At 31.8% G+C, this 43,644-nt stretch carries 43 protein-coding genes; 10 read left to right on the plus strand and 33 right to left on the minus strand.

Translation table 11 applies throughout. The features are described 5' to 3' along the window. From CHB81_RS24840 to CHB81_RS24860, 5 genes are all read right to left on the minus strand, one after another. A partial coding sequence (locus tag CHB81_RS24840; RefSeq protein WP_141130457.1) for a transposase occupies positions 1–280 on the minus strand: 280 nt, incomplete at its 3' end. Positions 281–583: 303 nt separating this feature from the next. Next, positions 584–1,111 (minus strand): biopolymer transporter ExbD, encoded by a 528-nt coding sequence (locus CHB81_RS24845; RefSeq protein ID WP_089354511.1) that lies wholly within the window; start codon positions 1,109–1,111, stop codon positions 584–586. Between the two features lie 11 nt (positions 1,112–1,122). Continuing rightward, the gene (locus tag CHB81_RS24850; RefSeq protein ID WP_089354512.1) at positions 1,123–1,662 is read right to left on the minus strand and encodes a biopolymer transporter ExbD; all 540 of its coding nucleotides are present in this window, start codon (positions 1,660–1,662) and stop codon (positions 1,123–1,125) included. Between the two features lie 12 nt (positions 1,663–1,674). After that, positions 1,675–2,199: a biopolymer transporter ExbD gene (locus CHB81_RS24855; protein ID WP_089354513.1), complete on the minus strand. Its 525-nt coding sequence runs from the start codon at positions 2,197–2,199 to the stop codon at positions 1,675–1,677. Between the two features lie 13 nt (positions 2,200–2,212). Further along, positions 2,213–2,737 carry a biopolymer transporter ExbD gene (locus tag CHB81_RS24860; RefSeq protein WP_089354514.1) on the minus strand — a complete coding sequence of 175 codons (525 nt, stop codon included), beginning with the start codon at positions 2,735–2,737 and terminating at the stop codon, positions 2,213–2,215. Between the two features lie 212 nt (positions 2,738–2,949). On the opposite strand from CHB81_RS24860, the gene CHB81_RS24865 reads away from it, so the two are divergent. After that, on the plus strand, positions 2,950–3,504 hold the full coding sequence (locus CHB81_RS24865) for a fasciclin domain-containing protein (RefSeq protein WP_089354515.1): 555 nt from the start codon (positions 2,950–2,952) through the stop codon (positions 3,502–3,504). A gap of 368 nt (positions 3,505–3,872) precedes the next feature. Here CHB81_RS24865 and CHB81_RS24870 read toward each other — a convergent pair whose 3' ends face one another. From CHB81_RS24870 to CHB81_RS24905, 8 genes are all read right to left on the minus strand, one after another. Then, positions 3,873–4,718, minus strand: coding sequence for a DMT family transporter (locus tag CHB81_RS24870; RefSeq protein ID WP_089354516.1), 846 nt, complete (start codon positions 4,716–4,718; stop codon positions 3,873–3,875). A 108-nt stretch (positions 4,719–4,826) separates the two neighbouring features. Continuing rightward, positions 4,827–4,967 (minus strand): SsrA-binding protein, encoded by a 141-nt coding sequence (locus CHB81_RS24875; protein ID WP_089354517.1) that lies wholly within the window; start codon positions 4,965–4,967, stop codon positions 4,827–4,829. Positions 4,968–5,055: 88 nt separating this feature from the next. After that, positions 5,056–6,495, minus strand: a complete 1,440-nt coding sequence (locus CHB81_RS24880) for a serine hydrolase (protein ID WP_089354518.1) — start codon at positions 6,493–6,495, stop codon at positions 5,056–5,058. A gap of 112 nt (positions 6,496–6,607) precedes the next feature. Continuing rightward, on the minus strand, positions 6,608–8,365 hold the full coding sequence (locus CHB81_RS24885; RefSeq protein ID WP_089354519.1) for a M56 family metallopeptidase: 1,758 nt from the start codon (positions 8,363–8,365) through the stop codon (positions 6,608–6,610). 5 nt (positions 8,366–8,370) lie between these two features. Beyond that, complete coding sequence (locus tag CHB81_RS24890; RefSeq protein ID WP_089354520.1) at positions 8,371–8,739, minus strand: BlaI/MecI/CopY family transcriptional regulator; 369 nt, start codon at positions 8,737–8,739, stop codon at positions 8,371–8,373. A 27-nt stretch (positions 8,740–8,766) separates the two neighbouring features. Continuing rightward, entirely contained in the window at positions 8,767–10,350 is a 1,584-nt protein-coding gene (locus CHB81_RS24895) for a M56 family metallopeptidase (RefSeq protein WP_089354521.1), read from the minus strand. Between the two features lie 6 nt (positions 10,351–10,356). Further along, positions 10,357–10,725, minus strand: a complete 369-nt coding sequence (locus tag CHB81_RS24900) for a BlaI/MecI/CopY family transcriptional regulator (protein WP_089354522.1) — start codon at positions 10,723–10,725, stop codon at positions 10,357–10,359. A 298-nt stretch (positions 10,726–11,023) separates the two neighbouring features. Then, the gene (locus CHB81_RS24905) at positions 11,024–12,241 is read right to left on the minus strand and encodes an MFS transporter (RefSeq protein ID WP_089354523.1); all 1,218 of its coding nucleotides are present in this window, start codon (positions 12,239–12,241) and stop codon (positions 11,024–11,026) included. A gap of 98 nt (positions 12,242–12,339) precedes the next feature. On the opposite strand from CHB81_RS24905, the gene CHB81_RS24910 reads away from it, so the two are divergent. From CHB81_RS24910 to CHB81_RS24940, 7 genes are all read left to right on the plus strand, one after another. Next, positions 12,340–12,939 (plus strand): DUF1684 domain-containing protein, encoded by a 600-nt coding sequence (locus CHB81_RS24910; RefSeq protein WP_089354524.1) that lies wholly within the window; start codon positions 12,340–12,342, stop codon positions 12,937–12,939. After that, positions 12,939–13,610, plus strand: a complete 672-nt coding sequence (locus tag CHB81_RS24915) for a TatD family hydrolase (protein ID WP_089354525.1) — start codon at positions 12,939–12,941, stop codon at positions 13,608–13,610. The genes CHB81_RS24910 and CHB81_RS24915 overlap by 1 nt, the downstream gene beginning before the upstream one ends. 23 nt (positions 13,611–13,633) lie before the next feature. After that, positions 13,634–14,353 (plus strand): ThiF family adenylyltransferase, encoded by a 720-nt coding sequence (locus CHB81_RS24920; RefSeq protein WP_089354526.1) that lies wholly within the window; start codon positions 13,634–13,636, stop codon positions 14,351–14,353. A gap of 187 nt (positions 14,354–14,540) precedes the next feature. Beyond that, positions 14,541–15,203, plus strand: a complete 663-nt coding sequence (locus CHB81_RS24925; RefSeq protein WP_089354550.1) for an HAD family phosphatase — start codon at positions 14,541–14,543, stop codon at positions 15,201–15,203. A gap of 69 nt (positions 15,204–15,272) precedes the next feature. Beyond that, on the plus strand, positions 15,273–16,115 hold the full coding sequence (locus CHB81_RS24930) for a DUF2911 domain-containing protein (RefSeq protein ID WP_089354527.1): 843 nt from the start codon (positions 15,273–15,275) through the stop codon (positions 16,113–16,115). 297 nt (positions 16,116–16,412) lie between these two features. Continuing rightward, a complete protein-coding gene (locus CHB81_RS24935) occupies positions 16,413–16,937 on the plus strand; it encodes a TetR/AcrR family transcriptional regulator (RefSeq protein WP_089354528.1) in 525 nt (174 codons plus the stop codon). Between the two features lie 2 nt (positions 16,938–16,939). After that, positions 16,940–17,353: a nuclear transport factor 2 family protein gene (locus CHB81_RS24940; RefSeq protein WP_089354529.1), complete on the plus strand. Its 414-nt coding sequence runs from the start codon at positions 16,940–16,942 to the stop codon at positions 17,351–17,353. Here CHB81_RS24940 and CHB81_RS24945 read toward each other — a convergent pair whose 3' ends face one another. From CHB81_RS24945 to CHB81_RS25020, 16 genes are all read right to left on the minus strand, one after another. Next, positions 17,354–17,983: an MCP four helix bundle domain-containing protein gene (locus tag CHB81_RS24945; RefSeq protein ID WP_089354530.1), complete on the minus strand. Its 630-nt coding sequence runs from the start codon at positions 17,981–17,983 to the stop codon at positions 17,354–17,356. A 71-nt stretch (positions 17,984–18,054) separates the two neighbouring features. Next, positions 18,055–18,663, minus strand: coding sequence for a hypothetical protein (locus CHB81_RS24950; RefSeq protein ID WP_089354531.1), 609 nt, complete (start codon positions 18,661–18,663; stop codon positions 18,055–18,057). 80 nt (positions 18,664–18,743) lie between these two features. After that, positions 18,744–19,247: a hypothetical protein gene (locus CHB81_RS24955; RefSeq protein ID WP_089354532.1), complete on the minus strand. Its 504-nt coding sequence runs from the start codon at positions 19,245–19,247 to the stop codon at positions 18,744–18,746. A gap of 241 nt (positions 19,248–19,488) precedes the next feature. Continuing rightward, positions 19,489–20,175, minus strand: a complete 687-nt coding sequence (locus CHB81_RS24960; protein ID WP_089354533.1) for a hypothetical protein — start codon at positions 20,173–20,175, stop codon at positions 19,489–19,491. A gap of 113 nt (positions 20,176–20,288) precedes the next feature. Next, on the minus strand, positions 20,289–21,506 hold the full coding sequence (locus CHB81_RS24965) for an immunity 26/phosphotriesterase HocA family protein (protein ID WP_089354534.1): 1,218 nt from the start codon (positions 21,504–21,506) through the stop codon (positions 20,289–20,291). A gap of 55 nt (positions 21,507–21,561) precedes the next feature. Next, positions 21,562–23,286 (minus strand): sodium:solute symporter, encoded by a 1,725-nt coding sequence (locus tag CHB81_RS24970; protein WP_089354535.1) that lies wholly within the window; start codon positions 23,284–23,286, stop codon positions 21,562–21,564. A 123-nt stretch (positions 23,287–23,409) separates the two neighbouring features. Further along, positions 23,410–25,941 (minus strand): PIG-L family deacetylase, encoded by a 2,532-nt coding sequence (locus tag CHB81_RS24975; RefSeq protein ID WP_089354536.1) that lies wholly within the window; start codon positions 25,939–25,941, stop codon positions 23,410–23,412. 206 nt (positions 25,942–26,147) lie between these two features. Beyond that, the gene (locus tag CHB81_RS24980) at positions 26,148–27,782 is read right to left on the minus strand and encodes a hypothetical protein (protein WP_089354537.1); all 1,635 of its coding nucleotides are present in this window, start codon (positions 27,780–27,782) and stop codon (positions 26,148–26,150) included. 222 nt (positions 27,783–28,004) lie between these two features. Further along, positions 28,005–28,532 carry a hypothetical protein gene (locus tag CHB81_RS24985; RefSeq protein ID WP_089354551.1) on the minus strand — a complete coding sequence of 176 codons (528 nt, stop codon included), beginning with the start codon at positions 28,530–28,532 and terminating at the stop codon, positions 28,005–28,007. Between the two features lie 190 nt (positions 28,533–28,722). Then, positions 28,723–30,534 carry a hypothetical protein gene (locus CHB81_RS24990; protein WP_089354538.1) on the minus strand — a complete coding sequence of 604 codons (1,812 nt, stop codon included), beginning with the start codon at positions 30,532–30,534 and terminating at the stop codon, positions 28,723–28,725. An 84-nt stretch (positions 30,535–30,618) separates the two neighbouring features. After that, positions 30,619–31,719 carry an AI-2E family transporter gene (locus CHB81_RS24995; RefSeq protein ID WP_089354539.1) on the minus strand — a complete coding sequence of 367 codons (1,101 nt, stop codon included), beginning with the start codon at positions 31,717–31,719 and terminating at the stop codon, positions 30,619–30,621. A gap of 111 nt (positions 31,720–31,830) precedes the next feature. Beyond that, positions 31,831–32,361 carry a mechanosensitive ion channel domain-containing protein gene (locus CHB81_RS25000; protein WP_089354540.1) on the minus strand — a complete coding sequence of 177 codons (531 nt, stop codon included), beginning with the start codon at positions 32,359–32,361 and terminating at the stop codon, positions 31,831–31,833. Positions 32,362–32,371: 10 nt separating this feature from the next. Continuing rightward, on the minus strand, positions 32,372–32,956 hold the full coding sequence (locus tag CHB81_RS25005) for a Maf-like protein (protein ID WP_089354541.1): 585 nt from the start codon (positions 32,954–32,956) through the stop codon (positions 32,372–32,374). After that, positions 32,949–33,875 carry a geranylgeranylglycerol-phosphate geranylgeranyltransferase gene (locus tag CHB81_RS25010; protein WP_089354542.1) on the minus strand — a complete coding sequence of 309 codons (927 nt, stop codon included), beginning with the start codon at positions 33,873–33,875 and terminating at the stop codon, positions 32,949–32,951. Before CHB81_RS25010 ends, CHB81_RS25005 begins: the two co-directional genes overlap by 8 nt. 188 nt (positions 33,876–34,063) lie before the next feature. After that, complete coding sequence (locus tag CHB81_RS25015; RefSeq protein WP_089354543.1) at positions 34,064–34,591, minus strand: HAD family hydrolase; 528 nt, start codon at positions 34,589–34,591, stop codon at positions 34,064–34,066. Then, a complete protein-coding gene (locus CHB81_RS25020) occupies positions 34,575–35,336 on the minus strand; it encodes a Rossmann-like and DUF2520 domain-containing protein (RefSeq protein ID WP_089354544.1) in 762 nt (253 codons plus the stop codon). Before CHB81_RS25020 ends, CHB81_RS25015 begins: the two co-directional genes overlap by 17 nt. Positions 35,337–35,516: 180 nt before the next feature. Between CHB81_RS25020 and CHB81_RS26995 the strand changes: the two genes are divergently transcribed. After that, the gene (locus CHB81_RS26995) at positions 35,517–36,491 is read left to right on the plus strand and encodes a hypothetical protein (RefSeq protein WP_176427580.1); all 975 of its coding nucleotides are present in this window, start codon (positions 35,517–35,519) and stop codon (positions 36,489–36,491) included. Positions 36,492–36,543: 52 nt separating this feature from the next. On the opposite strand, the gene CHB81_RS25030 is transcribed toward CHB81_RS26995, so the two are convergent. Continuing rightward, the gene (locus CHB81_RS25030) at positions 36,544–38,232 is read right to left on the minus strand and encodes a glycoside hydrolase family 28 protein (RefSeq protein ID WP_089354545.1); all 1,689 of its coding nucleotides are present in this window, start codon (positions 38,230–38,232) and stop codon (positions 36,544–36,546) included. Positions 38,233–38,544: 312 nt separating this feature from the next. Here CHB81_RS25030 and ccsA point away from each other — a divergent pair, with 312 nt between their 5' ends. After that, positions 38,545–41,763: a cytochrome c biogenesis protein CcsA gene (gene ccsA, locus CHB81_RS25035; protein WP_089354546.1), complete on the plus strand. Its 3,219-nt coding sequence runs from the start codon at positions 38,545–38,547 to the stop codon at positions 41,761–41,763. A gap of 303 nt (positions 41,764–42,066) precedes the next feature. Here ccsA and CHB81_RS25040 read toward each other — a convergent pair whose 3' ends face one another. The 3 genes from CHB81_RS25040 to CHB81_RS25050 all read right to left on the minus strand — a co-directional run. Next, entirely contained in the window at positions 42,067–42,795 is a 729-nt protein-coding gene (locus tag CHB81_RS25040) for a DUF3667 domain-containing protein (RefSeq protein ID WP_089354547.1), read from the minus strand. An 88-nt stretch (positions 42,796–42,883) separates the two neighbouring features. Continuing rightward, positions 42,884–43,273 carry a DoxX family protein gene (locus tag CHB81_RS25045; RefSeq protein ID WP_089354548.1) on the minus strand — a complete coding sequence of 130 codons (390 nt, stop codon included), beginning with the start codon at positions 43,271–43,273 and terminating at the stop codon, positions 42,884–42,886. A gap of 89 nt (positions 43,274–43,362) precedes the next feature. Beyond that, positions 43,363–43,644 (minus strand): IS3 family transposase (locus CHB81_RS25050; RefSeq protein WP_141130458.1); only part of this gene is annotated, 282 nt, incomplete at its 5' end.

The following is a 43,644-nucleotide window of genomic DNA, read 5'->3' on the forward strand; positions in this document are numbered from 1 at the left end:
CACTTGGTATATTAAAAACAAAACAGGCTTCAATCAAAGATAAAGACTTCTTCTGAATTTTTTTTAATACTTTAAGTTTAAAATCAATGCTGTAATATTGATTCATTTTAGGCAAAAGACCTTCGTTACCATAATGCTTATAAAGGTTAATCCACTTTCTGAGATTACTCTCAGTAAAATTATTCTCTTTTGCAACTGAGCGAATTGAATAATTATTTTTTAGAACTTCCTGAACACAACGAAGTTTAAACTCATAATTATATTTTACTTTTCTTTCCATAAAAATGCCCCCAAATAGTGTCTAACTTTTTGGGGGCAGTTCATGCGGGACTTTTTTTTATTTTAGTTTTTTGTTTGTCAGGTTTCATTTTGCCGTTGCGATCTTGTTATTTCAGATCGAAGGGAGACCTGCACGATAGCAAACAGACGAAGTAAACCACATATTTTGTTCTTTCGGCACTTCTCAAAAAATTCCGAAGAAATGATTTAATTTATATTGTAACAACGTTCCGAGGCTTCGGGATTAATCCATTGAAACGAATAGAAATTAGCTTTTATCTAGAAATCGGAATGCCAAGATTGGTCATTTTATAGCCAATAACTTTTCTTCTTCAGGAGTATAATAATCAACAATTGCGTAAGATTTTATTCCGGTTATTTTCATTTCGTCAAGAATCTCAACCAAGTTACTATAATTAGATTTTTTACTTGGTTTAATAATTACGGTTATGCCTCTTTCATTTTTTATACCATGCTTTTTAGAATAATCTAAAACAGCATTGTTATATTTTAATAACTCTTTATGTATTCCTTCCTTGCCATATGCAATTTTTTCAGGCTTCTTTACAGGGTTTTCTAAAAGACCAATAAAGTAGGTTATTTTATCATTTTTATCCAGTAAAATTGTAACCGATCTATTTTCCTCAGCATAACGGGGTATACAGTCACAACATCCATGATCCGGGAAATCTAACTCCATTGCTTTTGGCTTCGCTAACTCAATTGTCACCATAAAAAATATAATCAACAAGAATGAAACGCTAACCATTGCGGTCAAATCAACTCTTGTACTGAGCTTTTTACTTCTAACTTTTTTTGGTAAATTTTCCATGTTTGAAAGGCTTAATTAGAGGCTAATAATTTTGTTTCTTCTGAAGTGAATTCATTTACAATAACATAAGTATCAATTTTTGCAATTGCCATTTCGTCAAGAATATCAACTAAATTTTTATAGTTACATTTTTTACTTGGCTTGATAATTACAATAACGCCACTTTTAGGTTTTCCTATAGCTGTCATGTATTCTTGTATTTGTTTCTTTTTAAGAAATACTTCTTTGCGAATACCGTTTTCGTCAAAATTAATTTCTTTTGGGCCGTCCAATGGGGAAGACAGCAAACCTGAATAGGTAATTATTTTATTGTTGTCGTCTAGTAAGAGCGTTACGATGCGATTACTCATGCCAACACCGCAAGTGATAACACCATTCCAGTCCTCATCGCAATATCTTTGAGGCAAATTTAAGTCAACAATTTTAGGCTTCGCCAATTCAATCGTAACCATAAAAAATATAATCAACAAAAAAGAAACGCTAACCATTGCAGTCAAATCGACTTTTGTACTTAATTTTTTACTTCTTACTTTTTTAGGTAGATTTTCCATGTTTGAAATGTTTTAATTAGAAGCTAATAATTTTGTCTCTTCAGGACTAAAGTCGTTTACAACGGCGTAAGTTCCAATATTCGCAATAGTCATTTCATCTAAAATGTCAATTAAATTTTTAAAATTAGACTTTTTAGTAGGCTTTATAATTATAACTATACTTTCAGGTTTCAGACCTTTTGAAGCGTATTTAAGTAAACTATTTTTTCTTTTCAATAATTCTTTTCGGATTCCCTCTCTGCCATATTTAATTTCTTTTGGAGCAATCATTGGAGATTCTAAAAGCCCCATATAATATATCAATTTATTGTTTTCACCTAAAATTATAGTTATTGATCTGTTTTCACCTTCATGTGTTCCGCAAATGATGGTTCCTTCACCATTGTCCGGTAAACTTAAGCTTACAGCTTTTGGTTTCGCCAACTCAATCGTAACCATAAAAAATATAATCAACAAGAAAGAAACACTAACCATTGCAGTCAAATCAACTCTTGTACTTAGCTTTTTACTTCTTACTTTTTTAGGCAGGTTTTCCATGTTTCAAATGTTTTTATTTAGAAGCTAATAATTTTTCCTCTTCTGGTGTAAAATCTTTTACGATGGCATAATTATGAGTATTGGTAATTATCATTTCATCTAAAATGTCAATTAAATTTTTATTAGTTGATTTTGTACCAGGTTTGATAATTACAAATAGTTTTTTAGGCTCGGTAAGTTTAGATGAATTTTTAAGTAAGTTTTTATTTTGCAGGGTTAATTCTCTATGGATTCCGTTTTTCCCATACTTTGTTTCTTTTGGGGAAATCACAGGAGACCCTAATGCTCCCATATAATAAATTATTCTATTGTTTTCACCCAATAAGATCGTAATTAATTCAGTATTGCTTTTATCAAATTTCGTTTGGTTTAGTTGCTCATTAGTTTCAGTCAAACTTATAGTCATAGCTTTTGGTTCAGTCAATTTTGATAGAGCTATAAAAAAAACTATAAACAAAAGAGAAATAGTTGCAATCGCAATTCCGATAATCTTTAGAGATTTATTTTTATTCTTTTCTTTCTCTTGTAAACTTTTCATATAATTAATCCATTTTTCAATAAAGTTAACAATAAAATTAACAAAATAATATACTGGATTTTAAAAATAATTAAAAATAAATTTCAGTATTAAAGCCTTGTTTCACAATGTGTTTTTAAGGATATTCAATAAAAAATCCTCTTTTTATTTTTTTTGCTAAAACCAAAACGATTGTTATGGCGTAAATGAGCTTATAACTTAAAACATTTATTATGAAAACTAGAAAATTTTTAGCCGCAGCAATTTTAGCACTTGGATTTGGTTTTACATCATTCGCACAAAAAACTGTAATGGTTGGTGGAGCCGCAATGTATCCAAACAAAAATATTATTGAAAATGCCGTAAACTCAAAAGATCATACAACATTGGTTGCTGCTGTAAAAGCTGCAGGTTTAGTAGAGACATTGCAAGGCAAAGGTCCTTTTACTGTTTTTGCTCCAACAAACGAAGCTTTTGCAAAATTACCTGCAGGAACTGTCGATACATTATTAAAACCTGAAAACATTAAAACATTGCAAACGATCTTAACCTATCATGTTGTAGCAGGAAAATGGAATGCATCTGATATTGCCAAAGCAATTAAAGCAGGTAAAGGTAAAGCAAGTATTAAAACGGTGAGTGGTGGTACGATAACAGCGTGGATGCAAGGAAAAGATCTTTACATTAGCGACGAAAGCGGAAACAAAGCTAAAGTTACAATTGCTGACGTAAACCAATCGAATGGTGTAATTCATGTAGTTGATACTGTATTGTTGCCAAAAATGTAATACTGTTTGGAAAATTCCAAAAAAAAATAAAATTCCAAATCCTCATTTTTATAGATTGGAATTTTATTAGAGTTTCAAAAAAATAAAAGTTGAAACTTGGTCCCGAGGCTTTCAGTAATGTTATTAAGTTAAGGAGGAATCTATAAAATGACTTAACAGTTTAATCAAGATAATAATTAGAAAAATCCGTTTTTATCAGCGTTTTCGCTTTAGCAAATCAGTAAAATCAGCGTCTAATTTTGACGCGGATAAAACAGATTTACTTCGTAAAAACACGGATAAAAACGGATTTTATTCTCTAAAAGCTTAACTTAATGACATTACCTGAGGCTTCAGGATTAATAATTAGAATTTCTAAAAAAAAAAACTTATCTTTTGGCAGTCAAAGTTGATCCTGCAGAAGCAACAACAACACAAGCCACAGCCAAAATTTCATAAAAACTTAAATTTTCCTGCAAGAATATAAAAGCGCAAATTGCTGCAGCTGCAGGTTCTAAGCTCATTAAAATACTGAAAGTACGGGGAGGAAGCTGACCTAGAGCTTTCATCTCTAGTGTAAACGGAATCGCACTTGATAAAAGCGCTAAAGCAACACCCATTCCAAGAAGTTTTGGAGTGAGATTTGACAATCCGTTTTCGTAAAAACCAAACGGAAGAATAAGAATCGCTCCAAACAACATTCCGGTTGCAACTGCCTGACCGCCATGCATTATTTTAGAAACTTTTCCGCCCAGAACGATATACGTTGCCCAAAGCGCACCTGCTAAAAGTGCATATAAAACCCCTAATGAATCGATATTATTACTTGACCAAGGCGCTATAAGTACAATTCCAACTGCTGCAAGGAGAACCCAACAATAATCGATTAAACGTTTTGAACCAATTATAGCTACCAATAACGGACCTATAAATTCTAAAGTTACTGCGAGTCCAATTGGGATTCTTTCGATCGCCATATAAAAAATCAAATTCATTGCTCCTAAAGTTAAACCGTATGGAACAACAATTTTCCATTGGTCAGGAGTAATTTCCCTTAAATTTGGTCTGTAGGCAAGGAGTAAAATTATAGCCGAAACTCCAATTCGGATCGATGCTGTTCCTGCGGCTCCAATTGCAGGAAATAAGGTTTTTGCAATTGCGGCACCACATTGTACACTAATAATTGCTAAAAGTACTGCGTAAATAGGAGGTATATTGAATTCTTTATTTTTCATGAGAACTGTAAAATGAGATAATAAAATGCATCGGGAATGAAACATCTTTTATCTCTTAAGAAGAAAGTGTGCTGAAACTAAGTTCAACTACTAAAAAGATATTTTATATTATTGTAAAGCCCGTTTTGTAACAAAAGCCCGGTAACCTATAATTGCCATTTGCCATTTTTTTGCTTTCGAAATATCCAAACCTTGTTTGGTAAAACTCGGTAAAAGAATTTTATTGATTTTAGCTAAAATTTTGTACATCGCAGGTTAATTTTTGGCAAAGATATGAAAAAAGACCTTGCGGTTGTGCAAAGTCTTTTTGGGTGGTTTACTATTGAATATTAAATGTTTATTCCGTTTTTAGAATCAAATTCTTGTCAGGTCCATTCTCTACGTTTGAGGCATTTTTTGGAGCCTGAATCCAACCAGTTTCATTAATTACAAATTTGAAGATATTGATCTTATCTTTTTCAAATTGACTTTTAGGAACCGATAGCTCAAATGTGTTTTTGTTTCTTCGAATCATTTTATAGTTTTTATCCTTTGGATTCCAATTGTCAAAAGAACCAGCGATTGAAACACTTTTTACCAAATTTGCATCAAGTGATTTATCATGAACATATCTAAATACTATAGCGTCAGAAGTAGCTGAATAGCCGTAAGTTTCGTTTTTGTCATCGGCTTTAGCCAGTAATTCATTAGACAAATTTACTATGGCATTTCCCAATGCATTTGAAGTCTTTTCATTACTGATATTTACGATTATTGAAATTCCTAAATTTCGCTCCGGATAAACCAAAAACATGTTTTGTGTCCCAAAAGCGCCGCCATGTTTCCAGCAGTTTCGGCCATTATTATCCACTTGAATCCCATCCCAGAAATAACCGTTCCAATCACTATCAGAATCCAGAAGATTCCTTTGAGATTCCAAAACTATTTTATTTTGGGTATTTAATTCAAAAGCAATGAATTTAGTCAGATCATCTAAAGTAGATTTTAAATATCCGGCTGCTCCCCAGAGATTGTCTGAGATATTTGGCATTAATTTTTTGCCATTATAACCGTTGGCAATAACTGTATTTTTATCAGGATTTAAAACTGTTGATGTCATATTTAATTTAGACAGGATATTTTCTTTTAATAATGTCTCATAATTCTTATGATAAATATTTTCGAGTATATGCGCTGCCAATTGAACACTTCCGTTGCTATATTTAAATTTCGTTCCCGGTAAAGTATCTAATTTTATTGTTTTTAGATCCTGAAAGAATTTTTCTCGTGAATAAGAATCATCTAGTTTTTTAAAGCCAATATAACTACTGTCGTTCGGATTTTTTCTTAATTCTGAGGTATCGGGTAAATCTTTGTTGAAGCCGGTTCTAAATGAAACCAAATCTTTAATTCTGATAGGTTTTCCCTCATATTCTAAATTAGGATAAGAACCTGTTATGTATTTTCTAATGTCATCATTAAGATTTATTTTATGTTCAAAAACTGCTTGTGCCATCAATAATCCGGTAAACAATTTAGTGATCGAAGCGACTTCAAAAACCGTATTATTGTTTGCCTGATTGTTTTTGTCTTTGTCAATTTCTCCATAATGCTTCGTATAGGTTTTACCGTCTTTTACAATGCCAATTGAGACAGAATTTGCCTTTGAGTTTTCCATTAAAACTCCGGCACTTTTATCCATTAGTAGCAGTATTTGCTTTTCAGAAAAAGAAGTAGTTTGTTGCGCTGCGCAAGAAAAGGTAATTCCAATTAAAAATAGTAAGATTGATTTTTTCATTTTGGCAGGGTATTAATGTTAATGCTTTTCGTTTTATAATAAATTAAAAAACCAGTGTTATATACACTGGTTTTATCTCTAAATGAAGTTTCTAAATATGATTTATTGGGATTTAAGATTTTTTAATGTCTCTCTCCACTTTTCTCATATTTTTTTCATGAGCTTTCATATTTTGCTCATAAACCTTCATATCTTTTTCAAATTGCTCCATTTTCTTTTCGAAATCTCCTCCAAGTTGCTGCTCAATATATGCACCATATTTATCCATTTCTGCACCAAATTTCTCCATAGCAATTTCATACTTTTTCATTTCTTTATCATAAACAGGTTCACGTTTTGACATAATGTCTTCTACCTGATCTTGATAAGCATCCAATTTTGGTTGAAATGCGTCCATTTTTTTCTGAAATTCTGCCATCTTTTTGTCGAAATCTTTCATAGCCACTTTGTCCTTAATGTTTTTTGGCAGAACAGGAGGTTTTGGCATATTTGACATATTTGGCGGAGCCGGAAGCTCTAAGTCCTGTGGCAATACTGGCATTACCGGAGCAACTGGTGCCGGCTGTAATTCTGGTGTTGCTGGAGGCGTAGGAGGAACCGGAGGGGTCAATCTATCCGAGTCGTTGTAGCTTTCGATTTCCGCTACACGATCTTCATAATTAGTTGACTTATTATTCTCTGTATCTGTAACAACACCAATTTTTTTAATGCCATTCTTCTCAGTTGAAACAGAGATTCCAAAGCTTTCTATAGCTTCGTCACCATCAATTTCAATGGTTTGAACTTCTTTTGTTCCTTGCTTAATGTTGACTTTAATTCGGATTAATTCGTTTTTAGAGTTTCTCTTTATATTAGAAACAGCAACATCTGCACCATGATTCTTTTTTAGCTTCTCGGCCATTACTTTTAATTCCTGATCAGTTGTATTTTTGGTAATGTTATAAATATCATCTGAGTCATTAGTTTTAGAAATTTCCTTAGGCTGATTTTTCTCTTGTGCGATAGTTTTAATTTGAAACAACAGTACAAAGGCAACAAGTGCCGGAAGTATAGCGTAGTACTTCCAATAATTCCTTTTTTTTGATTGATTTTTGTTTAACATGACAATTCGTTTTTTGATTAATGATTGATAAAAATGATTGGTAATTGCAACACATGATTCGTGTGTTGTGATTTTTAAAAGCGTGTATTGATACGCTTTTTTGTCTGATATTTTTTTGGCAGCTTCACTGTCTGCAATGAATTCAAGATTTTGAAGTATCGCCTTTTTGTACAACCAGATAATTGGATTGAACCAAAAAAGGACGCAAAAAACTCTTGAAATCAAAACATCTATAGTATGATTTTGATCGCTATGCACTTTTTCATGCTCAATAATATTTTCTAATTCTGAGGCTGTATACATTGATGAGTTGTATACGATATAATCAAAATAAGAAAAAGGAGCAATGTTCTCATGAATATCTATAAACTTGAAATCAGCTTGTTGGTGTATTTTTTTACCTTTTAAAACGGAATTTAAACTATAAAAATCAAGTGCAAACTTTATAATTAAAGCAAGAAAACCGATGCAATAAATAGCAAGAAAAACATAATTCCAGTTAATCTCAAAAGATTCCTGTATGATTGCATGCTGCGGAATATAAGCTCGAGAATAATTCATATCAGAAACAGGCATTGTAACCGGGTCAATCCAAACTACTTTAGTATAAACCAAAAAAGGCAATACAATAGAGGTTATTAATCCGGCCAACAAGAACCATCTGCTGCTGTTAAAAAAAGTTTCTTTGCGCAGTAAAAAATAATAAGCACAGTAAAACAATAATAGTAACCCACTTGATTTTGCGATAAAAATAAAAAGTGCTTCCATAACGATTATTTTACTTCTTGAGGAATTTCAATCATTGCCAGTATTTCGCGTAATTCTGCTGCCGAAATTTTTTCTTCTTTGGCAAAAAATGAAACCATACTTTTATAAGAACTATTGAAGTAATTATCAATTGCCGTACTCATAAAACCTTTACTGTATTCTTCAATACTTACAACTGGATGATATTGATGTGTATTTCCAAAAGCCTGATGTCCTACATAACCTTTTTCTTCAAGATTACGAACAATAGTCGAAAGGGTATTGTAATGCGGTTGATCTTCGGTAATTTCTGTTTGAATCTCTTTTACAAAAGCTTTTTTAAGCTTCCATAAAATATGCATGATTTCTTCTTCTTTGTTGGTTAGCTTTTGCATAATTTTAGTTTTTAAATGCAATTCAAATTAATTTTTCATTTCGATAATAACGGCTCCATTTGAACCTTCATCGCCATATTTAGCAATAGCTTCAGGACTTTTTAAAACATTTATTGCTTTGATACTGCCAGGGTTTATAGAATTTGATTCTTCAGCACTTATATGACCAATTACAACTCCGTCGATAATATATAATGGATCAGAGTTAATTTTAATAGTTTGCTGTCCGTTTTTATTAGTTACAGTAACATTTGTATTTACGTTTCCATTAGTACTTACAACAGTAGAAGTAGTGGTACTAACATTGCAATCAGTTTTTGTGCTAGTATTAGAATTAGTGTCAACATTAGTGTTAGTTTTAGAGTTTTGAACTTTTACTATTTCAATTTTTTTTGTTTTATCATTGGCTCTAGAATCACCAATTTGGTTATTTGCAACTAAGCTGATTTTTTTAGAACCATCATCCTGAGTTACAATCATAAATCCGCAATCTTTAATGCCTTTATCACCAAGAACCTCATATTCCTGCTCTTGCCCTTCACCAATTTTTGCATGTACTTTTATTGCAACTAGTTCGTTTTGAGAATTTCGTTTTAATTCTGCAATTGTAAAATCGACATTGTGATTTAGTTTTAGTTTTTCGGCAATAACTTTTAATTCCTGATCTGTAGTAGTTTTATTGATTGTGAAAATATCAACAGATTTAATTTCTTTTTTAGAAACTTCAACAACAGTTCCTTTTTTCTCCTTTGCAATTACTTCCACCTGAAATAAAAGCACAAACGCCGCAAGAGCTGGAATTACAACATAATACTTCCATGAATTACTCTTTTTTGATTGATTTTTGTTTAACATAACGATTCGTTTTTTGATTAATGATTGATAAAAATGATTGGTGATTGCAACACATGATTGGTGTGTTGTTATTTTTAAAAGTGTGTATTGATACGCTTTTTTGTCGGCTATTTTCTTGGCAGCTTCACTATCAGCAATGAATTCAAGATTTTGAACAATTGCTTTTTTGTAAAACCATATGATTGGATTGAACCAAAACAACATACAGAATACTCTCGAAACAAGAACGTCTACAGTATGATTTTGATCGCTGTGAACTTTTTCATGTTCCAGAATACTCTCTAATTCTGATGCCGTGTACATTGATGAGTTGTAAACGATATAATCAAAATAGGAGAAAGGAGCAATGTTTTCTTTTACATCTATAAATTTAAAATCGGCTTGTTGTTGTATTTTTTTTCCTTTTATAATAGAATTTAAACTGTAGAAATCGATCCCAAATTTGATTAAGAAACCAAGGAAACCAATACTATAAACAGCAATAATGACAAGATTCCAATTTACTTCAAAAGCATTATTTTCTGTGTTTAAAGGATAAAGCGCCGTATAATTCATATTTGAAGCAGGAGTAGGGTTAATCCAGACTACTTTGGTGTAAACCAAAAAAGGCATTACAACAGAAGTTATTAAACCAGCCAATAAAAACCATCTGTTACTATTGAAAAAAGTTTCTTTACGTAATAAAAAATGATACGCTAAAAAGAACAAAATTATCAATCCGCTTGATTTTGCTATGAATATAAAAAGTGCTTCCATAAACAATTATTTATCTTCTTTTGGAGTTTCAATCATAGCAAGGATTTCGCGTAATTCGGCAGCAGAAATCTTTTCTTCTTTAGCAAAAAAGGATACCATATTTTTATAAGAACTATTAAAGAAATTATCAATAGCGGTATTCATAAACTTTTTACTATAAGCTTCGAGCGTAACGGCAGGATAATATTGATGTGTGTTTCCAAAAGCATTATGTCCCACAAAACCTTTTTCTTCAAGATTACGCACAATAGTCGAAAGAGTATTGTAATGCGGTTGATCCTCAGTTATTTCAGCCTGAATCTCTTTTACAAAAGCTTTTTTTAGCCTCCATAAAATGTGCATGATTTCTTCTTCTTTGTTGGTTAACTTTTGCATGTTTTCTAATTTTAATTCAAATCTACAACTATTTTTCTAGTTACACAACTATAAAAGTAGTTATTTAACTAAAAAATACGTTTGATTGATTTTGAAGCATAGAAAATTTGCTTACAATGCGTTTATTTTAACCGCAAAGCCCGCAATGTGTTTTATGCATTAATATGCACATAAACGCAGAGTTCGCAAAGCTGTGAGGATATAGCTTTGCGAACTTTGTGTTTGTAATAAGTAGCAATAAATAAAAAAACTTAGCGAACTTCGCGGTAAAATTTCACCAGTTTATATTGAATAGCACTTAACGAATTTTCTCATGGAGTAGAGCTTTTTTAATCCAAAAGCAGCAAAGTGTAGCAAATACTCCAATACAAGCCATAAACAACCAGTTCATTTGATAACCTAAGCGGGAAATAATTTCGAAGCCAACTTTAGAGCTTATAATATGAGCTAAACTAAAACTCATTGTATAGAGTGCCATATAACGACCTTCCTGACCTTTTGGAGCTCGACTTAAAGCAAAAGCATTCGAAAAAGGAAAAGTCAAAATCTCTCCAATTGATATGCAAATCATACTAATAACTAAGATTCCGGCCCAAACATTAATAAGTAACAGAAAGAAACTTAGCGCCATAATAAATGATCCCAGAATAATGATTTTTATTTTCGGGAAACCTTTTCTTTCCATAAAACCAACCGTTGGCATTTCTAAGGCAAAGATTAAAAGTCCGTTTAGAGTCATTAATAATCCCGTTTGGAACTCTGATAAACCAAATTTCTCATTATGATATAGTGGTAAAGTTGTAAAAAGCTGAAAGAAAATCATTGCCGTAACGAAGCTCACAAACAAAAAGACCCAAAAGATTTTATCGTGAAATACCGATTTTATTTCTGAAGCACTCTCCATTTTATCCTCATGGACCACTTTTTTCTTCTCTTTAACTAATAACGCAAATATGGAAATAGAGATAATACACGACGCACCATCAACCCAGAATAAACCAGAATAACCAATTCCCATAATAATCAAACCTCCTAAAGCTGGTCCTGCGGCAAAACCAAGATTTACTGCTAGACGTACCAGAGTCAAGGCTCGCGTCCTATTTTCGGGTTTTGCATAGGCACCTAACGAAACAAACATCGCCGGTCTAAACATATCTGCAATGGTCATTAAAATAAACATCGCAACGCAAAGCGCCCAAAATGTCGTAATATATTGTACAAAGAAAAGTGAGACTCCACTGGTAAATAAACTAAAAATCATGATTTTGTAAAACCCGATTTTATCTGATAATTTTCCGCCCAGCCACGAACCTAACATCGATCCCAGACCAAATGCAACCATAATCCAACCTACTTGATTATAAGTAAAATGAAGGTCTTCTTTTAAGTATTTTGATAAAAAGGGAAGCACCATCGTTCCGGCACGATTGATAAAAGTAACTATTGTAAGTATCCAAATTTCTCTTGAAAATCCTTTAAAATTGTTGATGTAGTGGTTAAAAGCAGTTTTGAGCATTGTAAAATAAGTTATTTGCAACAAAGTTAGGAAACTTTGTCACGTAGAGTGGTTGTCTCATTGTTACTTTTAAACTATTTTTGCTGAAAATTTCCAAGATGAAAAATTCTATTATACTTGTTTTAATATTGGTTTTTAATTTCGGCTTTAGCCAAAAGAAATTTGATCAGAATGAGGTCAAAAAATTCCAGAGTAAAATAAATTCGGAATATGCTGATGCAAAGACAAGTCCGTTGATGGCTGAAGACCTAAAAGGATTTAAAACTTTGGATTTTTTCCCAACATCAGGTAAATATTTTGTTGTGGCAAAATTTGAAAAAGCACAAGATGAGAAAGTTTTTGAAATGAAAACAACAGGAACAAGAACTCCAAAATATATTAAATACGGAACATTATATTTCACAATAGACGGTGTTGATTTGAAATTGAATGTATACAGAAACATTGAACTTTCGAAAACAAAGGAATATAAAGATCATTTGTTTTTACCTTTCTCAGATCTTACAAGTGGTAAAGAAAGTTATATTGGTGGAAGATATATTGATTTGAAAATTCCAAAAGGGAATACAATTGCAGTAGATTTTAATCAGGCATACAATCCATATTGCGCTTACAATCATAAATATTCTTGTCCGCTTGTTCCTTTAGAAAACGATTTGAAAGTAGAAATTAAAGCGGGAGTAAAAACTTTTCATTAATGGATTTTTTTAATTTTCATACGCATCAATTTACAAATCAGTCCAATATATTGGAATTGGTCAATCAATATCCGCAAGAATTTGATACTTCGATTCCGTATTATTCGATAGGGATTCATCCTTGGTATATTAAGGAAGACCAAGTTGATGCCGATTTGAAAATTATTGAAGACAAATTGCAAACTAAAAATTGTCTTGCCCTTGGCGAATGTGGTTTAGATAAACGAATCGAAATTCCGCTGGAACAGCAAATCATAGTTTTTGAAAAGCAATTGACTTTAGCCGAAAAGTACCAAAAACCGGTCGTAATTCATTGTGTTGCGGCTTTTCAGGAAGTGATTGCAATCAGAAAAAAAATGAAGATTTCTGTGCCAATGATTATTCACGGATTTTCGAAAAACAGTCAAATTGCAGAACAATTAATCAAAGCTGGATTTTATATTTCGTTTGGAAAATATTTACTGAGAAATCCTGAATTGAAAACGGTTTTTAAAGAAATTCCAAGCAATCGTTTTTTTCTGGAAACAGATACAATTGAAGAAAATATTCAGCAGGTTTATGATTTAGCATCAGAATATAAAAATATAACAATCAAAGAATTACAAGAGATTATCTCAAGTAATTTCAATAAGGTGTTTCAGGACAATAACTTGAAACATGAAACAATTTAAACTAAAAAAACAAAAATTTAGATATGGCAGAGTGGACAGAAAGAGCCGAACTTTTATTTACTAAACAAGGATTAGAAAACTTGCAAAACTCAAATGTTTTGGTGGTAGGTTTAGGAGGAGTTGGATCATTTGCAGCAGAGTTTTTGGCAAGAGCCGGAGTAGGAAGCATGACAATTGTAGATGGTGATGTAGTAGATATTACAAATATTAACAGACAATTGCCAGCTTTACATTCAACGGTTGGCCAACCAAAAATTACAATTGTAGGAGATCGTTTATTGGATATTAATCCGGAATTAAAATTAACTCGTGTTCAGGAATTTTTATCTCCTGAGAGAGCTTTTGAGATCGTTTCGCCAGAATTTGATTATGTCTTGGATTGTATTGATAGTATTACTCCAAAGATAAATTTGATTATTGCTGCAAAACGAAAAAGAGTTAAGATTATAAGCAGCATGGGAGCTGGTGGAAAAATGCTGGCTTCAAAAGTAAAAGTAACCGATATTTCTAAAACAATAAATTGCTATTTTTCTAAAACGATCAGAAAGCGTTTAAAAATCGAAAAAATCAATAAACTGAAAGTTGTTTTCTCATCAGAAATTCAGGATGAAAAAAGCTTGAAATTAACCGACGGAAAAAACTTCAAAAAGTCATTCTACGGAACCAACAGTTACATGCCAGGATTATTTGGTCTTCATGTTGCTGAAACTGTGATCCGTCATTTGCTTATTAAAAAAGATTAGAAAAGTTTGTTTCAGGTTTTCTTTGTTTCAGGTTTCAAGTTTTGGATACGCACGAACTTTGCCAAAGTTTAAAACTTTGACAAAGTTACCGCAAACAGAGAACTTGAAACCTGAAACAAAAGAAACAAAAACCTTTGAACCTTTATCCCTCAGAACCTTTGAACCCTTAAAAAGTACCTTAAAAAAAATGATTAAAACAGTAATTTTTGACATGGATGGTGTAATTGTAGACACTGAACCAGTTCACCGTTATGCTTATTACAAACAATTTTCAGAATTGAACATTACAGTGGGCGAGGAGATGTATACTTCGTTTACCGGATTTTCTACTCGCAATACATTTCAGACCTTGAAGGGGTTTTTCCCGACAATTGAGCACGAAGTAGAAGATTTAATTCAGAGAAAAAGAACCATTTTTAATGATGCTTTTGATACTAAAGAAGATTTGTATTTATTGGAAGGTGTAGAAGATCTGATTAAAGATTTGTATGCTAACAGTATACAGTTAATTTTAGCTTCATCGGCTTCAAAAGTAACGATTGAACGTGTTTTTACAAGATTCAATTTACATCAATATTTCACGGATATTGTGAGCGGAGAAGATTTTCCACAGTCAAAACCAAATCCGGCAATTTTTATTCATGCAGCATCGTTGTCAAAAGCACCAAAAGAAAATTGTATTATTATAGAAGACAGTACAAATGGTGTAAAAGCAGCAAAAGCAGCAGGGATTTATTGTGTAGGCTATAACAGTTTGCATTCTAAATTGCAAGATCTGTCTGATGCGGATTTGATTATCAATCATTTTAACGAATTAGACGCTGAAAAAATATCACAATTAGGCGCCTGAATTATATTAAATTTAACATTTGTTCCCTAATTGAATTTGTAAATTTGAACAAACAAAATAAACTCACACATGAAAAAAATACTTATCGCATTAGCCATTATTTTGGCTCCTTTAGCTACAGAAGCACAAATAAAAACACCACAAGCAAGTCCGAAAGGATATATTAAGCAAACAGTTGGTTTGACTGATGTTGAAGTTACGTATTCAAGACCAGGTGCGAGAGGTAGAGCAGTATTCGGAAATTTAGTTCCGTTTGGTAAATTATGGAGAACCGGTGCAAATGAAAACACAATCATTAATTTTAGTGATGATGTTGTGATTGATGGAAAAACTTTGAAAAAAGGAAAATATGCAATTTATACTATTCCGAAAATCGAAAGCTGGGAAGTAATTTTTTATCTTTCTACAGACAATTGGGGATTGCCTGAAAACTGGAGTGATGCTTATGTTGCTTTAAGAACTACTGTAAAAGAAGATGCTTTACCAACTCCGGTTGAGACTTTTACAATTGGTATTAATAGTTTAGATCCTAATTTTGGATTTTTAGAAATGTCTTGGGAAAACTCTCATGTTGCTTTAAAATTTGAAGTTCCAACTGCAAAAAATGCTACGGCAAGTATCGAGAAAGTTTTAGGCGGACCAACTTCAAACGATTATTTTTCTGCTGCTCAATATTTGTTTCAATCAAACGGAAATATTGAAACTGCAAGAAGTTACGTAGATAAATCACTAGATATGAGTACTGAGAAACCATACTTTATCTTAAGATTAAAAGCACAAATCCAAGCAAAACAAGGTGATAAAAAAGGAGCTGTAGAAACAGCAAAAGCATCTCTTGCTGCCGCAGAAGCTGCTAACAATCAAGATTACGTAAAATTAAATAAAGATAGTATTGCTGAATGGAGCAGATAATAATTCTTTGAATTATTAAATTCCAATTCCTATACTCGGGATAAAAATCCAAATTCCAAAGCTTTTAGAAGTTTTAGAATTTGGATTTTTTTTATGGGTTTAAGTTCCGTTTTGTCATTTCGACGTGAGGAGAAATCACACTAGAAATCCGGCAAAGATTGGTGCTTTTGGGTACGGAATTACTTGTGTGATTTCTCCTTGCGTCGAAATGACGATATAGCATTTAAAATTAAATAGACAGACTTGTCTGTTTGTATTAAAAATTTTATACATTTGTATTTCTAATTCATCATACAAATGTTACCTAAAGAAAGAATTTTAGATACTGTTTCAGTGTTATTCCATAAGCAAGGATATAACGCCACTGGCATAAATCAGATAATTGAAGAAGCAAAAGTGGCGAAAGCAAGTTTTTACCAGCACTTTAAATCAAAAGAAGATTTATGTGTGGCTTTTTTAAATCAACGTCATGATTACTGGTTTAATGAATTGGAAAAATTTACTGTGAACGAAAAAGATTCAAAATTAAAAATTCTGGCTTCTTTTGACTTTTTGATATTTATGAATCAGAAAGAGAATTTTAGAGGTTGCAGTTTTTTGAATATCCTTTCGGAAATTGCTTCAGATAATGTAAAAGTACTTAGCGTAATTCAAAGCCATAAATTCGATCTACGAAAATATTTTAAAAATATTCTCAACGACGAGATTCTCGCGGCTCATGTTTATTTACTTTTTGAAAGTTCTATTGTAGAAAGTCAATTGTTTAAATCAAATGATCTGATCGAACAATCTAAAAAAATCATTCAATCTTTAATTTTATAAAAATGGAACAGAAATTACCATTGCCGCCTTTTACCTATGAAACGGCATTAGAAAAAATTCAGTTAGCAGAAAATGCCTGGAACAGTCAGGATCCTGAGAAAGTTTCGAAAGCTTATACTGTGGACAGCGAATGGAGAAATAGAGATCAATTTGTAAATGGAAGAGAAGAGATTATTCTTTTTTTAACCCAAAAATGGGAGAAAGAAAAGAATTATAAATTAAAAAAAGAATATTGGGCGCATACTGAAAACAGAATCGCTGTAAGATTTGAATACGAATATCAAAACCTTGAAGGAAACTGGTTTAGAGCGTACGGAAATGAAAATTGGGAATTTGATGCTAACGGTTTAATGCAAAAAAGATTTGCAAGTATAAACGATCTTCCAATAAAAGAAGAAGACAGAAAGTTTAAATAATTAGTTCAGACTTGGGGGTTCCGGAATTTTGATAATTCTCTTGATTTTCTTTACAATTAAAAGATAAAAAGTGATTCCGCCTAAAATGATAAGTAGCGCAATTTGCAATTGTCCAAGACTATTGTTTTTGTTATACATTGCATTTGCGCTTGCCAATTTCGCTTTTCCTTCCTGAATCTGAATTTGAGATAAGGATTCTAATGTTGTTAAGGCTTGCTGACTCAAAGCTACAATTTTGCCCCAGTTTTTACTGGCAACATGATTGTTTATTTCTTTGCAGGAGATTAAAAAAACATCAAAATATTGTTTCTCTTTGTTGGTTAAAACCGTTTTTGCATACAAATCATCAATATTATGAATGATATTTAAAGTGTGAATGATCTCGTCTTTTTTGGTATTATCACTTAAATCCAGCTTTTCAGCTTCGGCTTTTATATAATGAAGTTCTTTAGAATATTGAAAGATATAATGCGCCACAACTAAACGATCATTAAAAATAGCATTGATATTTTCGTTTACGTTTTTTGAATTTTGAAGCGTATTAAAATTGCCTAATAAAATGATCAGCATCACAATCAGCAAAATATAAGCAGCTTTAGTTTTATTGCTGTATTTTTTTAAATCTTTCATGTTGATGCGTTTTAAATTGGTTTATAAAGCAAGTTCTCAAATGAGCATATTAATCAAGAGATTATCTGAATCTATTTTGAGAGTATTCCAACTTTTAGACTTTTCTCAACACTTTTTATCGCTCCAATTGGTACAATTTTTATAGTTTTATGTCCTTTTTGAACATAAAAATAATAAATACTGTTGGAGTTAATAAGGTAAATTTGTTCAGATTCGCCACTATTATAATTTAAAGTATAATTATAATCTACTTTATTGTTCTTGATGCGGTCCATAGTGGTATAGCCGCCAGCAAGTCCAGTTCCAATGAAAAATGACAATAAAATGACTGCAAAAATTTTGAAAGAGGCATAAATGTAATAATTTTTAGTTTCTTCTTCAGATAATCCTTCAGTAGATTTTAAGTCAAAGCTTTTTTGAAATCTTTTATTGTCTTTGTATTTTAGAAATATTCTTGGCAAATAAAAATGAAATGCACAAAGCGAAACTATAAAAGCCAGTGTTATTGGATTTGAAGTAAACTCAGCAATTGGACTAATTAAAATGTCCATAATGGTAGAGTATTTCAGGATATTAATTCCTAATTGGTAGTAAAAAATGCTTTCCTTAAGGATTCCTAATATTACAAGGTAAATGTAACCAAGCGGAAGTAGTTTTTGTATTTCCTCTGAATATTTCATCTATATAGTTTTGTTTTGGCGAATACTAAAATAGTACTTTTTTATTACAAATACTTAATAGATGAATTAAGAAGATTTTTTTAAATGTGTTTAATTAATTTTCCATTTTCAAAAAGACATTCGTTTTTTTCTCCGTTTTTATTTATTGAAAAAAGCGTTCCGTTTTTTTTATTATTGCTATAAGGACAACTGTAGATTAAAACTCCATCTTTGAATTCCTCTTCGAGCTTTTTATTCCCGTTTTTTTCATAATAAGTAGTGGAAGTTATTTTGTGGTCAAATGAATATCTGATTTTCTTTTTAATTTGAGGGCTTTTTTCATAGTAATAATCTTCATCCAAAATTACTACTTCTTCACCATTAGCATAAACAGTACTTTTTTGCAAAATTCCATCAATAAATTCTATTTCTGAAACTAAATGAGTTTTATGCTTAAAATTTTGAACTTTACCCGTAAAAAGTTTATTGTCTTGCAATTTATACACTAAACTGTCTTTCGCATAAATATCATTTTTAGTTAATATTTCCTGAGAATAGATTTTAAAACAAGAGAGTACAATTATTAAATAAAGATATTTTGTCATTATAGTTTTTGATTAATTTTTAATAATATAGATTTTTACTAATAATAAGATTCTCAAGAAAGCTGTATAAAACTTAGAGATATTCAGAATCTTTTCAATGTTTAAATTTACATTATGAAATAGATCTTGAGCAAAATATTATATTAAGATATCATTAAGCAATAAACTTTATATTCTATCCTTCTTGATTTACAGAAGAAAAATAGAAATATCTACTTATTTATATTGGTCATACAAAATTTTAAAATACTGACATTTCAATTCGCGTTTTATATTTCTTTTTTTCAATAACCCAGATAATTTCATAACCTCCGGCACCATCACCATTTGAAGATTGGATGTATAAGATATCATTTATCTTATCATAATTTATTTTAGAGTCGGATAAACTGGGTTCGTATAGATTTCTTAAAGCCTCATTTGGTATTTGGACTTTTATATTATTTATTTGAACTTCTATACTTTTATATTGTCTTTTAGGGATTTCTCCATCCGTTCCTAAAAATTCCAAATCATCAATTTTTTTAAGGAAACCCGAATTTCCTTTTAGAAATTGTAATTTGTGCTTCTCTTTAACGAAAGCACTTTCGGTTATTTTAACTTTTACATTTGCACTATCAAATAAAACTTGTTTGACTTGATTTAATTTTAAAGGGATATTTGCAAAATCACTTATAAATTTAATTTTGCTTTTATAAATATATCCGTTTAATTGTTTTCCGTTTCTTTTATAATCAATATTTGCCCAATTTCCTTTTGGTTCAAAATAATAAACTATAAGTCCATTGTCGAGTTTGTCCGAAATATTATTGCCTATTTCTCCTGAACTTCGAACATTAACATAACCATCAGAATCATTAACAATTGCAAATTGCGAATAGCAAAAACTCAGGTTTAGTAAAAACAGAATACATAAAACGTTTTTCATAAAGGATTTAATTTACTCCAAAACAACTTCATCAGAATCCGACTGATTAAAAAAAGTAAATTAATAAATAAAAATAATAGTCAAAATTGTCACCAATAAAATTCAAGCTAAATTTAAATCCTACTTAAAAAATTAATTGTCGATTCAGTTCCTGATAATCTGCAATTGTCCTCATAACTCAAGTTTGGGGCGATTCCAAATTCTTTCATTATTTCGTTTCTTAAAGTTTCATTTTTGGGATTTCTTAAATCAAACTCTGTTTGGAAATACGGGTCTTTATTAAAATCAAAAATATTATTATTACTAATAGTTTCAATAATGTCAATTTTGTCATAATTGGTGCTAAATCCACATGAATAATACCCATAAGGATTTCGCATATGACGAGAATAGTGATTTTCAGGAAGAAATGGATTCTCTCCGTTTATATATTTATTAAATTTTGAGATAGGTATTTCTTTATGAATAAACCCCCATTGAAAAAAAACATTACCACTACCAGATTTAATACTTTTTCCATAAGAAATAGGGTACTCAAATTCATTTTCTTCTAATGTTTTGTGTCCAATAATTTCATATTCACCATAATAAAGATGATTATCCATAATATAGTCTGAAGGTAAAGCATCAAGATCTTTAAGTAAGTTTATATTAATATGTTTATTTTCTGAAATAAATGGATACATTTTTATTAAGACTGGAGTTCCCATTAGATAACTTAAGCCATGATCCTTTTCTAGTACATTAGCTTTTCTAAACTTATTAATTTCAAGCAATACCCTTCCAAAGCCGTAATTTTTTCTATCAATTTTAAACGCAAAGAAATCACCTGATTTAAATTTTACATTTTTCTTTTTTGCATTTTTAAAATTATCTATTTCTTGAAGATGATTTTCATCTGAATCTTTTATAAAATCATCAATCCAGGATTTAAATTCTTTTTCAGTTTTTTGTTTTTTATTCTCCCAACGACTATTAAAAAAGGAGGTTTTTGTAGTATGATTTCCAATAATAAGATCACCATGTCTATCTAGATATAAATAAACACCAATTGGTGTTTTTGTTTCCAAAACAGCAGCAGTTAGCTTTTTTTCTTTCCCTTTAGCGGTTTTCGGACGTATAAATTCTCGATTTATTGTTTCTTCATTATATTGACGTTCTGTATATCGATTTTCTGTCGATGTTATATGTTTTTTGATAGTAGTTTTTTCAAAATATAAAATGCTAGGTTCACGATAAGTATCACCGTTTAGGACAATCTTTTCCCAATTTGGCTTTACTTTTTCAAGTCCAAAATATTCGCGTTCCGTATTTGTTAATTCAAAATTCATATATTCTTTTTTAAACTATTTTATATATTAGTAAAGAAACTAAATATATTCAAATTTACTCCAAAACAACTTCTTCGGAATCCGGTTGATTTTTAAAAAACGCAACCTGCATAAGTAACGCAAGTATAATAGTCAACATCGCTCCAATAAAATTCAGCCATAAATAACCCAGTTTTTCTTCTTTATAAATCATGAAATAATAGATCACAAAAATGGTTGTCTGGCTAATAATAGCGCTGTAGAACATCGCTTTTGCTTTTACGCGACGAAGATAAAATCCAACTAAGAAGATTCCTAAAACGGTTCCGTAGAAAATAGACCCAATGATATTTACCAATTGAATTAAATTCTCGAATAAAGTTCCCACGCAGGCAAAAAGAATCGCTACAATTCCCCAAAATAAGGTGAAGAATTTAGTTGCATTTAGATAATGTTTCTCTGATTTTACGGTTTTCAGGTTTCGTTTATAAATATCAATTGCAGTTGTAGAAGCCAAAGCATTTAATCCCGAAGCTGTCGATGACATTGCTGCCGAAAGTATTACCGCCAATAGTAAACCAATCAATCCTTTTGGTAAATAATGCAGGATAAAATGGAAAAACACATAATCTTTATCATTCGTTTCACTCGTTGGATCGGCTTTTGTGATGATTTCTTTGGCGCGATCACGTAGATCTTTTTCTTTATTGGATAACGTAACCAGTTCTTTTCGCAGAATTGGATTGTCAAAGTCCTGATTCAACTGATCTATATACAATAAATTGATTACTTTTTTGTCTTCTGAAAGGTTGCTTAGTTTCTTTTCTAAAACGTGATATTCTTCTTTATACGCTGATTTTTCAATAACAATTTTATTATTCGGATTAAAATTTAACGGAACTGGATTGAATTGAAAAAATACAAAAACCATAACTCCCGTTAATAGAATAAAAAACTGCATTGGTACTTTTAAAAGTCCGTTCATAATCAATCCCATTTGGCTTTCGCGAACTGATTTTCCGGATAAATAACGACCAACCTGAGATTGATCTGTTCCAAAATAGGCGAGGGCAAGGAAGAAACCTCCAGTAATTCCGCTCCAGAAAGTGTATTTTTCTTCGGGATTAAAAGAGAAATCTACAATATTCATTTTATCATTTGCACCTGCAATATGTAATGCACTTGTAAAGGTCATATCGTTTGGCAAATAGTGTAAAATCAGGAAAAATGTAATAAACATTCCAGACATGATCACAAACATTTGTTGTTTCTGCGTAACATTTACTGCTTTTGTTCCGCCTGAAAAGGTGTATATAATTACTAGAACACCAATCATGATGTTCATTAAAGTTAAATTCCAACCCAAAAGAGCTGATAAAATAATAGCCGGAGCATAAATGGTCAATCCGGTTCCTAAACCTCTCTGAACCAGAAACAGAATCGCTGCTAATGAACGTGTTTTTAGATCGAATCGTTTTTCAAGAAATTCGTAAGCCGTAAATACTTTGTTTTTATGATATAAGGGGATAAAAGTCACACAAATCACAATCATTGCAATTGGCAATCCAAAATAGAACTGCACAAAACCCATTCCGTCATGATAAGCTTGTCCCGGAGTAGATAAAAAAGTAATGGCGCTGGCTTGTGTCGCCATAACCGAAAGTCCAACAGTATACCAAGGCGTCTCGTTGTTACCTAAGATAAAATCTTCGACGTTTTTACTTCCTTTGGTTTTCCAAGAGCCGTACCCAACAATAAATAAAAGTGTAACAATAAGTACGATCCAATCAAATAGTTGCATAGGTTATGAGTATAATTGCATGATTAAGAAAAAAATCAGAATGTAAATAGCATTCGCCACCAAAACGTAGGTGTAGCTTTTTTTCCATTTTTTTGTTTTTTTAGCGTCCATTTTATGAATGTTTTATTTCTTTAATTCTTGTTTTGGAGCTTCTATTGGCTGTTTTAACGAAATCATATTCGATAACAATCGATATGCACCTGCAACACCTTCTGGTAGTTCTCTAAAAAAGCTTAAACCGGTGTAAATATAGTATCCTTTTCCGTAAGGCGCTACCAATAACGCACCATTTTTGGCAGATTCACCTTTGTCGTGCGAAGATAGAATAGGAGTGAAGGCAGGATCGTATTGGTCCGGATAATACAAACCTTGTTCTTGTTTCCAGCCTTCAAAATCTTTAGCACTTATTTTATTTGGCGTATTCAAAATTGGATGTGTTGGCGCCAGAAAAGTAACTTTAGCATTTTCTTCGGTTACACGATCATTTGAGATTTTTAATGGATAAGGCGCAATTTGATCGGTTACGGTTTTGCCATAAGTGTTGTATTGTACAATCATGTTTTTACCACTTTTAACAAAATTAAAAAGGATATTTTGCTTATTAGCCAAAGCGTTAACGGTATTATAAGCACGTATTCCCGTAATGACAACATTAAAAGAATCAAGTTTTTCAGGTGTGATTTCTTCCGGTTTTATTATCGAAACTTTGTAACCCATTTGCGCTAAACTTTCAGGAACTTCGTCGCCCGCTCCCATGATATAAGCAATAGAATCGCCATTTGTTTTTAGATCAATTCTGATGCATTTTGATTCAGCAGGTTTTAATACCATTTGTTTGGTAATATGCGGGTAATCAATAATTGTTTCGTCTTTATCAAAACGTTTATTGTCTACAATAGCAATGCTCTTTGCAACTACTTCTTCAGGATTTACGGGTGGTGTAACTTCAAAATAGAAGATTTGTTCGTTTCCTTTTTTCTCTAACGTAAACGGAATTTCTTTTGGAGAAACATCCCAGCTTTTAGGTAATTCGAGTTGCAGATTCCCTTTAATTCCGTCTTTTCCTGCGCGAACTTTTACAGGAACCATTTTACTTTTTGTACTTCCAAAAATTAAAACTTTTTCAAGAACTGATGTTGTAACTTCTGGAACTATATCCAGGAAATTATACATTTCTCCTTTTACGCCATCATTGTATTTATATACAACGGTACGCTCAAACGGAATCTCAACGCCACTTATTTTTACATTAAAAATAACTTTTACTTGTCTGATAATATCCGGAATTCCAATATTTTCCTGATTCGAAACAGTGTACATTCCAACACTAGCTTTTTCTCTCAGCCAATACGGTTGTGTATATTCAATATTGTCAGGAAGCTTAATTTGCAGGTTTGTTTTTTGATCGTTGTTATTCTTTAATTGAATATTTTGAACTGTACTTTTATTATCCGGTAATGAAGTTACGCTAGCTAATTGCATTTCAACCGAAGATCTGTTAATTGCTTCAAGACTAAGTTTTATTGTACTTCCGGGAGTTGCTTCCTGTTCTGAGGCAACAGCTTCTAAATATAATCCGGAGCATGATGCAATTATATTTTTTATAGCTGTAGATTTTACCGTTTTCCAGTGATCATCCTCCAGAGTTTCGATCATAGTATAAGCTCTTACCAAATCCGGAATACTTGCCGATGGATTGCTAAAATCATATTTTGCGATAATATTGGTGATTAAGTCTCCGATAGGTTTTCCGTTTTTTACGCGATTCCATGAAGTATCAATTCCGTCAAATAAATTATCGCGATCTATAGGGCTTTCGCCTTTAATTAATTCAAGGTATTCAGTTTCTAAACCACGAGCTCCCGTACTTCCAAATCCTTGTGATTGATGACGGCTTCGGCTTAAAGCTGCAATTTCCTGATTAGATTTTCCGATTCCCGTATAATAAACGCCAGTTTCAAGTTTGGTAAATTTCGATTTATCGGCAGCATCAAATCTTTCCTGACTTCCATAAAACCACCATGACGGATTGAAAAATAAGCGTTTTACCTGCCAGGGTTTTACATATTTTAATTGTTCAGGATATATTTTAGCATCGTTTGTAAGGTTAAAACTTTCAACGCTCAACATTGCAGATGATGTATGATGTCCGTGCGTTGTTCCTGGCGAACGATGATCAAAACGATTTATAATTACATCGGGCTGAAATTTTCTAATTGTCCAGACAACATCGGCAAGGACTTTATCTTTATCCCAGATTACTAAGGTTTCATCCGGGTTTTTTGAATAACCAAAATCATTCGCTCGCGAAAAAAACTGTTCTCCGCCATCTATTTTTCTGGCTTCAATTAATTCCTGAGTTCTTATAACACCTAATAATTCACGCAATTGCGGACCAATTAAATTTTGACCTCCATCACCTCGGGTTAGGGATAAATAACCGGTTCTTGCATTCATTTCGTTTGCCATATAAGAGATCAAGCGGGTATTTTCGTCATCCGGATGCGCTGCTAAATACAAAACAGAACCTAAGAAGTTCAATTTTTTGATTTGATTGTAAATTTCGACTGAACTCGGTTTTTGTGGTTGTTGTGCAAAAGAAATTGAAATTCCTGTTAGAAAAATAAGAAGAATTTGTACTTGAATTTTTCGCATAATGTGGTTAAGTGTTTTTTGATAGAGGCTCAAAAATACTAATTATATCTTTGTACAGTATTTAAATGAAATGTTAATGTTTGGTTATTGATTTGCTTTTTTAAGAAAAACGACTCAAAAAAAAACTGCCAGACAAAATCTGACAGCTTTTAGAAGAATTGATTTAAAATATTAAATCAAGTGGTATTTCTTAGGATTACAGAAAATTATTTCAATTTGTTCTCTGTGTCTTTATAGTTTCCTGTAATAGTTACATCGCTGTTTTTGGTTACTTTTCCGTAAATAGTGATTGATGAATCGTTACCAATAAAATTGATTTTTGCACCACTATTTAACCTCAAATCTCCCCAAATTACTACAGTACCTTCAATTTGCAATAAGGCATTACTATTTATTATTAATTCTGTTGGATTTTGTTGTTGGTATTTCCCTTGAGAGAAAGTTCCTTTCATATTAAAAGTTCCTCCGCTATTTAAGGTTAAACCATTTTGAATTGTTATTGAACCACAATGTGTTAATATGGCTCCTGAATTTATCATAGCCGAACTAATCGCTGTAGAACCATTATAAGATTTAATTTCGTTTGAATTTAAAATCAGATTTTGTCCCTGATTGTAAGTTCCATATCCTGTACAGCTTCCAAAAGTGGTGTTTGGTTTTTCCATTTTGATGATTTTTAAACCGCCTTTTCCGCTTGCAACATAAATAAAATCACCGCTTGATTTTACATAGTTCGACGAACCTTCGATGCCAACTGTCCCTAATAAACTAAGTTGAGTACCGGTTTTATAAACATTTAAACCTGCTGCACCGTTAGCAACAAATGCATATCCGTCATTTACAGAAACAGCATTAGTAACATTATCTTCTCCGGCAGCAGCTAATGGAATACTTTGCAATTTAGAACCACTATTAATGTCATAAACTCCTAAACCATTATATCCTTCAGATACTAATAATTTTGCACCATCAAAATCCATTGTTCTTTTTGCAGCGCTAACATCTGTAGATGTTGTAAAGCTTTTTTGCAATGAAAGAGTAGATTCATTATATATATTTACGCCTTTAGTACCACTTAAGGTAACAATTTTATCTCCGCTAATAGCAACTGAACGTAAATCGTTTACTGTTACTTTTGTAGAAATTGCTTTAGATGAGCTGTTAATTTTGAATAAACTTCCCTGATCTCCCGTTACGGCAAAATAAGAGCTTGAATTTGCAGCAACATCAGTAGTTACTTTACCTTCAAGATCTGTAATTGTATATTTATCTGTAAGTAAACCAGAACTCAATTGCATATTAATTACAATTGAAGGATTTGCTAATTCCGGTTTTTTATCAATATCAGTTGCCCCCGCAATAATCAAGCTTCCGTTTGAATAGGTAAGTGATGTAATATCAGTATTTGCAATTAATGCCGATGTAATTAATTTTGGTTTATAAGGATCCGAAACATCAATAACATCGATTGCTCCAGAATAGACTTCTCCCATCATCGTATAAGCTACATAGGCGAAGTTACCATTTACAGCTACATGATTTGCTTGTAAAGTTCTTCCGTTGCTGTCTTTTGGTGGATTTATTTCGGCAATTTGAACTAATGGTAAAGCATTAGTTGCTGCCTGACTGCTTAATAATCTTGCAGTAGAGGCTGATGAATTTCCAATCGAAATTACTCCCGAATTGGTGTAATCCAATCTTTTATTTAAAGATGTAACATCATTATTAATTTGAACATTGCTGTCTTTGGCTTGTGTACCTGAATTTGATTCGTCATTGTTAGTACAAAATGTAAAAAGCGACATTGCTGCTAGCGAAAATAAATAAACTTCCTTTTTCATAATCTATCGTGGCTTATATTTTTTTTGCAAAGATAGGACATATTTATATCAAAATAGGTTAATAGTTATGAATACTTTAACTAATTGTTAATTTATTGCTATATATTTAATGAATTACTAATATATTAACACATGACCTAAGTAGTATGCGTGCATAAAAAAAGAGTACCAAATTATTGATACTCTTTTGTGTTGAAAATTAGTTATTTAGCAATTCTCTTATTATCTTCTTCCATGCCCACGGTGATCATCATGGTCATCGTCGTGTCTATCGTCGTGTCTATCATGTTTATCGTGTCTGTCATGTTTATCATAACGTTTGTAATCTCTGCCGTAATCACGACGATCGTTATAACCGTATGCTACAGGTCTTGGTCTATAACATGTTTGTGGTGCACCGTGATATCCTCTATAATATTTTGCTCTGTGGCGATCAAAATAAGTATAAGGAGTTCTACCGTGATAATCATTCAAAACAACTTTGTAACCTCCATACAAATCATAGTTTCTATATTGTCTTGGTAAATAAGTTGTTCTAACCCATCTTCCTCCTCCAAAATAAATAAACTGAGAAGCTCTTACATCATAATATGCTTCGATATCCGGTAAATAATAATATTCCATTTCTGAATATCCCGCAGGTCCCCATGATGGAGGAGTTCCTATATTAACGTTTATTGATACTTGGGCTTGTGTGGCACTTGCAACCAAAAGGAATAATCCGGCGATTGCTAATCTTATTGTTTTCATTTTTGTTAGTTTTAATATTTGTTCTGTATAGTGATATTCATATACTGTGCCAAAAATAAAAACGATGTGCATTTCGTCGGATAAATTATGCTTTTTATCGAGTAATATTTGCGTAATACCTGCGTAAATATTTGATTTTTAAATTGTTTTGAGAACTTTGTAAAAATTAAAAAAAGAAAGTTTTTTTATCTTATTTATATTCAACAATTCTAGGCTTTGCCAGCTCAAAACTTTGCAAACCAAAATCAGTAGTTTCAAATGTATTGGTTTTAAATGCGTTATCTCCCTGATATGGAATTGTCGGGTAGTATGACAATGAAAGCTGAAACGAACTAAATACTAGGTAGTCATTACTAAATAGTAACCCTAAAGTAATCTTTGAATATCCTTTGTTTCGTCCCATAGCATCATTTGGACTCCCCAATACCGCTATTGAATAATTAAAAAATGGATTCATGCGAAATCCTAAAACAGAATAAGGTGAATAGGTTTGGGTTTGCAAAGATAAAACCATTTTATTAGTTCCGTAAATTGCACTATTAAAACCCGCTAAACCATTTTGTTCGTTTATATTAAGCTGATCTCCAATGATATCCTCGCGATTTATACCTATAACCATTTTAGGATTAACGAATTGTCTTAATTTCCACTTACCTAAACTAAAGAGTTTGGTAAAATAATTAGATTCAAATAAAAAAGCTGTCTGATAGGTTTTTGAATCATGAAAGAAGGTTCCTGCTTCAAAATTAGTACTTAAGAATCCCCATTTATAATAATTCCCAAATGAAAACTGAGCGCCTATATAAGGCCGCCACATTGTGTTTTTATATTGATAACCAAACGTAATTCCGTAAATCCTTCCTACGGGAACGTCTTCTGTTTGTCCATTTCTAAAAATATAGCTGTCCTTTATAAATTTACGAGTATTGATTCCAACTCCACTTAAAATTAATTTTTCATCAGAATAAAAATGAGTAGGATCATAAAGTTCAGAAGGAGACTCACTATAATTTATATTTAAAAAGCGTCCGGAAACAATTAAATTTGTAATTCCGTTAGTTTCATCTTCAAATACCTTTGATGCTTTTCCCGCCCAAAAATCCTGAAAATTATATTTAAATGGCTGAGAGGCATACGTTAAATCCGGCCCCTGTAATGTATCTTTTCTAAAGTTTTGTCCCACATAAGCTCCACCGGCCCATTTGGTTAAAGGAGAATAAAAAGCGCGTTCTATATCAACACTTTTGGTATAATTGTTATCAAGATCCATCTTATAGTTCAAGGTTGTACTTATATAAGTATTCTTGATATTTGGTATCGTATAAGTGGCTGCGTTGGCATTTCGCGCATCATCAAATCTATTGGTAAACCGATATTCAAGCTGTTGTCCAGAACCAAAAAAATCTTTCTCTTTAAATCCCACAGAAACCTGATTGCTGGATATGGAGAATTTAGGGATTGTACTCCAAGAATCCAAAACCCGAATAGTAACATCTACAGAATCAGAGGCTACACTTGTTAATTGGTTTGAAATACGAACTGCGGTAACATACCTTTGAGCACGAATCAAACGCTCAGATTCCTGTACTTTATAAGCGTTGTAAGGTGTATTTTTCTTAAACAGTAAGAGATTATAAATGGCTATTTTTTTTGTCTTTAAATGCAATCTGTTACCCGTTCTTTCTCCCCAGTTTTTAGGCATTTGAGTAGTATCCGTAACCGAATGACCAAATGGATCCAGTGTTACAATACTTATCTTTCGAATGATTTTTCCATCATAATTTGTGGTATCAGCAGCAAGAAGTTCCTCTTTTTTCTTAGGTCTGTTTGTCTTAAAAAACAGTTTGTGAAGATTTTGCGTGAATTTATTCTTTTTAGAATAGTTTCTAATTTTATTATAAATATCCGTACTGTCTTTCTTTTTAGTAGTAACTTGGGCATACGTACTTTGCAAGCAAAAGCATAATAGAATAAAAATAATTATTTTTTTGTTTACAAACATTAGATGATTTTTGGCTGGCTTACATATGATTCTCAGATCAAGGTAAGAAAATTAAATTCTTAAATTTAATAAATTGCCTTATTTTTAGTTTTCTGCTTTAACTTTTCTAATTCTCCAGGTAAATGTTTTTGGCATATGATTGCCCATAACATAACCCCAGGCTTCTAATAATTCAATTCGGTCGAAAATAATTTTTAAAATTGCTAAAAGCGGAATTGCTAAAAACATTCCCGAAATTCCTGCAGAAGCTCCTCCAATTATAATTCCGATGATGGATACAAAAGCATTAATTTCTACTTTAGAATTGATGATTAATGGTACAATTAGATTATTATCAATTAATTGTACTATGATATTTACTATAAGAATTCCCAGAATAATTGATGTTTCGGCAGAACCGGTTAAAGAAGCCAAAACAGTTATAATACCAGCAATCAGGATTCCGATGTAAGGAATGATATTTAAAATTCCGGTTATCAAACCTAACAGGATAAAATATTTTACGCCAATAATCCAAAGTCCCAAACTTGTGAGCACAGATACTACAATCATTTCAATTATCAAACTAACGATGTAGTTGTTTATAGATACTTTTATCTGAGATAAAATGTCTTTAAGAATACCATGATTTTCTTTGTCAATAAGTTTTGCGAGAAAAAGAACAAAATGATCTTTATACAATAAAAACAAAAAAGTATAAATTGGTATAATCGTACAATCTAAAAGCAAATCTGTAATAGATACAATTGCTGAACCTAAGGTTACTTTTCCGTTCTGGACAGAATCTTTGGTCACATTATCCAGATATTTTTTTTGTTCACCAATACTTACATGAAAGTTATCTTTAATAAACTTGTGAATATCAGTAATAAAAACATTTGTGTTTTTCTTGATAGTCTCAAAGTCATTCGCCATATCTGTGACTTCGTAGGAAATAAAAATTAATATTCCCGCGATAAAAGTGGCAAAAATCAAAACACAAGTTATTGCTGCAAGATGTCTTGTAAACTTGAATTTTGTTTTCAGAAATGTAAATATCGGAAGCAATAAAACAGCAAACAAAAAAGCCATTAATACAGGTGTAATGATATCTTTTGCAATACAAAATATATAGGCAACAGAAATCAAACTTATTAGTATGCAGGAAATTTTTGCATAGAATGGCAATTTAATTGGCTGAATCATTTTTATAGAGTTTTTTGATAAAACTAAAATTGGTTAAACAAATATTACACTTTATTTCAGTAATAACGTTTTAGCTTTTTTTCTATAGTTTATAAAATTCCCATTCAAATTTTAGTCATAAAACTCCTTGTCTTCATATTGTGCCGGCATAATCGAAATGCCTTTTTGCAGTAACAAATTGTTTGGAAAAATAATTCGTTCGCCTTCCTTCGTTTTCAAGTTGACATGAAATGCACTAATATCCTCAATTTCAGCTTCAATAGGGAAGTCTTTATCATGTATTTTGATGGTATCTCCAATTCTAAACGGAAAGGAGAAAAACAAAATCATTCCTGAAGTAATATTGCTCAGAATAGACCATTGTGCAAACATTGCAACACCAATTACAGTTGCAATCGAAGAAACAGTTATGAAAATATCTTTCGTTTCAACGCCCCAAATCACGATCAGACTAATTGTAACTAAGATATTCATTAAGATATGAATGTACTTTATGACGAGATTAGTTCGATGTTCTAATAACTGACTTGTACTGGCGTAGCGACGGATTAACTTAGCAATAATAACCCTCAATGCTACTAATGCAAGTAGGAGAATTATGGTGCTTAAAATTTCCTCGCTATATTCTTTAAAAGAAAACATAATAAAATTTTTACACTAAAGTACTCAAATATTCGTAAACTTTAGCGGTTGGTAGTCCCATAACATTGGTATAAGAACCTTCAACTTTTGCAACTGCCATGAAACCAAACCATTCCTGAATTCCATAAGCACCAGCTTTATCATAAGGTTTGTAGTTTTCGATATAATATAAAATTGCTTCGTCTGATAAATCATTGAAAGTAACTTTGGTAATATCATGCAAAAGAGTAGAAGAGGAGCTCGTTTTAAAGCAAACCGAAGTAATCACATCATGCGTTTTATTCGACATTGATTTGATCATTTCATAAGCTTCTTCGGCATTTTTTGGTTTTCCTAATGCTTTATCCTCATGCCAGACAATCGTATCGCTGGTAACCAGAATTTCGTTTTCTTTTAATTCCCCTTCAAACGCACTTGCTTTTAATTCAGCCAGATAATCTGTAATTTCTACTGCTTTTAATTCAGGTGGATATATTTCTTCTACATCTTTTAATCTAATTTCAAAATCCAGATTTAAGTCCTTAAAGAATTGTTGTCTTCTTGGTGATCCTGACGCCAGAATTATGGTGTATTTTTTTAGTCTTTCTTTAAGCATTATAACGAATATTTAAGGTGATAACCAGAATTGATAGAATTCCGAAAAATAAAATCATTTTTAAAACAGTACTCAAATGATGAAATTCCTTTGGTGTTTTTGCATCAAATATCTTAACAATAAAGTACAATAACGGAGCCAGAACAAAGGCAAAAGCATATAGCGTAACAAAAATAAGGTTATTTTTAAGAAAGTAAGTATTGATATAAAGCAAGCATAAGATAAACGGAATAATAGCAAATCCTAAAGCTATTTTTGCAGTACGGCTTACACCAATTGCAATTGGTAAAGTATTCATTCCTTGATTATAATCACCATTTACATCTTCGATATCTTTAACAATTTCGCGAATAAAATTAATCATAAAAGCAAACAAAGCATAATCCATTAAGATCGAAAATAAGCTTGCCATTTGTGCTTGGTTTTCAGAATTTGTAGCCGGAAATATATCAAAAACTCCAATAATAATAACACTTAGAGCTAATGTTAAGGCCACAACAATATTACCCACAATCATAATTTGTTTTAATGTTGTAGAATAAAAATAAAGCATCGATGCTATCAGAATGAAAATAGTTGCAAAACCCGGTCTTAAAATAACATTAGATAAATAAAAACCAATGGCAACACCTGTAATATTAAGTCCAATATAAATGTTGTATGCTAAAGTTTCGGAAATTCCTTTTCCAATTACAACGTCGTTTGGTTTATTGATTGTATCCGTTGCAACATCGTATATATTATTTATCACATAACCCGCCGCAGCCAATAAAACAGTACTTAAAACTAATAATCCATATTGAAGATCAGATAGTGCCAAAGGAATATTTTGCTGTTTTAAAAAGGCATAACGAAACAAAACCTGCATAAAAGCAAGCATCAGTAAATTTTTATAACGAATAAGTTTGAGGAATATCATTTTTTAAGGTTCTGAGGTTCTTAGGGGCAAAGGTTCAAAGGTTTTTTTCTTGTTTTTGTAAATCTTTGACAAAGTTAGTCGCAAAGTAGTCAAAAGTCTATAGACTAAAGTTTACAATCAAAAGTTTACAATCATTTTAAGTGTAACGACAAATCATTAACAATTAATAATTAACAATTCACAATTATCTAATCGTGTTTTCCACTAAAATGTTCCATCCATTTTCCTTGCACCTTCATTACTTGCTCGATAACATCGCGTGCAGCACCTTTTCCGCCTTTTACGTGCGAAATGTAACGACAAATATTTTTAATTTCAGGGCTTGAATCTTGAGGACAAGTTGGTAATCCTACTAATTTCATAACATGAAAATCAGGAATATCGTCACCCATATATAACACTTCCTCGGGATTTATATTATAAAGATCAGTGTATTCTTTAAAAGTTTTAACTTTATCAGGAGTTCCTAAATGAATATCCTTAATTCCTAAATTATGAAGTCTTATGCGAACGCCTTCGTTGCTTCCGCCAGAAATAATGCAAACATTATAGCCGCTTTCTACAGCTGCTTTCATTGCGTAACCATCACGAATATTCATCGTACGAAGAATTTCCCCTTCATTGGTTACAAAAACCGAACTGTCTGTTAGTACGCCATCAACATCAAAAACAAATGTTGTAATATCATTCATTATTTCTTTATAACTTTTTGCCATTATCTTGTATAGATTGAGTTAGTAGTTTATATATATTCTTTTGATTTTCATTGTTTAAATACTCCAAATGTGACTCAATTGTGACGGTATCATTGCGTTTAGCAGGTCCGGTTTGTGCATCAATTGGATCAAGAGTTTTTATTTTTTCGGCAGTTTCCTGAATTAAAGGCTTCAAAACTTCAAATGGAACCTGATGTTCATCACAAATTTCCTGACCAATTTGGTATAAATGATTCGTGAAATTGTTCACAAAAACAGCCGAAACATGTAAGGCTTTCCTTTGAACTGAATTAATTGGAAAAACTGCATTCGAAATACTTTTGGCAACAGATTCTAAAATCCTGAAATCAAAAGTATTCTCCGCTTCCAAACACATCGGAACGGTTGAAAAATCAATTTCTTTCTTTTTAGAAAATGTTTGAAGTGGATAAAAAACACCTTTTCTGTTTTTGGGGTCTAAAACATCAAGTGATGCAGCTCCCGAAGTATGTACCACAATTCGGTTTTGAAAAGGCAATTGCTTAGAAACTTCCGAAATTGCTTTGTCAGAAACGGCGATAATGTATAAATCGACTTCAATTAATTCGTTAAAATCATTTACAATTTTATCAAAACTGATTAGGGAAGTTAAAGCCTCTTTTTTTCTCGAAAAAACCTGTACAATTTCAATAAGTTCACTTTTGGTGAAAGCTTTTATCAAATGTTGCGCAACATTTCCGGAACCAATTATCGTTATTCGAGTCATAGCGCAAAATTAGCATTATTTTTTTTAAAGAATAATGCTTTTAAATGATGACTGATGAATTTTAAAATTGTTTGTTTTAATTACTATAAATAAGTAAGATAAATACTTGTAAATAAATATTAAGAAATGTGTTGTTTTGACCTATTTTTGCCCAACAAAATAATCTAATTAATAAAAAAAATGAAAAATAAATTTCTGGTACTTCCAATATTGCTTTTTTCCATAACATCCTTTTCACAACAGATAGGAGAAGGATTTCCATCAGATGTCATAAATGACTTTTCAGTGCCACTTAAATCAGGTATTTACAATGGTTATAATGGCAGTTTTACTGGTTTTATAGGACCTACTGCTGGTATAACTCCAGATGTAGGCAATCCATGGCAGCATTTATTTACTATGAGACACAAACAAACAAGTAATAATTACCAATTACAAATAGCTTCATCATTTGCCGTAAATGATCGACTGTTTTTTAGAAAGATAGTTGGAGGAGATTTATCAGCAGTAAATACGGCATGGGTTGAATTAGCTACGCGAGGTATAAATACTTTTACAGGAAATCAAGTTATAAATGGAAATGTTGGTATTGGAACTTCAGACCTTACTTCTAAACTTTCGATTGGTTCTAATCATGGAATTTTATTGTCTATTGGCAATTCAACTTGGGCTAATAAATCAATTATTCAAACAAGCTGGAATTCACAATCAGGAGATTTTACGGATTTAAAAGTTCCAGGTGCTGCAAGTAATGATGCTTATATTAGACTTATTATGAATGGGAATGTAGGTATTGGGACATTAAATCCTAAAAATAAACTAGACGTAAACGGCACAATTCATTCACAAGAAGTAAAAGTTGATATGCTTGGCTGGTCAGATTTTGTCTTTAAAAAAGAATATTATTTACCAACACTCGCAGAGGTAGAAAAACATATTAATGAAAAAGGACATTTAGAAAACATTCCAAGTGAAGAAGAAGTTCTGAAAAACGGGATTAATTTAGGTGAAATGAACGCTAAGCTTTTACAGAAAATTGAAGAGTTGACGCTTTATATGATCAATCAGAATAAGAGCATTGAATTTTTAAAAGAAGAAAATAAAAAGCAAAATGAAGAAATAAAAGATCTTAAAAAGACTTTAGTTTCTAAATAAAATCAAAAAAGAAATCCGCCATATCACTTATAGCGGGTTTCTTTTTATTCCTTTAGAATTTCACAGCATCTTTTGGTACAATTTCATTGATCGTAGTAATTTTAGAAAAATCTAATTTTGGAGACGATGTAAATTGAATATTTTTAGAAAACTCTCCGTTAACAGAAATCGCTTTATCAGAAGTGGAAGTAAATTCTATGTTTTTAAACGACATATTTTTTCCGTTATAGATCTCAAAAACAGTTGGTTTTTCGATGTCCAGTTTTACATTACTGATTTTGATTCCGTCAGCATCGATAATAGAAAAACCATTTTCTGTTTTTGCAATTAAATTGGAGATTTCGATGTTTTTAAGATTCATTTCAGGCAAGCCTTGTAGAAAAACAGCCTGATACGCTCCTTTAATAGTAATGTTTTTTATCAAAATATTCCTGAACTGTGGCGTTTCTTCGTTTACAGGAAGTATTTGAGTATTAATTTTATTTCCTCCTTCGGCTAAAGCTTCAGCAATGGATTTTCCACCATAATAAAGATCAAAAGAAATTGCCTGCGATGGAATATCAGTCATGAATATATCCGAGATGTAGATGTTTTCTACAATTCCGCCACGTCCACGAGTGCTTTTAAAGCGTAAACCAACATCAGTTCCCATAAAAGTACAATTAGAAACGTGAAGGTTTTTTACGCCACCTGACATTTCACTTCCAACCGTTACGCCACCATGTCCATGATAAACAATATTATTTCGCACAATGATATTTTCGCAGGGAACGGCACGATCACGGCCATCTTTATCTTTACCTGATTTAATGCAAATAGCATCGTCACCTACATCAAAACTGGAGTTTTCGATAATTACATTTTTGCAGGATTCTACATCCAGACCATCGCCGTTTTGAGAATACCAAGGATTTCTAACGGTTACGTTTCGAACAATTAAATCTTCAACCATCAAAGGGTGAATATTCCATGCAGGCGAATTTTGAAATACCGGACCGTCAAATAAGACTCTTTTACTATTTTGAATACTTACCAATACTGGACGTAGAAAGTCATGAATAGCTTCAAAATCTTCCTTGGTTTTTAGATCCAATCGAATATTCTGATCTGCGCCTTTTGAACCTTTTAAATATTGCTCTGATGGGTACCAAGAATCTTTTTTCTCATTAAGAACTCCGCCAGAAGCCACAAACTTTTTCCATTGTTCCTCTGTCAATTTGCTTTTTTTAACTTGCCTCCAGGCTTCACCGGAACCGTCCCAAACACCATTTCCGGTAAAAGCAATGTTTTCCAGATTTTTACCATAAATAGGAGAGATGCATCTCCATGTATTCAAGCCTTCGAAACTGGTTTCGATAATAGGATATAAAATTTTATCTGTAGAAAATTTAATTAAAGCGCCGGTTTCAGCATGCAATTCGATGTTGCTTTTTAAGATAATTGGACCTGTAAGCCAGATTCCCGGAGGGATAATTACTTTTCCACCGCCTTTTTTGGTAAGCGCATCTATAGCATCGGCGAAAGCCTTTGTATTTAGGACATAACCACCATTTACAGCACCAAAATCTTTTAGATTTACTACATTTTTGGGAATAACCGGTTCTTTTACTTTCGCCATTTTAAACTCAATACCCTGATAATTATCTTTAGAATTTTGAGCTATTAAAACACCTGAACAGTTTATTATTAAAGCTGTCAGAACAATGTTTAATAGGTTTAGCAAATTGTTTTTTACACTCATTATTTTAGTTCTTTGGTTTTGTTAATTATGTCTTTTGCCTAAATTATAGCTTTAATTTGTATTAACAATTCAATAACAAAGCTGTAAACACCGCAAATTGATATTGTAATCGATTACACAAACATATAAAATTATATTGAAAAACAAAAAGATCACGCAATTCAATTTTATTTGTAAATATATTCTTGTCATTACAAGAATTTAAGCCACGAAACCATTCGCTTTTTAGTTTTTATTAACAAATGACAAATATTGGAACTCAACATTTTTAAGTACTTTTGTGGCACTTTTATACAATGTAATTCCCTAAAAATGGATAAAAAAATATTCTCTTTTTTGTTTTCTACACGATTAATGGCCGTTCTTTTTTTAACATTTGCAATCGCAATGGGTGTTGGAACTTTTATCGAAAGTAAATACAACACAGATACAGCCCGAATTTTAATTTACAATACTTGGTGGTTTGAGGCGATTATGGTCTTTTTTATGATAAATTTCTTCGGAAATATTAAACGCTATCAATTACTTAAAAAAGAAAAATGGGCAACTTTATTGCTTCATATTGCTTTTATTTTTATTCTTTTAGGAGCTTTCATTACACGTTATATCAGCTACGAAGGCATGATGCCAATTCGTGAAGGTGCTACCGAAAATCAAATTTTTTCAGACAAAACATTCTTAACTGTTTTTGCAGACGGAGAATACAAAGGTGAAATGAAACGTAGAGTTTTTGAGAAAAACTTATTGTTTTCGCCAGTAACCAATAACGATTTTACGCTTTCAGGCAAATTTGACGAAACTCCTTTTGAAGTGACTTACGTTAATTATATAATGGGAGCAAAAGAGACGATTAAACCAGATCCAAAAGGAGCTTTATACTTAAAATTAGTTGAAGCAGGGGCGGGAGGACGTGAAGAACATTTCCTGAAAGAAGGTGAAGTTCAAAACATTCATAATGTTTTATTTGCTTTGAATAAACAAACAGCCGGTGCGATTAACATCAACACAACAGGCGATAAATATACGATTCAAACTCCTTTTGAAGGAGAGTTTATGCGAATGGCAGATAAACTAAAAGGAAGTGTAACTAAAGATAACGTGCAGCCACTTATGATGCGTTCATTATACAGTATTGGCGATATCAGAATTGTATTTCCAGATCCGGCAGTAAGAGGAATTGTTGATTATGAATCAAATAACGATTATAAAGCAAAATCTCATCACGATGCCTTAATTGTAAAAGTTAAAGCTGAAGGACAAGAAAAAGAAGTTAGACTTTTAGGATCTAAAGGAAGCGTAGGCGAGCCTCAGACCGTTAAAATTGGTAAAATAGAATATAGTTTATTCTACGGAAGTAAAGCCTATATCACACCTTTCAAAATTAAATTGAATGATTTTATTGCAAGTAAATATCCAGGAACAGAAAAAAGTTATTCGTCTTTTGAAAGTCAAGTAACCGTTCAGGATTCTACAGAGACTTTTGATGCCCGTATTTACATGAACCACGTATTAGACTACAAAGGATACAGATTTTTTCAATCATCATTTGATCCGGACGAAAAAGGAACAGTATTATCTGTAAATCACGATTGGTGGGGGACATCAATTACTTATTTAGGTTATTTTATGTTGTTTTTTGGATTAATGGCAATCATGTTTACAAAACATTCTCGTTTTGCAGATTTAAAACGCAAACTGGAAGTTGTGAAAAAGAAGAAAGAAAAATTAATTACCATTTTGGTTTTAATGATTGGTTTGAGCGGATTTGCTCAGGCGCCACACGTTCATACACCAGGTCACGATCACAATCATACAGCAGATCCTAAAGATCACGCCAATCACGTAACTGCTCCTCCAAGCAAGAAACAATTAGACTCGTTATTGTCTATTTATAAAGCTCCGGAAGCACACGCTGCCAAATTTGGACGTTTGATTATTCAGGATGCAGGAGGTAGAATGAAGCCAATTAATACTTTTTCGTCTGAATTGCTTCGCAAAGTAAGTCAGAGTGATACTTATAACGGAATGAATTCTGATCAGGTATTTTTGTCTATGACACAATATGCTCAGGTTTGGATACAGGTTCCAATTATTTACCTTAACACAAAAGATGATAGTATTCGTAAAATTATTGGGATTGAAAAGGGAATGAAATTAGCACCTTTTGTAAAGTTCTTTGATGAAAACGGAAATTATAAACTTGCACCTTACCTAGATGCTGCTTACAAAGCTGGAAATCCAAATAGTTTTGAGAAAGATTTTATCGAAGCAGATAAAAAAGTAAACTTAATGGAATCTGCATTAAGCGGAAGCATTTTGAGAATATTCCCAATCCCAAATGATCCAAACAACAAATGGATTTCTTATCTAGAGTTAGATAACGCAGGATTAAAAGGAATGGATTCTACTTATGTAAAACAAATTCTGCCTTTATATTTTAGCGCTTTAAACAATGGTGCTATTTCTAAAGATTTTAAAACTGCAGATCAATTAGTAGAAAGTATCAACGGTTTCCAGAAGAAATTTGGAAGTAAAGTACGTCCAAGTGAGCAAAAAATTGATCTTGAGATTGCCTATAATACCTATAATATTTTACCAAAAATGTTTTACTGGTATTCTCTTTCAGGAATCTTTATGTTGATTTTTACACTTTTCAGTATCTTTTTTGATAAAAAATGGTTACGAATCACTGTAAATGGTTTCCATATATTGATAGGCTTAATATTTGCACTTCATACCCTAGCATTAATTGGACGTTGGTACATTTCAGGTCACGCACCTTGGAGTAACGCTTACGAAGCAATTGTATATGTAGCGTGGTCAACAATGTTCTTTGGATTGGCTTTTGATCGCAAATCAAAACTTACAGTAGCATCTGCAGCATTTGTGACAGCGATGATTTTCATGGCATCAAACGCCAACTGGATAGATCCTGAAATTGCAAATTTACAACCCGTTTTGAATTCGTATTGGTTAATGATTCACGTTGCGGTTATTGTGGCAAGTTACGGGCCTACTGCGCTTGGAATGATTTTAGGTTTTGTGTCGCTGGTATTGATTTTCTTTACCAATGAGAAAAACAAGACCAAAATGGAGCTAAACATTAAAGAGATCACTTATATCAACGAAATGTCAATCACAATTGGTTTAATCATGTTAACTATTGGTAACTTCTTAGGAGGACAATGGGCCAACGAAAGCTGGGGTCGTTACTGGGGATGGGATCCAAAAGAAACTTGGGCTCTAATCTCGATTATGATTTATGCGTTTGTAATTCACGCTCGTTTTGTTCCGTCATTAAGAGGAAAATGGTTCTTCAATTTAATGACTATGTATGCCTTTGTATCCATTTTGTTTACATATTACGGAGTAAACTTCCACTTAGTTGGACTGCATTCTTACGCAAGCGGAGAAGCACATTCATTAAGCTGGGTTTATTATTCATTAGGAACAATTTCGGTAATTGGAGCATTAACATACCCTAAATACCACAAATATTATAAAACCAAAAAGGTTAAAAAGATCAAATAATCGATAATTAGAAGTAATTATTAATTCACAAAAAAGGTTCAACGATAAGTTGAACCTTTTTTTATGAAGTAAATAGATATTTGTATAAACTTAGGATAATAATCAGGAGCTGTTTCCTGCTGTCCACTATATCTTTTCCTTGCTAAAGAAGCAAGAAAAAGGATGCCGTTCCCATCAGGGCTAAGGCATGGTTTTCTACAAGAAGTTTCATAACAAACAACATACTAAAACTTGAAACCTGAAACTTGAAACCTGAAACAAAAAAACTGAAACAAAGAAAACCTGAAATAAACTTTTAATAATTTACAATAACGCTTTTATAGCCAGAATTATAAAGAAAATTAAAAAGAAGCAGATCAAAAATATAATATGACTTAAAACCGTAAGAAAGAATACCTTCGTTTTTGAGATCTTATTAAAGAATTGAATATTAGTCCAAAATATTAAAAGCATTCCCACAACATAAGTTAGATTCGAAAACATCTGAAGATGCGCTGTACTATTGGAATACACGAGAATAGGAAACATCACAATCTGTGCAAAAATCCTTTGTGAAGCCTTAAAAGTATTTAGTACAAAATACTCCACAAAATTATAACCTTGTTTTCTAAAGGCAATATAAGTCCCAATAGTATAAAAAGGTATCGCTGCAATTGTTGTCCACGAAAAATGCGTCGCAATCCATTCGTTAAATGCGTTCATATCAAACTCTGTTTCTTCAGAATTTGAAAATAAATTAATGTGAAAATAATGGTATAAAACACCATACAACGTTGCCAATACAACAACTAATGACAAAGGTTTAAAATGCTTAACACGTTTTCCTTCAATAAACTCTCTTATAGAATGTCCTGGTCTGGTAAATAATTGTTTTATAGAATAAGGAATTCCAGCGTCAAAATGAAATAAACCGTGTTGAATATCGTGCCACAAAAAGTGTGCATTTATTTTGTGTGTTTCAGCAGTTTGTCCGCATTTATTGCAATAGTTGCCCTGAAAAACATGTCTACAGTTTTTACAAATTATTTCCATTTTGTGGTATTTTTCAGAATCAAGTTCTGCAATGATAAGAATTTCTTTTCTGGTTTTTCATGACATCTGAAGGCCAAAACAATAAAGTTTAATTTTCAATAGTATTCTTTTTAAATCCGTTAGGATACATAATCGCTAACAATACAATAATTAGCAAAAAGTTGTACTCAACACCATTGCGTCCGCCGCCAACAACAAACCAGCCTTCTTGAAAATGCACAAGAATAATTCCCATAATCAAAACAAAAATTGTTACAAATCCCGCTAATTTGATGTATTTATTCCAGATTAAAAGCACAGCTGCAATAATATGAGATAATTTTATACTCCAGGCAATAACAACACCAAAAGGAGCAAAACCAATCTGGTTGAGATATAAATTTCCAAAATCATTAATTCCGTTATCAAAAATTCCAAAAATAGAATGAGTTAAAAGGATAATGGCAACTGCAATTCTCAAAAGTAAAGTTCCGTTCATAATTAATAGCTTGATGTTAGTTGAATTAAAAATAATAAAAAAACGCATATTAGAATAGACTGCACCCAAAAGTTTAGACGAATTTATAATTAAGTTTGATAATAATGAGCTCGATATTGTATCGGGCTCATTCCTTTTAGATTTAGTTTTATTCTATCGTTATTATAGTAATTTATATATTCAATTATTTCTTGTTTTAATTCACTAACTGAACTGTATTTCTTAAGATAAAAAAGTTCTGATTTTATTATTCCGAAGAAATTTTCTATTACAGCGTTGTCAAGACAATTTCCTTTTCTTGACATACTTTGTCTGATTCCTTTTTGTCTTAATAAATATTGATATTGTTTCATTTGATACTGCCATCCTTG

The sequence above is a fragment of the Flavobacterium sp. ov086 genome (assembly GCF_900187965.1).
GTDB lineage: Bacteria > Bacteroidota > Bacteroidia > Flavobacteriales > Flavobacteriaceae > Flavobacterium.

Excerpts from the sequence above, each read along its gene's own strand:
- CHB81_RS24845 (WP_089354511.1), bottom strand. The coding sequence starts at position 1,111 with ATGGAAAATTTACCAAAAAAAGTTAGAAGTAAAAAGCTCAGTACAAGA.
- CHB81_RS24850 (WP_089354512.1), bottom strand. The coding sequence starts at position 1,662 with ATGGAAAATCTACCTAAAAAAGTAAGAAGTAAAAAATTAAGTACAAAA.
- CHB81_RS24855 (WP_089354513.1), bottom strand. The coding sequence starts at position 2,199 with ATGGAAAACCTGCCTAAAAAAGTAAGAAGTAAAAAGCTAAGTACAAGA.
- CHB81_RS24860 (WP_089354514.1), bottom strand. The coding sequence starts at position 2,737 with ATGAAAAGTTTACAAGAGAAAGAAAAGAATAAAAATAAATCTCTAAAG.
- CHB81_RS24865 (WP_089354515.1), top strand. The coding sequence starts at position 2,950 with ATGAAAACTAGAAAATTTTTAGCCGCAGCAATTTTAGCACTTGGATTT.
- CHB81_RS24870 (WP_089354516.1), bottom strand. The coding sequence starts at position 4,718 with ATGAAAAATAAAGAATTCAATATACCTCCTATTTACGCAGTACTTTTA.
- CHB81_RS24875 (WP_089354517.1), bottom strand. The coding sequence starts at position 4,967 with ATGTACAAAATTTTAGCTAAAATCAATAAAATTCTTTTACCGAGTTTT.
- CHB81_RS24880 (WP_089354518.1), bottom strand. The coding sequence starts at position 6,495 with ATGAAAAAATCAATCTTACTATTTTTAATTGGAATTACCTTTTCTTGC.
- CHB81_RS24885 (WP_089354519.1), bottom strand. The coding sequence starts at position 8,365 with ATGGAAGCACTTTTTATTTTTATCGCAAAATCAAGTGGGTTACTATTA.
- CHB81_RS24890 (WP_089354520.1), bottom strand. The coding sequence starts at position 8,739 with ATGCAAAAGCTAACCAACAAAGAAGAAGAAATCATGCATATTTTATGG.
- CHB81_RS24895 (WP_089354521.1), bottom strand. The coding sequence starts at position 10,350 with ATGGAAGCACTTTTTATATTCATAGCAAAATCAAGCGGATTGATAATT.
- CHB81_RS24900 (WP_089354522.1), bottom strand. The coding sequence starts at position 10,725 with ATGCAAAAGTTAACCAACAAAGAAGAAGAAATCATGCACATTTTATGG.
- CHB81_RS24905 (WP_089354523.1), bottom strand. The coding sequence starts at position 12,241 with ATGCTCAAAACTGCTTTTAACCACTACATCAACAATTTTAAAGGATTT.
- CHB81_RS24910 (WP_089354524.1), top strand. The coding sequence starts at position 12,340 with ATGAAAAATTCTATTATACTTGTTTTAATATTGGTTTTTAATTTCGGC.
- CHB81_RS24915 (WP_089354525.1), top strand. The coding sequence starts at position 12,939 with ATGGATTTTTTTAATTTTCATACGCATCAATTTACAAATCAGTCCAAT.
- CHB81_RS24920 (WP_089354526.1), top strand. The coding sequence starts at position 13,634 with ATGGCAGAGTGGACAGAAAGAGCCGAACTTTTATTTACTAAACAAGGA.
- CHB81_RS24925 (WP_089354550.1), top strand. The coding sequence starts at position 14,541 with ATGATTAAAACAGTAATTTTTGACATGGATGGTGTAATTGTAGACACT.
- CHB81_RS24930 (WP_089354527.1), top strand. The coding sequence starts at position 15,273 with ATGAAAAAAATACTTATCGCATTAGCCATTATTTTGGCTCCTTTAGCT.
- CHB81_RS24935 (WP_089354528.1), top strand. The coding sequence starts at position 16,413 with ATGTTACCTAAAGAAAGAATTTTAGATACTGTTTCAGTGTTATTCCAT.
- CHB81_RS24940 (WP_089354529.1), top strand. The coding sequence starts at position 16,940 with ATGGAACAGAAATTACCATTGCCGCCTTTTACCTATGAAACGGCATTA.
- CHB81_RS24945 (WP_089354530.1), bottom strand. The coding sequence starts at position 17,983 with ATGAAAGATTTAAAAAAATACAGCAATAAAACTAAAGCTGCTTATATT.
- CHB81_RS24950 (WP_089354531.1), bottom strand. The coding sequence starts at position 18,663 with ATGAAATATTCAGAGGAAATACAAAAACTACTTCCGCTTGGTTACATT.
- CHB81_RS24955 (WP_089354532.1), bottom strand. The coding sequence starts at position 19,247 with ATGACAAAATATCTTTATTTAATAATTGTACTCTCTTGTTTTAAAATC.
- CHB81_RS24960 (WP_089354533.1), bottom strand. The coding sequence starts at position 20,175 with ATGAAAAACGTTTTATGTATTCTGTTTTTACTAAACCTGAGTTTTTGC.
- CHB81_RS24965 (WP_089354534.1), bottom strand. The coding sequence starts at position 21,506 with ATGAATTTTGAATTAACAAATACGGAACGCGAATATTTTGGACTTGAA.
- CHB81_RS24970 (WP_089354535.1), bottom strand. The coding sequence starts at position 23,286 with ATGCAACTATTTGATTGGATCGTACTTATTGTTACACTTTTATTTATT.
- CHB81_RS24975 (WP_089354536.1), bottom strand. The coding sequence starts at position 25,941 with ATGCGAAAAATTCAAGTACAAATTCTTCTTATTTTTCTAACAGGAATT.
- CHB81_RS24980 (WP_089354537.1), bottom strand. The coding sequence starts at position 27,782 with ATGAAAAAGGAAGTTTATTTATTTTCGCTAGCAGCAATGTCGCTTTTT.
- CHB81_RS24985 (WP_089354551.1), bottom strand. The coding sequence starts at position 28,532 with ATGAAAACAATAAGATTAGCAATCGCCGGATTATTCCTTTTGGTTGCA.
- CHB81_RS24990 (WP_089354538.1), bottom strand. The coding sequence starts at position 30,534 with ATGTTTGTAAACAAAAAAATAATTATTTTTATTCTATTATGCTTTTGC.
- CHB81_RS24995 (WP_089354539.1), bottom strand. The coding sequence starts at position 31,719 with ATGATTCAGCCAATTAAATTGCCATTCTATGCAAAAATTTCCTGCATA.
- CHB81_RS25000 (WP_089354540.1), bottom strand. The coding sequence starts at position 32,361 with ATGTTTTCTTTTAAAGAATATAGCGAGGAAATTTTAAGCACCATAATT.
- CHB81_RS25005 (WP_089354541.1), bottom strand. The coding sequence starts at position 32,956 with ATGCTTAAAGAAAGACTAAAAAAATACACCATAATTCTGGCGTCAGGA.
- CHB81_RS25010 (WP_089354542.1), bottom strand. The coding sequence starts at position 33,875 with ATGATATTCCTCAAACTTATTCGTTATAAAAATTTACTGATGCTTGCT.
- CHB81_RS25015 (WP_089354543.1), bottom strand. The coding sequence starts at position 34,591 with ATGGCAAAAAGTTATAAAGAAATAATGAATGATATTACAACATTTGTT.
- CHB81_RS25020 (WP_089354544.1), bottom strand. The coding sequence starts at position 35,336 with ATGACTCGAATAACGATAATTGGTTCCGGAAATGTTGCGCAACATTTG.
- CHB81_RS26995 (WP_176427580.1), top strand. The coding sequence starts at position 35,517 with ATGAAAAATAAATTTCTGGTACTTCCAATATTGCTTTTTTCCATAACA.
- CHB81_RS25030 (WP_089354545.1), bottom strand. The coding sequence starts at position 38,232 with ATGAGTGTAAAAAACAATTTGCTAAACCTATTAAACATTGTTCTGACA.
- ccsA (WP_089354546.1), top strand. The coding sequence starts at position 38,545 with ATGGATAAAAAAATATTCTCTTTTTTGTTTTCTACACGATTAATGGCC.
- CHB81_RS25040 (WP_089354547.1), bottom strand. The coding sequence starts at position 42,795 with ATGGAAATAATTTGTAAAAACTGTAGACATGTTTTTCAGGGCAACTAT.
- CHB81_RS25045 (WP_089354548.1), bottom strand. The coding sequence starts at position 43,273 with ATGAACGGAACTTTACTTTTGAGAATTGCAGTTGCCATTATCCTTTTA.